The following is a 55,021-nucleotide window of genomic DNA, read 5'->3' as shown; positions in this document are numbered from 1 at the left end:
CGCTTCATCGCCCATGATACTGCGCATCTTTACGTGGGAAAGTAGGCCGATGCCAAGGTTATCTTTAGAGAGGCTCCCTTGAGGAGCCTTTCGTCGTTTAAGGGCCGCATCGTCACGCGGCCCTTTTTGCGTTAAAAAAACGTCCATGGAAAGAATGTTCCTGCGTCCTTCCCGGCAGGTTCGTCAGTTGCTTCCTGTTGCAAAGGAAAGCGGAAAGGTTGTTCTGAAAGTCTGCGTACAGGCGAGGGAACATGATGCTGAACCTGAGGAAGAGCCGAGGGCAATACGTACACGACTCAGCCTTGCTCAGGGCCGGGCAGGGTGAGCCGTGTCTGCTTTTATTCTCTCTCTCGAGGATTCCAGGGCGTTTTTTTGAAAAAGCCATGGTCGGGCTTCTTCCCGGGAGTTTTTTTTCATCAGACGTGCTCCTGCGGCCTCTGAAAATGTCCTCCGCAATGCCGGTACTTTTTCCGGCGGCAGAATATGCGCACGGTCGGCGGTGTGCTTTTTCAGCGTGAGAGCATTTCAATAAGGCCGACGGAAAAGAGATTTGTTTCGACTTATGGTTTTATGAAGTTTCGTCAACGCCGTGTGAAGCCGGGGACTTGCTATCGGCAGGGCAACGTTTTTGGGGCCTGTGCGGCTCTCAGAGGCTGCAAAAGACGCGTTTTGGGGGAATCCGCCGTCGCCTCTTCGGTACGCTCTGCCGTCAGGAAAGCGCCTGAAAAAGAGATGTGCACGTGCCTTGCACTGATGCCCGCGCATGACGGGCAACCCCTGGCGTAACAAGGAAGAATTTACCGCCCAGGGGCTACGGAGAAAATTTGATGCCGAAAAGGACAGGGCAACAGATTTTTCGTTCCTAGGAAAGATTTTTTCTGACGGCAGCGCTGATGAATTTCGCCCGGCCATGCCTTACCGGCTTATTTTTTATGCTTCTCTGAAAGATTATTAATACTATGCTCGGAAGAAGACTGATGAAGATTGGAAATGTATTCTTCCCTTCCGAAATTGTTGTCGGAACAGAACCGTCTTGTTTTCTCAGGCTTCTGTCGTGGAGGAGGTTTGGCTTTTCAGGCCGGTATGACGGCAGAGCTCCGGCTTGAAGAATCTTTGCTTGGCAGATTCTCCATGTTTTCGGTGGAGACCGGTCGCATGGTCTATGATGGAAGACAAGCTCTTTTTGGGGGAGGGATTCCTCGGCGTGTCTTCTCCTTGCCGAGGGCTTAATGAATGGCGAAAGAAGACTGTGCTTGTCTTGACGAGAGATGGTGTTTCATGGACGGCTTTTTGCCGGAGAAAGACATGATCCTCGTATCGGAAAGTCGGAGGCGAGAAAAATTTTTCTAAGCGTGTGGGATCAGCAATATGTTTTTATTCTCCCGGGAGCTTTTAAAAAGATGCTTTTGAAGTGCGGGATGACGATGTTGCGGGGGCCCCATGTCTGAGGACTTGAAGACCGCAAGGCAAAGAGCTTCTGCACTCATCGTCTGCTCTGAAGAAAATGAGTGCCAGAGAAAATTTTTGGAGAAAGCGGATACTTTTTACCGTGTTGGGAAGGCGGGAAAAGAACAAGCTAGACGTACGGAGACCGACAGACCGCCCCTTTTATTAAAACGAAGAGAGGAAATTGGACTGTCGTATGTCCCTGGTAGGACTCTGCTCAGATAATCATGCGGATAATCACGGGAATATGTTCTGAAAATTCAAAATAAAGAAATAAATCACAAGCAATTCGTCAGAAAGAAACCAGTTGATAACCTACTTGAAAAATATGTTTTTATGGCGTTTTCCCGAGAGGATGATGCAATTCACATATTTTGCGTTCAGGAGGGGGTGGTGTAGTATAAAATAATATATAACAATATGTTATATAAAAAATGATTTTGTTTTCATGAAAAATGTGTTATTAAAATTTCAATAATTGTTGTTTCTTTTTACGCTTGTCTTCCGCCCTTGCGAAGATTTTTTATTTTTTATAATCCTATCATCATAGGCTTATTCAGATGCTTTTTTCAGAAAAGCATTCGTTGTGATGATCATTTTAATTTCAATGGGGGAGTATCATGGCGTGGACTCAAGTCTATGATCCAGTCGTCAGCGAAGTAGTCTCAGCCTGCATTGCGGCCATACCGCTGGTTATTCTGCTCTATATGCTGGCCATAAAACGTGCCAAGGGGCATATTGCTGCGCTGGCCGGACTCGCTTCCGCCTTCATCATCGCCATTCTTATATGGCGCATGCCTGTGATTACGGCCATCAGTTCCGTCGGACTCGGCGTTGCCAATGGTCTGTTCCCCATCATCTGGATCGTCATCACCGCCGTCTGGGTCTACAACATGACCGTGGAATCCGGTGAGTTTGAAATCATTAAGGACTCTCTGGCACGCGTGACTCCCGACCGCAGACTTCAGACTATTTTCATTGCCTTTGCGTTCGGTTCCTTCCTGGAAGGCACGGCCGGCTTCGGTACTCCCGTGGCCATTACCGCAGCCATGCTTGCCGGTCTCGGCTTCAATCCCATCTACGGTGCCGGTCTCTGCCTCATCGCCAATACGGCTCCCGTGGCCTTCGGTGCCATCGGTGCTCCCGTGCTTACGGCAGCCAGCGTGTCCGGCATGGATGCCAATCTCATCAGCCAGGTGGCGGCTCGTCAGCTTCCGCTGCTTGCCATCATCATCCCCTTCTGGCTGAGCATCGTCATGTGCGGCGTTCGTCGTTCCATGGAAATTCTGCCCGCTATTCTGGTTGCCGGCGTGTGCTTTGCCGGTGCTCAGTTCATTTTCGCCAACTTCCATGGTCCGACCCTGCCCGACATCATGTCGGCCATCGCCACCATCGTGGGGCTGCTCGTTCTGCTTCGTTACTGGAAGCCCAGCTCCATTTTCCGCTTTGCGGAAGATCCCGCCATCAGCACCGATGGTCCCGGTTACTCCGGCAAGGTTGTCCTGCGTGCCTGGGGTCCGTATCTCATTCTGGCCGTCATGGTGTTTCTGTGGGGTCTGCCGCAGTTCAAGGCCGTGCTGAACAGCATTTCCGCGCCCAGCTTCTCCTGGCCTCTGCTTGACGGCATGGTCAATCGTGCGGCTCCCATCGTGGCCTCTGAGGCTCCCTATGCGGCCGTGTTCACCTTCGGCTGGGTGTCCGCCGGCGGTACCGCCATTCTGCTTTCCGGCTTCATTGCTGTGCCGCTCATGCCCGGCTACTCCTATGCCAAGGCCGTGAAGTGCTTCTTCACCACTCTGCATCAGCTTCGTTTCCCCATCCTCACCATTGCCAGCGTGCTCGGTCTGGCGTTCCTCATGAACTATGCCGGCATGAGCTCCACGCTTGGTCTTGCCTTCACCAAGACCGGCAGCCTGTTCCCCTTCTTTGCTCCTCTCATCGGCTGGCTGGGCGTGTTCCTCACCGGTTCCGATACGTCGTCCAACGCGCTGTTCTGCAGCATGCAGCACACTACTGCTACGGCCGTGGGCATTCCTCCTGAACTCGCCGTTGCCTCCAACGCCGTGGGCGGCGTGACCGGTAAGATGATTTCTCCCCAGTCCATCAGCGTGGCCACCTCGGCTACCAACATGGTCGGACAGGAAGGCAATCTGTTCCGCTTTGCCCTGGGACACAGTATTGCTCTGACGCTTATTCTCTGCGTGCTTGCCTACTGTCAGGCAGGCTTCCTGAGCTGGATGCTTCCGTAAGAAGGAAGACGGGATCTGCATGGAGCGTGTCCATGCAATCCATGCGGGAATCGTTCCGGGGGGTCGGAGCGATTCCCGCTTCTTTTTTCTGGGGGAGAAGAACGAATTTCTGCGGTACGTTTCAGGAACCGCCGTTTTTTCCCGTACATATGATCCCGCTCTCTTGCGTCCTGGGGGGGCTGCGGCTATACTGCCCGTCGAATTTCTTCACCATAACGGGGCTTGCCATGGAATTTACGGACAAGGAACAGGCCATTCTTCGCATTGCTCAGAAGAGCATACCCGATACTCTTACCCCATATGCGGACATGGCTGCCGCCACCGGAGCCACGGAAGAGGAAGTGCTTGAGCTTCTTTCCCGACTCAAGGATTCAGGAGCCATCCGCCGGTTCGGCGCGAGCATCAAGCATCAGCGTACGGGCTGGACGCACAATGCCATGGTGGCTTGGATGGTTTCTCCAGAGGAAGTGGACGAGGTGGGACGCAAGGCTGCCGAGCATCCGCGCATTTCCCACTGCTATTATCGTCCCAGCCCCTATCCGGCATGGCCGTATACCTTCTACACCATGATTCACGGCAAAAGTGAGAAGGATTGCCTTGATGTGGTGGAAGATCTGCGCCGGACTACCGTTCTGGACAGATTCGAGATTCTGGAAAGCCTGAAAGAGTTGAAAAAAATTTCCATGACGTACTTTGCGGAGCCGTCGAAGTAACAGGAGCAACATAATGAATACCGAGCGTTCTCATGATCTTTTTGTTCACGCGCAGAAGCTTATTCCCGGCGGCGTGAACAGTCCCGTACGCGCCTGCCGCAACGTGCATGCCGATCCGCTGTTCATTGCCGACGCCAGAGGCTCTCATCTCACCACTGCCGACGGTGAGGATGTCATTGATTTTCTCGGTTCCTGGGGGCCTATGCTGGTAGGACATGCCCATCCCGAGGTGACGGATGCCATTTGCCGGGCAGCTGCGCGCGGTACGAGCTACGGCGCTCCCTGTGAGGACGAGGTGCGTCTGGCCGAGGAAGTGTGCGCGGCGCTGCCTTCCGTGGAAATGGTGCGCATGGTGAACTCCGGCACCGAAGCGACCATGAGCGCTCTGCGTCTGGCCCGCGGCGTGACCGGTCGCGACAAGATGATCAAGTTTATCGGCGGCTATCACGGTCATGGCGACGCGTTTCTTGCCAGTGCCGGTTCCGGCGTAGCCACGTTTTCCATTCCCGGTACGCCTGGCGTGCCCGCGGCGACCGTGGCCGACACACTGCTTGCGCCCTACAATGATCTTGATGCCGTCAAGGCACTTTTCGAGGCCTGGCCCGACCAGATTGCCGCGCTGTTCGTGGAACCCGTGGCAGGCAACATGGGGCTCATGCTGCCGCAGCCCGGATTTTTGCGCGGCCTCAGGGAACTGTGTACGAAATACGGCGCGCTGCTGGTCTTTGATGAAGTGATCACGGGCTTCCGTCTTTCCTATGCCGGAGCACAGGGACGATTCGACATCATGCCTGATCTCACCACCTTCGGAAAGATCATCGGCGGCGGACTGCCCGTGGGGGCCTACGGCGGCCGTGCCGACATCATGCGTCACATTGCGCCGGAGGGAGAAGTATATCAGGCCGGAACGCTCTCGGGCAATCCGCTGGCGATGGCAGCCGGTCTGGTTACGCTGAACATTCTGAAGCATGCCGACTATGCAGGCCTTGAGGCCCGAGTTCACGCCTTTGTGGAGGAGCTTCAGGAAATTCTCAAGGAAAAGGGCGTTCCTGTGCAGATCCCGCACATCGCCTCCCTGTTCACCGTATACTTCACGGAAGCTCCCCTTGTAGACTTCGCCAGCGTGCAGACCACCGATCAGAAGCTGTTTGAAACGTTCTACAAGCAGATGCGTGCACAGGGCATATTCATGGCTCCTTCCGCCTTTGAAGCCAATATGCTTTCCTTCGCTCACAGCGATGACGATTTTGCGAAGGCTCTGGAGGCCGCCCGTCACGTGAAGTTCTAGAGTGTCGTTGAAGAAGCTTTGCCTGGACGCGGAGTATCCGAAAGGACTCCGCGTCTTTTTTTGCGCTTCGGTCTGGGGACGTTATGCAGGAGGTCGGTATACAAGAGACGATCTGGAGGCGTCGACCGAGGACTCACGCCTTTTCAGATGGAACCGACCTTTCGACAATCTTTCGGAAAGACAGGCTAAAACTGCAGGCCGGATCTTTGTGTCTTCATGATGAAAACGCTCCCGTTCCATTCGGAAGGGGAGCGTTTTCATCATGAAATTCGGCTCTGTACGGATGTGTGACGGGTATTTTTTAATTTTATGATTCTGGGTATGGAAAAAAGAAAAACGCCCGGAATCTGTCAGCGATCGGCTTTTTGCCTTGTAGACTGACGCTGGGCCGCAGCTGCTGACTTGCGGGAGGGGGAAGTTTTTTTCTGTACCTTGCGGGGTGCGGAGTAGTTTGACTTCTTGAGTTGTGCCGCCTGCTTTTGGGAGACTCCGAGCTCGGCTATGGCGGTGGTTCTTTTTTTTGCCACGGCGGAAAATCCTGCATTGAGCAGTCTTCTCGCTTCCGCCGCACGCACTCTGGTGTTGGGCGCTCCGAGAATGACGGCAATGAGCTTGTGGCCTCGCTGACGGGCCGTGACGATGATGTTGTAGCCTGCCGCCGTCACCCAGCCTGTTTTCAGTCCGTCGAGCCCCGCATAGTGGCCGACCAGTGGGTTGTGGTTTGGTTCCGTGTGGCCACGATGGGTGACGGAGCGGGCAAGATGATATCTTCTCGCGATGGGATAGTGAGCCTGATAGGCTTTGGCAAGCTTGAGCATGTCACGCGCCGTGGTGAGCTGGCCTTTGGCCGGCAGTCCATGCACGTTGACGAATCGGGTGTTTTTCATGCCAAGCAGTCTGGCCAGCGCATTCATTTGCTTGACGAACGCCGATGTGGAGCCCGCCACGTGTTCCGCCACCGCCACACTTGCGTCGTTCCCCGAGGCTACGGCCATGCCGTAGAAGAGCTTGTCGAGAGTGACGCGTTCCCCGGAACGCAGGCCGAAGCGCGATCCTCCGGTCCTGGCCGCTGCGGCGCTGACCTTCACCCTGTCGTGATAGTCCACTTTTTTTGCGCTGATGGCATTCATGGCGACATACATGGAAATGACCTTGGTCAGAGAGGCCGGAGGGATCTTCATGTCGGCGCGCTGTTCATAGAGAATGCGTCCGGTCGTCACATCCATGAGTATGGCGCTTTTGGCGTTGATGGGGCCTGCAAGCGCGCTGGAGACGCAGAGAAGGCAGAAAAGAACTGTAAGGGCGAGAATGCGACGGACGCCGGTCGACGGATGTTGGATAGGCATGGTTGTTCCTGATTCAGCTCATGAAATTGCGCCTTCCAGACTGCGTCTTCCGAAGAAACGGAGATGGGCGGCACGGCTTCCGGAAGGGGAAGATTCCGGAGCAGGATGCGCAAGCACCTTGTGAATTTTTTAGACAATTTTTTGTTGAGCGGCAAGACTGCAACGTTATTTGTAACAATTTAAATCGTGGGGGTGCGCGCGGGCGGATTATCCCCGGACCCGGCATCATGCGGCACCGGGGCTGCACAGGGCGTCCTCATGCAAGGCCTCGGAAATGCGTCTGGAACGTTTGCCGCCATGGGGCGAAGAGCGCGGCAGGTGAGGAGGATGGCGGCTGGTCTGCGCAGGCTAGGACCAGACGTCCCTGGCTGCGGACAAGGCTTCGCCACGTATGCGGGGCGACATGGCGGGGAGAGCGCTTTGTCCATGAAGACGGTGCGCCTCTGCACGGCGCAGAGGAAAGGACGGAAGTGCCCCGTCTTTGTACTTCCTGTTCCAGGCTGGTCTGTTCCTGTTCTCCTCCTTCCATGCGCTGAAGGGCACCGGATTGCGGCCAGACCGCCTGAAGAAGACGGGAGCTGGACGGTGTTGGGCTGATCCGTGCCTGTTACGACGGGCATGATAGTTTTTGCGTCCCCTGGCGTTCTGTTTCTTCATGGGTTCTGTCGGTTCCGGCGAGGCAAAAGCGTGAAACGCGCTGACACGCTTACGTAAGCCGTCGAATGAGGAGAATGAAAATCATGCGTTACGTTTGCTTTTCAGGTGGAATCCGTGCCAAGGTGCCGTTTTTCTTTTAAGGCGTAATGCACGCATTTGATATGATAAGGTAACAAAAAAGCCGCCTCCGCGTGTAGTGCGGAAGCGGCCTGAACGGACTGTTGCGGACGGAATTATTCCATGCCCATGGCTTTTTTGACCTTGTCGAAGATGCCGGGCTTGTTCTGCTCCTCGGAGAGCTTTTCAAACTCCCTGAGCAGCTTTTCCTGCTCGGCGGAAAGCCTGGTGGGAGTTTTCACCACGACGCGCACCAGAAGGTCGCCCGTGCGCTTTTCTCCGGGGTATTTGAGTCCCTTGCCGCGAATCTGGAAAATCTTGCCGCTCTGCGTTCCCTTGGGAATGTCGAGGTCGAGGGTTTCCCCTTCGTTGAGACTGGGAATCTGAATGCGGGTACCGAGCGCAGCCTGAGGGAAGGTGATGGTGGCCGTGTAGATGAGGTTCTGTTCGTCGCGGTCGAAGACGTCGTCGTCCTCGACGTGAAGCACCACATAGAGGTCGCCGGGAGGGCCGCCGTGCACGCCCATTTCGCCTTCTCCGCGCAGGCGCAGACGTGCGCCGTCATAGACGCCCGCAGGAATGCGCACGGAAAGTTCACGCACGGTCTCCACGATGCCTTCGCCCTTGCACTTGGGGCAGGGCTTGGGAATGGTGAAGCCGCGACCGTGGCAGGCGGGGCAGGGCTGCACGAACTGCATGAAGCCCTGACGCATGGCGACCTGTCCGGAGCCCCCGCACTTTTTGCAGGTTTCGCGGGAAGATCCCTTGGCCGCTCCGGAGCCGTTGCATTCGGGACAGGTGACGTGACGGGGAATCTTGATGGCTTTTTCCGTGCCCTTGGCGGCTTCACGGAAGGAAATGGTCATGTTGTAGCGCAGATCGTCGCCCTGCTGGGGCCGGGGACCGCGGGAACGGGATCCGCCGAAGCCGAACAGGTCGCCGAACACGTCTCCAAACTGAGCGAAAATGTCTTCCGCGCTGTTGAATGACGTGCCGCCCATGCCGGGATCGGCGGTGCCGAAGCGGTCGTAGTTGGCCCTGCGTTCGGGATTGCGGAGGACGTCGTAGGCTTCGGCGGCCTCCTTGAACTTCTGTTCAGCCTCGGGGTTGTTCGGATTGTGGTCGGGATGATATTTGAGCGCCAGCTTGCGGTAGGCGTGCTTGATCTCTTCGTCCGACGCATCCCGGGAGACGCCCAGAATTTCATAATAATCGCGCTTGCTCATGAGAGTGTTCCGTAACGCAGGGATTAGTCGTCAAGGTCGGGCGTGTTTTCGCCTTCAACGGGAGTATAGAAGCGCTTGTCTTCGGGCAGGACCTTGCCGGCGGCGATTTCGCGCAGAGCAGTGACGACTTCCTTGTTCTTGCTGTCTACCAGAGGTTCGTAGCCTTCGCGGAACTGGCGCACGCGCTTGATGGCCATCTGCACGAGCAGAAAACGGTTGTCCACGCGGCGCTGGCAATCTTCAACGGTAATACGGGCCATGGAATGCCTCCAGGAAGTTTATCCGGGCAAGCCGGGTGATATCGAAACATATGGAAGGCCCCGCGCCGGAAAGGACACGGGGAAAATAAAACTTGCGGTATGATGCCGAACCATCTTTTTTATCTGGAGCGCCAGGGGTTGTCAATACACTGAACAACGTTCCAGACCCGGGAGAGGGCAGAACCTCTCCCGGAGTACGCGTCGTTGTCGAGACGAACGGGCTTTGTCGCTGCGGACTATTTTTTACGTCTGCCGAAGCGATGCACCGGCTTTTCCGGCTCCGTTTTCATGGCGAAGAAGTCGTCGGGAGCGCCGTGAAATCTGTCGTGTTCTTTGTGATCGCGGGATTCTCGGCCGGGGCGGAACGAGTGCTCGCGCGGAGCGTGTCTGTCTTCACGGCGACCGGAGAAGCGACGTTCCCTGCGTTCGTCGTCTCCGCGGAAACGTGAGGGGCGGAAGGAACGCTCTTCGTCGGTGAAGCCTTCTTCCTGTCGGTCACGCCGCTTGGGGAAGGGACGACCGGGTTTGCCGCCACGGCGCTCTTCCCGGTCGGAAAAGCGACCGCCTCTGCGCTCGCCTCCTTCGTTTTCGCGGAAGAAGCGATGGCCGGCGCGTTCTTCGTCATCCTGACGGAAGCGGGGACGGGCAGGACGGAACGGGCGACGGGATTCCTTTTCTTCACGGAAGGGGGAATCCTCGCGGAAGGAACGCTCATCGTCATTGCCGCGGAAGGGGCGGCGCTCCCTGCGGAAGGAACGGCCTTCTTCTCCCGGGAAGCGCTCTTCCTCATGGCGGAACGACGGTTTTTTGTGCATGGACCTGCGTTCGGAGCGGAAGTCGTCTCTGCCGTCTCTGCCGTCTCTGTCTTCTCTGCGGCGATCCCTGTCCCAGGGCTTCGGACGGCGGGGGCGGAAGGAGTCCTCACGCGGAGTTTCCTCGTCCCAGGCGTCGGATGCGTAGCGGCGCTGGCGGGCGAGCTCCTCGTCATTATGGCGGGGACGGAATCCTTTTCTGTCGGCAAAGGCGCGGCGGTTGCCGCGACGCTGCTCGTCCTTGTCCTCAAAGCGGGCACGCTTTTGTGCGCGGTCGTCATGTCTGCGACGGAAGGGACGACGTCCTTCCTCTTCTTTCAGATGTTCCAAGTCTATCTCCAGTCGACCGACGTGCACGCCGGTCAGTTTTACGGTCACGCGCTGTCCGAGGCGGAACGTTTCGCCGCTGTGTTCGCCGCGCAGTTCCTGCCTTTCCTCATCAAATATGTAGTAGTCCCGGCCGAGCGTTTCCACACGAACCATGCCTTCGACGGGCATGCCGTCGAGCTCCACGAAGAAGCCGAAGTTCATGACGCCGCTGATGACGCCCTCGAACGTTTCTCCCGTGTGGCCCATGAGCAGCAGACAGCCCATGCGGCGGTCGATTTCCCGTTCTGCGTCGGTGGCCACGCGTTCTCTGCCGTTGCACTGCTCTGCCGTTTCGAGCAGCTTGTGTCCCGTGGGAATGGGGCCGCCCGTATCGAGGCCGAGAACATAGCGTAAGGCCCGATGATTCACAAGGTCGGCATAGCGGCGTATGGGCGAGGTGAAGTGGCAGTAGCAGGCCGAGGCCAGGCCGAAATGGCCGTCTTCTTCAGGAGAGTAACGTGCCTGCATCATGGAACGCAGAGTAAGGCGACTGACGATGAATGCCTGATCCGTGCCCGAGGCGGCCTCCAGCACGTGGGTGAGCCAGTTGGGAACTGCGGCTTTTGCCGCGCGGGGAAGGGGCAGCTCGGCGTCCGTGGAGCGGAGCGTGTGATAGAGTTCCTCCAGTCTGTCCGCGCCGGGCGCAGGATGCACGCGGTAGAGCAGCGGCGCGTTTTTGCGGGTGAGAAACTCCGCCACGGCCTCGTTGGCGCGTACCATGAAGGCTTCGATGAGCCGGTGGCTGAACAGTCTTTCTCTGTTGCGTATGCCCGTGACGCGCGAAGTGCCGTTTTTTTCCTCCACCACGAATTCCGCTTCGGGAATGTCGAAGTCGAGTGCGCCCTGCCTGTGACGACGCTCCATGAGCACGGAGGCCAGCTCGGCCGCTTCCTGCAGCATGGAAAGAACGCCCGGCGCCCGCTTCTCCAGGGTTGCGGCCGTTTCGCATTGCGGATCATCGAGGGCGGCCTGAACTTCGCGGTAGGTCAGGCGGGCATGGGAGCGCATGACGGCGTTGAAGAATCGGGAATTCGTCAGATTGCCGTTTTCATCAAGACTCATGTCCACGGCCATGCAGCGGCGGTCCTCACCGGGGCGCAGGCTGCACACCCCGTTGCACAGAGCCTCGGGAAGCATGGGCTCCACGGACAGGGGGAAATAGTAGGAATTGCCGCGATCGCGCGCTTCCCTGTCGAGCGCCGTTCTTGGACGGACATAGTAGGACACGTCTGCAATGGCCACGAGAAGCCGCCATCCTTCGGGCGTGCGGGCGGCGCATACGGCGTCGTCGAAGTCCCGGGCGTCCTCGCCGTCGATGGTGACGAGCATTTCTCCTCGCAAATCGGCAAGATCCGTCATGTCTTCCGACAGAGTACGGGCCGCCTCTTCCGCCTCGGCGACGACATTGTCGGGAAATTCCGTGGGAATGCCGTTGTTGAGTTTTGTCAGGCGCTCCTGTGCGAGCGCATCGTTTTCAAGTCCGAGCGAGGTGAGAGCCTTTCCGGCCCACAGGTCCCGTTCTCCATGCTCTTCGAGCTTTTCACCTACGGCAACGCGCAGAAGTTCGTTTTCCTCGGGCGTTTTTTCCAGCGTCGATACGTCGGCCAGCACGTCGAAGCTGAGTCTGGAGTCTGCGGGGCGGCAGAACATGGAGTTTTCTCTGTTGCCTCTGCGCAGAACACGGCACACGATGTCCGTCCGGGCACGACTTACCACGGCGATGACGCGGCCTTCCTGCTTTTTGAGCGAACCGCGCTTTTTGGGCAGGAGCATGACGTCCACAATGTCGCCGTTCCAGGCGTCGCCCACGTCCTCGGGCGCGATGTAGATGTCCTGTCCGGATTTTGCCTGCGTGTCTTCTGGAGTGACGAAGGCCGCGCCGGAGCGCTGAGCAGCCAGTACGCCGCGGCGTCTTTTCAGGTGTTCAGCCAGAACCCAGCTCCCGCCCTCGAGACGGACGACCTCGCCGTTGCGCGCAAGATCGTGCAGCGCTTCCTGAACGTCCCTTTTGAGCTTGCGGGAAAAGGAGCCGATGCGGAGAATGTCGTCGAGTCGCAGGGGGCGTCCTGCGTTTCTGAGAATGTCGAACAAAAGCTGTTCGTCGAAATCTTCCTGTTTTTTCATGATGTTCTTATCTTTCCGGGCATGGAAATGCCCGGTTTGCAGATGTTGGAAGACGGCGGCGTTCCGTCAGATGAGATGACGGGTGAGCCAGCCGTTCCACCAGGTTTCAAAGTCCGTTTCCGGTTCGCACGAAGAAGAGTCTCCGGCAACGGCTTCCGCGCTCAGGGAGGCGAAGAACTCGGCCGATACCTCGAGAGAAAAGGCGGGAACGGCAAGATCGAGAGACGTGAGCTTGACGGCGTCCTTGCCGGTGCAGACAACGGGAAGGTCCATGGCTTCGATGGTGGCCTTTTCCCTGCGGAAGTCGTGATGATCGGGAAAGGAAAGCATGTTTGCCGGAGGCCTGCGGAAAAATTCGGTGACCGTGCGCAGAGCCTGAGAAGGGTCGCCGATGCCGCAGACGAACGCGTAAGGTCCGGTAATGGCTGAGGCGTCCCCATAGCGTGTTCCGGCATGGTCTCCCGCACGTTCGGCAAGCGACCTCAGTCCGACAGGAGCCATGCGGAACGCAAATACCGGCCGGGGACGGCTCGAAAGTCGTGCTTTCAGGGCGGGAACAAGGGCTGGCCAGTCTTCGGGTTCGGTTTTTATGAGAAAGATATCGGCATCATCCAGCGCCGTTTCCCGTTCCCTCCAGCTTCCTGCAGGAATGACCCTGTTCCAGTTGGATGGGGGACGTCCAGGGAAAGGGGAGAGGGGCACGTCATCTTTGTCGAGAAGCACGATGTCGAGATCCCGGCCAGTGGAAAGATGCTGAAATCCGTCGTCGAGCAGATAGAAGTCGGGAGGGTCATGCTCCTCAAGGAAACGTCCTGCCCGGTTTCTGTCCGGATCGACCATGACGACGGCGTCGGGATGAGCGGATGCCAGCATGAGCGGTTCGTCCCCGCACTCCGAGGCGGAGACACCGGGACAGGCGCGCAGAGGAAGAGTGGAAGGATGGGCGCCGTAGCCACGCGTAAGCACGGCGGCGCGCAGACTTCTCTTCGATGCCTGGGAGAGCAGCCAGTCCGTAACAGGGGTTTTGCCCGTGCCTCCCCAGGAGATGTTTCCTACGGAAATGCAGGGACGGGGAGGTTTCCATTGGCTGAGCGCGCCGTTTCGGGCAAGACGCCTCCGAAGACTTCCCCCCAGACCGTAGAGCCGGGATAGGGGCAGAAGAAGGGGCGCGAGAATGTTTTGGAGAGGATGGCGTTTCGCCATGGCGGCACCGGGCGGAAAGACGTTCGTGCCCATATAGGCCGTCGGACGGCGACGGACCGCGCGTCAGGCGCGCTGAACGGGCGTGTAGTTTATGACGGAATCTTCGTCCGTGCGTTCCAGCTTGAAGATGACGGGACGCAGGCCGTCGTTGCAGCTTACTATGGCCACGCCCGGCGTCCGTATCCAGTCGCCGTAGTAGAAGAGTTCGTCGCCCGAACCGTGAGCCAGAGCGAAGACATACTGATAGACAGCCTTCCATGCTTCGTCGCAGAAATGGTCAGGCTTTGCGTAGTCGGCAAGAAAGACGTCGCCTGCCTTCATCATGGGGCATGGGCCGAGGCCCTTTACGCCGTATTCGTCGGCGAGTTCCTGATCGAAGGTCGTTTTCAGAACGGTTATTTTGACCCTTTTCATGGGGAAAACCCTTTACAGGGCGGACGGAACTGTCCGCAATGACGCAACGGCCGGTGCGGAACCGGCCGGGAAAAACGTGAAGGGAGGCCGCGAATTGTCGCGGCCTCCCTGAATGTCCGGATGTCAGTTGTTGCGGTTGCCGAGAAGCCGCAGCAGCATGAGGAACATGTTGATGAAGTCGAGGTACAGCGTAAGCGCGCCGAGCAGGGCACCGCGGCGCATGGCAAGGCTGTCGTCCACGGGAGCGCTTTCGCCCATCATGCGCAGCTTCTGGGTGTCAAAGGCGGTGAGGCCGGTGAAGATGATGACGCCGAGCACGCTGATGGTGAGGTCGACGGCGGTGTTGCCGATGAAGGCGTTGACGAGGCTCGCGAGCAGAATGCCCCACAGACCCATGATGAGGAAGCTGCCCATGCCGGAAAGGTCACGCTTGGTGACCATGCCGAACACGCTCATGCCGCCGAACATGCCGGCGGTGACGATGAAGGCCTGAGCCACGGAGGCCCCGGTATACACGAGAAGCACCGGTCCGAGGAACACGCCCATGAGCGCGGAGTACAGCAGGAACAGGCCAGTGGCCGTTCCGGCAGAAAGCACGTGCATCCTGGCGGTGATGAACATGGAAAGACCGATGACGGCCACCATGAGCAGGACCATCATGATGGTGTTGGTGAAAAGAAACTGCATGATGGCCATGTTGGAGGCCGTGAACACGGCGGCAAGCGCGGTCACGCCGAGGGCGGCCGTCATCCAGAGATAGACCTGCTGCATGTAGACGGCAACGCTGGAGCGCCCGTAGCTCTGCACCTGGTCACGAGAAGCATTATTCATGAATGTTTCCTCCCGAGGGGGTAAATGGCAGGGTTTACCGCAACAATTCTGCGGATTCATTATGACGATAAGGCTTCTTCCGGTATAATGCAAGGATGACGAACGGAAGAAAATGGCAAAGCTTGACGGGAAAGCCGCTTTTTTCTATTTTCGCGGGCGGAGGCGTCTCGTAACCGGTGTTGCGCCTGGTCTTCAAAACCAGTGTCAGGCTGAGAGGTCTGAGGTAGGTTCGACTCCTATACGCTTCCGCCAGCAATACTGTCATAAAGCCCCATAAGGTCGCTGACGCCTTGTGGGGCTTTTTCCTTCTGCAAGCCGGGGCACAGGAAGAGGCCTAAAGGACGACAGTTTCCTCGGCACGGCCGGCGGTCGGCTCAGACATCTCCCGTCGGGGAGAAAAACAGGCAATGTCTGTTTGCCGCGCGGTCAGACCGTCACGGACGTGGCGTTTTCATCTCTTGTGCCGTATACGCCGTGACGATGGGGAAAAACTTTCTGCCGCATGGGGTCAGGCCAGCTCATTCTGGTGCGCCGCACGGCGCACTTCGGCTATGTCTATGCCGAGGCTTTTCATTTTGCTGTATACGTAGGGGCGCGACAGCCCCAGCGCCTCCGCCGTCTTTCGCACGTTTCCGCCGTTCTCCAGAAGCATCTTTCGCACATGCTGCGCCTCCGCCGAATGGCGATGTCCTTCAAGTGTGGCATCGTCGTCGTTTTTCCTGTCTGCTTCGTTTTTCACAGTGATGATTTCCGGCACGTCCGTCATGCTGATGATCTGCCCCTTGGCAAGATGTACCATTCTTTCCATGACGTTTTCCAGCTCGCGCACGTTGCCCGGCCAGAAATAGCCCTCCATGGATGAAATGACTTTTTCATCCATGGAAGCGACGTCCTTGTTCAGCTTTCTGTCGAACGTTTTCAGAAAGTGTTCTGACAGAAGACGTATATCGCCCTCCCTCTCGCGCAGGGGAGGAATTACAATGGGGTAAACGTTGAGGCGGTAGAAGAGATCCTCCCTGAACGTACCTTCCTTCATCATGTGTTCAAGGTTCCTGTTGGTTGCAGCGATGACGCGCACGTCGACCTTGCGGCTTACGGAGCCTCCCACGCGCGTGACCTCACCGTTCTGCAGCAGCCGCAGCAGGGCCACCTGAGCATCCAGCGGCATTTCTCCGATTTCGTCGAGAAAAATGGTACCGCCGGAAGCAAGCTCGAACTTGCCGGGCTTGCCGCTTTTGCTTGCGCCGGTAAAGGCGCCGTATTCATAGCCGAACAGCTCGCTTTCCAGAAGATCCCGCGGGATGGCTCCGCAGTTGACGGTGATGAACGGCCCGGACGCGTGCTCTCCTGCGTTGTGTATGGACTGGGCAAAGAGTTCCTTGCCTGTTCCCGATTCTCCGAGAAGAAGTACCGTGGATGAACGCGGCGCTACGGCCTGTGCCTCGGAGATGGCCTTTCTCAGCTTCGGGGATCGTCCGATGATGTCGTCAAAGGTGTACGTTGCCCGGTTGCCGGTCATGCGGACGGCCAGTTTGCGGACCTTCTGGGATTCCTTGAAGACGAAGATCACATCGTCGGTGTCGGCGACGGGAAGAACGGAATAGAGGCATGCCTTGCCGTGCGTCAGAAACTCGAAGCGTCCCTCCCGATCCCGCACGGGAACGACGGTCTCAAGAAGTTCCCGGAACAGGGGAAGAGAGCTTTCCCCTATCAGTGCCTTTATGTTTTTGCCGGTCTCCGGTGCCTGGAGGCCCATGATGTGAGCAGCTATGCGGTTCATCATGCGGATGATGCCGTTTCTGGCGATAACCAGAATGCCTTCATCGAGAAGTTCTATGATGCTTTCCTGTCTGCGCAGCAGAGAACGAAGACGCATCTGCTCCGAAATGGCGTAGGCCGCAGCCTTGACCATGCCGAAGGTGTGCGCGTGGTAGTGCTCCCTGTGCTGGCCGACGTTGAGTACCGCAATGATGTTCTGCTCCTCGTCGAAAATGGGCGCGGCGGAGCAGCTCCAGTTTTCTCCGAGACGACGATAATGTTCCGCTCCTATGATTTCGACGGGCCGTTTTTCCGCGAGACAGGTGCCGATGCCGTTCGTGCCGATGATGTTTTCACTGCTCAGCACGCCTGGCGCTATATACGGCATGAGAGCCCCGTCGCCTTCCGGGATGAATGCGGCGATGGTGATGCCCTCGGCATTGGCGAGCGCCATGTTTGATGAAAAGGGACGTATGCCCGAAAACATGTGCTTCAGCACTTCCGTGGTGCACTGAATGAGCGGCTGATGGTGCTCCTGAATGTGTCGGAGAAGCCCGGGGTCAAGTGTGAGGGTCTCCGTATTGTCCATGGAGATGCCGCAGGCTGCGGAGCGTTCCCATGATCGAAGAATGAAATCCCTCACGATGCCGGGATCAGGATGTTCTCCCTTGAGCAGACGTCTTTTCTGCTCGAGCAGTTTTTGGTGAAGTTCGCTTCTTTTCATGAGGGGCATCCTGTAATTTTTATATGACATGTTATATATAACATGTCATATAAAAATTACATATATTTGGTCAATAATAAAAAATATCAAATAATTCCCATATATTAAATATTATACTCTTTTGGCATGTCTTTTGCATAATAATTCACAGGTTACCCATTACAGCCTGTTACCCGAGGAGATAATGTCATGATCATCGATTTCCGCACCCGTCCCCCCTACAAAAGTGAAATAAGCACCGTCATATTTCAGGATTCTCCTGCCTGCGTGCCGGAAGACATGTCCATTTTCGATATCGGCAAGGAGCCCATTCCGTCCAAGCAGCAGAAGTCCATGGATCTGTTCATGCAGGAACTCGATGAGACCGAAACGGAGCAGGCCGTCATCATGGGGCGCAAGGCCGACGACAACGGCGAAGTTGACAACGACGAAACCTATGAGCTCATGCAGAAGTATCCCGGCCGGTTCATCGGCTTTGCAGGCATCAATCCGCTTCACGCCGGTCAGGTGGAGGAAATCGAGCGCTGCGCTGCGCTGGGCTTCCGCGGCATAGGCCTCGACGTGGCATGGCTGCGCAAGCAGCTCATGATCGACGACAAGATCATTGATCCCATATACGAGACCTGCCAGAGACTCGGCATGATTGCCTCCATTACCTGCAGCTTCATGCTCGGCGATGACTTCAGCTTCAGTCAGCCCGACCTCATCTGGCATGTGGCCGCCAAATATCCCAAGCTCAAGATCGTCGTTCCTCATGCCTGCTGGCCGCATGTGAACTATGCGCTCGCCATGGCCATCCGCTGCCCCAACGTCTATCTCATGCCCGACTGCTACGTCTACATTCCCGGTTTCCCCATGAGCGAGGAATACGTGAACGCGGCCAACGGCTATCTGAAATATCGCATGCTCTACTGCTCCACGTATCCCGTCCGCAGCCTGAAGCAGGCAAAGGAAGGCTGGATGAGCCGCAACTTCACCAGCGATGCGCTGGAACACACCATGTATCTGAACGCCAAGCGACTTCTCTCCCTGTAAGCGACGGAGTGCGCCCATGACTCTTTGCACCGAGCTGTTTACCCCCGTGAACATTCGGGGAATGACCCTGAAGAACCGGATCGTCATGCCTTCCATGCTTACGCACATGGCCTCCGTCAATGGTGAAGTCACCGACAGACTTGTGGCATACTATGCGGAAAGAGCCAGAGGAGGCACGGGGCTGATTTTTCCCGAAGCGACCGCCGTGGATGATTCCGGTCTGTCGTATTTTCGCGGACTCAGCATAGCCCATGACCGCTATGTTCCCGGGCTGAAAAAACTGGCAAGGGCCATTCATGAACACGGGGGGCGGGCCGGCATACAGCTCGGTCACGGCGGCCGCTACGCTCAGCCGGAATTTTCGCGCACAGCGCGGAGACTCGTGTCCTATCTTCCGGGGATATCCCCGGAAGAGGACGCCAGAGTTCTGGACAAGGACGAGATAGAGCGTCTTGCGGACTGTTTCATTCAGGCGGCGGAGCGAGCGGTTCAGGCCGGGTTCGACATCGTGGAAATTCACGGTGCTCACGGCTACCTCATAGGTTCCTTCCTTTCTCCCTTCACCAACAGACGCACGGACGAATGGGGGGGAAGCTTTGAAAACCGTATGCGCTTTGCCGAAGTCGTCATTAAGGGCATACGTCGCAGACTCGGTCCGGACTTTCCCTTGTCCTTCCGTCTGAGCTCCGATGAGTTTCTGCCCGGCGGCATCACCGTGGATCTGGCCGCAAAAATAGCTGCGTACGTCGTGCGCTGCGGCGTCGATCTGGTGCACGTCAGCGCCGGCATGATTGCCACCAACCGCTTTACGGGGCCGCCTCCCGTCCTGCCCATGGGCTGGAACGCCGACAATGCGGCCGTCATCCGTAAGGCACTCGAGGGCACGAACGCACTCGTCACCGTGGCGGGACGCATACATGACGGAGACACGGCGGAGCGCATTTTGAGAGAAGGCAAGACGGATCTCGTGTCCATAGGCCGTGCCCTTATTGCCGATCCGTGGCTGCCTCACAAGCTCGAAGCCGGTCAGATGCAGAAAATCACGCCCTGTCTGAGCTGCAACGAGGGTTGTGTGGGCAACATAGGCAAAAACAGACCCCTGAGCTGTGCCGTCAATCCCCGCGTAGGTTTTGAACAGCAAGCCGCAAGACATGCGGAAAACGCCAGACGCGTCGTCATCGTCGGTGCGGGCGTGGCCGGCATGGAAGCCGCGCTCACGGCCGCGAAGATCGGTCATTCCGTTACTCTGCTTGAAAAGGACAACAGGCTCGGTGGACTTGTCAACATCGCTGCCGTTCCTCCGCACAAGGATATTTTCCTCCGCCTCATTGATCATATGTCCCACGAGCTTGTGGAAAACGGCGTGAAGCTGGTGCTTGGAAATGCGGTTTCCGCAGCAGACCTGAAGGCCATGGCCCCCGATGTGATCATGGTTGCCACCGGAAGCCGTCCCGTGATTCCGGGATTCTTGAAAAACGCTCCCTTCGTGACGGCTGCCGACGTTCTTTCGGGAAGCCCGACCGGGCAGAAGACGCTCATTCTCGGCGGAGGTCTTGTGGGGGCGGAAACGGCGGAATTCCTGGCAGAGCAGGGCAAGGACGTCGCCGTGCTCGAAATGAGGGACGAGATCGCGCCGGACATGCAGGGGCGTGCCAGAGCGTTTCTCATGGAGGAACTCGCCGCGCGTCATGTGACGCTCATGACGGGACTTGAAGTCAGAAACGTAGACGCAGACGGCGTGGTCACCGTGAAGGACCGCTACGGCAACGAATACCAGCTTCCCCGTTGCGATACGCTGATTGCGGCCGTGGGCTACCGTTCGGAACAGAGCCTGTGCGCCGAACTGACCAGGGAAGGCATGTCCTTCGTTGCCATAGGAGACTGCGTGAAGGCGGACAAGATCATGGCCGCCGTACATCAGGGTTATCATGCCGCAAAGGCCATCTAACGGAGTGCCTATGAAATTTACGAGAAAGACGTTCCGGCCAGTTATTCTTGCACTGGCCGTGGCCTTGTGCCTTTTTCAGCTCTCCACCTCCTTGGGACTGCTTCTGATTGATCCCATGATGGTTCGGGCGGGCCATGTGGGAATCATCTTCGCACTCATCTTTCTCTGGCGTCCGCCTCTGGACCGCTACAGAAAAGCGCCCGAGGAAGAACCCAGGTTCTGGCTGGCGCTGGATATGGTGCTTGTTGCGGCAAGCTCCCTGAGTGCACTTTACATCATACGGGATCTGACCTTCATTCAGGACATGATGCCCGGCATCGACGAGCTTACCACGGAGCAGATGGTCTGCGGAATCATCATGGTCCTCTGCATTCTTGAGGCCACAAGGCGCACCGCCGGACTTTCGCTCGTCATCGTCACGCTGGTCGCGCTGGCCTACGCGGTGTTCGGCCACATGCTGCCCGCATCCTTCGGGCATCTATACCTCGAACCTCAGCGCATCATCGAGTCTCTCTACATCATGCCGGACGGCATCTGGGGCGTGAGCATCGGCGCAAGCGCCACCATAATCTATCTGTTCGTGCTCTTCGGTTCCCTTCTGGACAAAAGCGGTATGTCCAGCGTGTTTCTCGAACTGGCCTGTTTGTGCACCAAAAACGCCAAGGGCGGTCCGGCAAAGGCGTCCATCTTCGGTTCAGCCCTTTTCGGAAGCGTGTCGGGCAGCGCGGCGGCCAACGTCTATGCTACGGGCATCTTCACCATTCCCCTCATGAAGAGAGTGGGCTATTCGGCTCCCTTTGCCGGAGCCGTCGAGGCCGTGGCCTCCTCCGGCGGGCTCATCATGCCTCCGGTTATGGGCAGCATAGCCTTCGTCATGGCCGAGTATACCAACATTTCCTACACGGGCATATGCAAGGCCGCGCTGTTCCCCGCCATTCTGTATTATCTCGGCCTGTTCGCCATGATCCACTTTGAGGCCATGCGCTGCAACATCGGCGGCACTCCCAAGGAGCTTGTACCCGACAAGGCCAGACTGCTGAAGCGCCTGTATTATCTTGCGCCCCTGGTCATTCTGGTCGTGCTCATGGTGTCGGGCATGAGCGTCAACTTTTCCGCCATAGCGGCGAGTCTGTCCATCCTCGTGCTTTCCATCTTCCACGCTGAAACGCGCTTTACCGTGAAGAAGTTCCTGAATGCCATGGAAGATGCGGCTTCCAACATGCTCATGATCGCCGCCTGCTGCGCCTGCGTAGGCATCATCATCGGCGTTGTGGGCATGACCGGCTTCGGTTTCGGCTTCGTGAGCATGATGGAAGGCCTGGCGCACGTCAGCATTCTGCTGTTCCTCTTCGTACTCACCATCACCTGCCTTATTTTCGGCATGGGCGTTCCCGCGCTTCCCGCCTACCTGCTTGTGGCCACCTTCGGCGCGCCCACACTGGTCAATGCCGGCGTTCCTCTCATTGCGGCGCATATGTTCGTCATGTACTTCGCCATTGTGTCCGGCATTACTCCTCCGGTCTGCCTGGTCGCCTATGCCGGAGCGTCCATAGCCGAAGCCAACCCCATGAAGACGGGCTTTACGGCGTTCCGGCTCGGCATTGCCGCCTATCTTGTGCCCTACTTCTTCATTTTTGAACCGGCGCTTCTGCTTATCGGTTCATGGGATACCGTGCTGCCCGCCATCTGTACGGCCATTGTGGGCACCGTGTGCATTGCTTCCGGCATGCAGGGTTTCATGCTCATTACCTCGACCAGACTGGAAAGACTGCTGTTCTTCGGCGGCGGCATATGCCTGATCTATCCCGGCATCATCACGGACATTCTGGGACTCGGCTCCGTATGTCTCGGACTTGCTCTTCAGCTCGTCCGCAGAAAGAAGCTTCCCGTCCCTGAACAGACCCCCGAAATCGAAACATCCCAATCCTGAACTTTCAACGCAAGGAGGCCTTTCATGTTTGCCCGATTCATGCGCACCTTCTGCATGGGAGCCATAGCGCTTTCGCTGACCCTTTCCGGCACGGCCATGGCCGAAGACAAGTCTCCCGTGACCTTCCGCGCCATCGGCGGTTCCGTCATGGGCGGCACCTGGAATGTGGCCTTTACGGGACTCGGCAATCTGCTCAAGAAGAACTATCCCGGCAGCAACGTGAACGTGCTTCTCGGGGCCGCGCTCAGCAATCCCCTCAAGCTTGAAGTCAACGGCGGCGACGTGACGTGCACGCAGTCCTTCAACATCGTCAACGGCCTCAAGGGCAAGCCCCCCTTCAAGAAGCCCCTTACGCAGATTGCATCCATCGCCAACATCAACGATGTGACGGTCATTCACATCTACGCTTCCAAGTCTTTGGAAGCCGACTCTCTGGAAGAGGTCATAGCCAAGAAGATTCCCATTCGCCTTGATCCCGGAGCCAAGGGCACGCTGCACTTCGTGCTCGGCGAAATGCTGCTGAAGGCCATGGGCGCTTCCTATGACGACATACGGAAGTGGGGCGGCAAGGTCATGCCCGTTTCGTCCGCCGACAGAGTGGGCATGATGCAGGACGGCACTATAAACGCGTGCTTCATGCTCGGCTCTCTCAATCAGGCGCATCTGCAGGAAATGGTCACCTCCGCCGGCATCAAGTGGCTCAGCGTCAATCCCGAAACCCTGAAGAAGGTGGCGGCGGAAGCCGGCATACAGACGGCCATCATTCCCGGATCGCTCTACAATGGTGCCGTGGGACGGGACATTCTCGCGCTTGCCGATACCGTGCACATGATATGCCGCAAGGACATGCCCGAAGAGAGCGTCTACAAGATCACCAAGATGCTCTGCGAAAACTATGAATACATGCATCAGATTCAGTCGGCATGGGACAGCCTGAAGCCTGAAACCATGCCCAAGGGCCTTGTGGCCCCCCTGCATCCCGGTGCGGAACGCTATTACCGGGAAGCCGGCCTGATCAAGTAGCGGCGACGGATTTGCTTTCGGAACCCGGCCCCGGCAGGGTTCCCCCATCTTTCACACCCTGAAGGAGTTTCTCATGATCATCGACTTTCGCATTCGTCCTCCCTTCAAAGGTTTCATGAATCTCGGCATCATCAAGGCCTGGCGCAACATTCCCACGGATCCCAGAGCCATGCGTCCCACGGGATTCGAGCGGCGTCACGTGCCTTCCGTGGCGGAAGCGGACATTGATCTCATGGTCAAGGAAATGGATGAGGCGGGCATCACCTACGGCGTCATCATGGGACGCGAAACCAAAAATCCCGTATACGGCGGCGTGCCCAACGAGGACATTTACGAGCTTACTCAGCGTTTTCCCGGACGCTTCTTCGGCTTCGGTGGCGTGTGCCCCCACGATCCGCATGCGCTCGAAGAGGTTGAGCGCTGCATCAAGGAGTATGGTTTCAAGGGCATTTCTCTCGATCCGGGCTGGTGCGACCCCGCTATTTATGCGTATGATGAAAAGATTCTGCCCATTCTGGATCTGTGCCAGCAGCTCGATACGGTCGTCGGCATTGCCATGAGCGCCTACACCGGCCCCGATCTCACCTTCTGCGATCCCAGTCGCCTCATGCCCGTGCTGAAGCAGTTCCCCAAGCTGCCCTTCGTCCTCAGTCACGGCTGCTGGCCTCATGTTCAGGAAGTCATGGGTGTGGCCGCCGTCTGCCCCAACCTCTATATCATTCCAGACTGCTATTTTTATGTCCGCAACATGCCGTTTGCGGAACAGTATGTGAAGGCTGCCAACTCCTTCATGAAGTATCGCACGCTCTTCGGTACCGGCTATCCCATTAGAGGCTTTGAGCAGTGCGTGGAAAACTGGCATGAACGCGGGCTCACGCACGAGTCTTTGCAGCTCACCCTCTACGACAATGCGGCCTATCTGCTGAAGCTGTAACTTCCTTTGTCGGAACGCGTCCCTGCGGACTCCGGCGGACAACTGCGTCCGCCGGAGTCTTTTGTGTCTCGGAAGGGGAAAAACGGCACTATCGTCATTTACGGACTGCGGAATCCGGCGATTCCGACGGCCGCGCGTCGTGTGCCGGAAGAAAGTCCACAGCGTGGAAAGAAAGAGTACGGCTCAGGCGCTTTCACTGCGTCTGAGGGGGCATGGCATGAAGTCCGTCCGGCGTCCGCCGGGGCCCGGCCGCCGGAAGAAAAGGGGGTGTCTGTAGGGCTGTATGGGCTCAAGTTATGAAGATATTTTAAATTTCTTTTATTTTCCATATGTTGTAGGAAATGCCCGTATCGTAGACGTCGAGTCCCTCCAGACGTTTGAGCCGTGCCACCACCCGGATGGTCACGGGCAGCACGAGAATTTCATAGGCTGTTTTGGCAAATACCTGAATGGCCATCATGTTCAGAAGTTCATGCACGGGCACGAGTCCGCCGAAGGCGAGAGGAAAGAAGATGAGGGAATCGGCGCTTTCACCCACGAGCGTGGAGAGAACGGCGCGCAGGGAAAAGTGTTTTCCCCGGCTGGCAATCTTCATTCTGCTCATGACGTAGGCGTTCAGAAAGGAGCCGAGAAGAAAGGCCGCAAGGCTGGCCGCGGCGATGCGCGGTGCAAGGCCGAAGACAAAGCGGAAGGCGGCGTCGCCTTCCCAGAAGGGAGCGGAGGGAAGAGCCACGGCAAGCCGGAACAGGGCCACCATGGCGAAGTTCGTGGCAAAGCCGAGCCATATGATGAGGCGCGCCCTGCCGAAGCCCCAGACCTCGGCTATGCAGTCGTTGATGATGTAGGAAACGGGAAAGACCAGAAAACCGGCGGTGATGGTGACGGGACCGATCTGAATGACCTTGGTTTCCAGAAGGTTGGAGGCGATGAGGCATACGCAGAACACGATGCCGAGAATCATGAACGGGAGGGAGACGACGTTTTTCATGACTTGTTTTTTACGTGGTTTGCAAGCACACGGCTGAAGGATGCCGGAAGAATGCGGGAACTGGAGAGACGTGAAAGAAGACGTCGGCGTTGCTGAGAGGGAGATTGCGTATGCAGGCCGGAACACGGAAGGGAGATCTTGTTTCGGCAGCGTGACGGATGCCTGCTGTTGAATACAGGGGCAGGGATGCCTGCAGATATCGCCGGCGGGAGTCGAAAAAAAGGCGGCTCGCACGGAGGCGACCGCCTTTTTGCGGGATGAACCGGAAAGAAGAGCTTCAGGCGGAATCAGTCGAGCCTGTCCAGAGGCGTGTAGGTCCCGTCGGGATTGGGACGGAACACATAGTGCTCCTTCAGATAGATGATGTCCTTGCGGTGCACGGACTGAAGCTCGGCCAGAATGGCGGCTCGGGCCACCACGTTGGCTCCTGCGGACTTGGCCAGAGACTCGATGGCTTCAATGGATTCGCCGGTGGCGATGACGTCGTCGATGAGGGCGACCCGCTTGCCGCGGATTTTTTCCGCCTCGCATCCGTCGAGCCAGAGGGTCTGTTCCTTCTGTGTGGTGACGGAGAATACGGAATGAGAGATGGGATTCTGCATGTAGGGCTTGCGGCTCTTGCGGGCCACTACAAAGTCCTTCATGCCCATGAGCCGGCTGATTTCGTAAGTGAGGCAGATGCCTTTTGCCTCGGCCGTCATGAGGACGTCCACTTCCGGCAGGCGCTTCATGAGTTCGGGAGCGACGGTCTGGATGAGTTCGGTGTCGGAAAGCACGACGAAGCTGGCAAGAGCGAGATTTTCCCCTATCTTGACGAAGGGCAGCTTGCGCTTGAGTCCCATGATTTCAAAGTCGAAGTATTCCACATGGCCTCCTGCATAGAGCATATTGAAAGAGAATTTTTAAACAGGGTTGAGGGGCATGACCTTGCGGGAGCAGGGCAGGTTTGTGACGCCTACCGCGCCGAAGCGGCGAATCGCCCCGGCGCGGCCTGAAAGGATTACAGGAACACGGGTGCGCCGGGGCCGAGGGGCAGATCCATTTCCATCCAGAGGATGAGGAACAGCCCCCAGAAGAAGAGGATGCCGAGCGCATATGGCAGCATGAGGGAAATGATGGTGCCGAGGCCCGCGTTTTTTGCATACTTCTGAGCCACGCCGATGATGAAGGCCATGAAGGGCTCGAGCGGCGAGATGGCGTTGGTGGTGGAGTCGGCCACGCGGTAGGCGGCCTGAACGAAGTAGGGCGAAAGCTGCATCTGCATGAGCATGGGCACGAAGATGGGGGCCAGAAGCGCCCACTTGGCCATGGCGCTGCCGATGAAGAAGTTGATGCAGGCGGTGAGGATGAGGAAGCTCACCACGAGCGGAATGCCGGAAAAGCCCGTGTCGTTGAGGAATGCCGCGCCCTGTATGGACAGGTACATGTCAAGATGCGTGTAGGCGAAGCTGGAAACGAACTGACCGGCGGCAAAGCACAGCACGATGAAGGAGGAGAATTCCCGCATGGCCTGCCCCATGAAGCGGACCACGTCCTTGTCGTTGCGTATGACCTTGGTGCTCACGCCGTAGGGAATGGACACGGCAAGGAAGAACACCAGCAGGATGGGCACGAGAGAGTCAAGGAAGGGGGAAGGCACGATGCTGAAGGTCTTGGGGTTGCGCAGAATGCCGTGTTCGGGCACCACGGTGAGCAGAATGAGGCAGATGTAGATGAGTCCGCCGATGAGGGCGGCGCGCAGTCCGCGGCGCTCTTCGGGCGTGACGGTCATGTCTTCGCTGCCCATGGCGCCTTCGTGCATGGCCACGCCTTCAAGCCGGGGCTCGACGAATTTTTCCGTGAGGAAGACGATGATGGCCGTGACGAGGAAGGTCGAGGCCGACATGAAGTACCAGTTGACGGCAGGATGCACGGTGATGGAAGGATCGATGATCTGGGCGGCCTGCTGCGTGATGGCGGCAAGGCCCACGTCGGTGCCCACCACCAGAAGGTTGGCGTTGAGACCGGCGGCGCAGCCGGCGAAGCCCGTGGCCATGCCGGCCAGAGGATTGCGTCCGAGTCCCTTGAATATCATGGCGCCGAGGGGAGGAACCACCACGAAGGCCGCGCTGGAAGCCATGTTGCCCATGACGCCGCAGAAGGCGATGATGGCCGTGACCATGCTGCGGGGCGCGCTGAGAATGGTGGCGCGAAGCACGGCGGAGAGAAGACCCACCTCTTCGGCCACGCCGAGGCCGAGCATCATGACGAGCACGAGGCCGAGGGGCTTGAAGCGCACGAAGTTGTCCACGCAGTTTTTAAGGAACCAGGTGAGGCCGTCCACCGAGACGAGGCTCTGCACGACCAGCGTTTTTCCCTTGGGATCGACCATGGTGATTCCCTGCAGAAGGTAGGAGATGACCATGACGATCAGCGTAAGGATCAGAAAAATGGTGACGGGATGCGGCAGCCTGTTGCCGGCTCGTTCGATGAAGCCGAGTATGCCGGAAAGGTTTTCGATTTGTTCTTTCGCCATGGCCTGGAGCTCCTTGGGCGTGGTGCAGATGTAAAAGGGTCCTTATACAAAGCATCACGGCGCGGAAGGTCCGCGACGTGATGCGCCGGAGTATTAGGGATAGGGATATCAGTCGAAGTCGTCAAGCGTTTCAAACGCCTTGCGCGCAGCCTTGCGGAGCTCTTCATTGGTGAGCACGTCGAATCCGGTCAGGCACATGGACTTTGCGGCGAGGATCATCCCCTTGAAGCCGCCTTCGCCGTTGCAGGCCTCGGCGAACTCTGGCGTATGACCCACAAGGTGCGCTCCGCCGATGGAAATGTAGGGATGGATGGAAGGAGCCTTGAAGCTGACGTTGCCCATGTCGGTGGAATAGCTGCTCTGCACTTCTTCGATGTAGTCCTCTCCGAGCAGGTCAAGGTTGGCGGCAAAGGCGTGCAGCAGAGGCATGTTGTGGCGCATGGTGTAGTAGGGATGCGCGGAATGGCGATAGGAGAACTGGCAGCCGAGGGCCATGGCGCAGCAGCGCGCGCAGTTGACCACGCGTTCGATGGCGTTGTTGAGCGTTTCCGGCTTGCGGGCGCGCACGCCGTAGCGCAGACGGGCGAACTCGGGAATGGTGTTGATGGAGGTGCCGGTGTCGGTGAGCAGGCCGTGAATGCGCACGTCGCGGGTCATGTGCTGGCGCAGGCTGTTGATGCCCATGACGGCAAGGGCCGCAGCGTCCATGGCGTTGATGCCCTTTTCCGGAGCGCCTGCGGCATGGGCGGCCTTGCCCTTGAAGTCCATTTCAAGATTGGCGCGGGAAATGAGCTGCTGTTTGAGAATGGTGCGCCCTTCGGCATGGGCGGCAATGACGGCGTCCATCTCGTCGAAGAGCCCGGCGTCGGCCATGGGAACCTTGCCGCCGGCGTCTCTGACGTTGCCTTCTTCAGCGGGCGTGCCGAACACGTGCACGGTTCCTGCGGGAAGATGGCGGGCAAGCGCCACGGCGGCGCCGCAGGCTGCCGTGCCGAAGAGATTGTGTCCGCAGGCGTGCCCGAGGCCGGGAAGCGCGTCGAACTCGGCAAGAAACGCTACCTGCGGTCCTTCTCCAGAACCGAAGCTGGCGTGGAAGGCCGTGGGCATGTCAAGCAGGTTGCGTTCCACCTTGAAGCCGTTTGACTCGAGAAAGTCGGCGAGACGGGCGGAAGACTTGAATTCCTGATATCCAAGCTCGGGTTCGGCAAAGATGGCGGAGGCTGTTTCCCTCATCTGGCCGGACAGCGTTTGGATTTCATCCAGGAGAAGTTTTTTTTCATGAGAGAGCTCGGGCATGATGTCTCCTTTAATTGTCTCGGAAAGATGTGCGTTTTGTGCACTGTACTCATTAATGAAAGGGGAAGCAAGGAAATCGCTTGAAAAAACAGACTATTGATGTCCGTCTGACCGCAGCTGTGCCGGCTCTGAGGCAAGGCCTCTCTGCTTTTTGCGTCGCGTTCGCTATTTCTTGTCGTGGCCGTCTTTTTTTCCGTCGGCATGTTTCAGCGCCTTCTTCAGCGCGTCACGATAGGTGCGCAGTACCGAAAGTCTGGCGTATTTCTTGTCCTCAGCGGGAATGATGTGCCATGGTGCGTAGTCCGTGCTGGTCCGAAGGAACATTTCGTCGGCGGCGAGCACGTATTCCGGCCACTTGTCTCTGTTGCGCCAGTCGTCGGGCGTGATCTTGTACTGCTTCCACGGCGTCGACTCTCGCTCCTTGAAGCGTCGAAGCTGCTCGTCCGGGGAAATGTGCAGCCAGAATTTCAGAAGCACGTTGCCCTGACTTATGAGCTGCTCCTCAAACAGATTGATTTCCGAGTAGGCGCGGCTCCAGTCCTCCTGGGGAGTAAGGCCCTCCACCCGTTCCACCAGCACGCGGCCGTACCAGGAGCGGTCGTACACCGTAATGAATCCGGCACGGGGCACATATCGCCAGAAGCGCCACAGGTAGTGATGCGCCAGCTCTTCGTCGGAAGGAGCGCCTATGGGAATGGCCCGGCTTATGCGGGCGTCTATGCCGTCCATGAGGCGTCGTATGCTTCCGCCCTTGCCCGAGGCGTCCCAGCCTTCAAATACGAGCGTGCTCGAAATCCCCCTGCGCCAGGCGTGGTAGGTAAGCTCATGCAGCTCGGTCTGCAGTTCGGCCAGATCCTTTTTGTAGGTATCAGGGTCTGCCTTGACGCTCAGGTCTATGGCATCCAGGGTGGAAATGACGCTTTGCGGCGCAGCGGCGGCTTTTTCTGCAAGACGGGCCTTTCTGGCCTCCTGTCCGGCAACGGCGCGTTCCACCGTGGCAATGACGGCCTTTGCCACGGCAAGGTTGCGGTAGTTTGCATCCGCCGCGTCAACGACGGTCCACGGGGCGAAGGCACGGTCTGTCAGCGTAATGGCTCGGGCCGCGGCACTGGCAAGGCCGTCATAATTTTCGGAGGCTTTTTTGTCGTAGGGAGTGAAATGCAGTATTTCCTTGTGGGCCAGACGTTTCTTGAGTCTGGTCTCATGCTCCTTCCGGTCGAGGTGCAGCCATATCTTGGCTATGGCCATGCCCGAAGCGGCGAGGCTTTCCTCAAGTCCGCGGCAGTGATGCATATGGGAGCTGAAGGCCATCTCGCTCATGTCGCCCGAACAGAACCTGCGCATGGCAAGGCCGTACCATCCGCCGAAAAATACGCCCACGCTTCCGGCCTCCGGGAGTTTTCGCCAGTAGCGCCAGTCTTCGGGGCGCTCACGCTCCTCGTCGGTCTCCATCCAGAATACGTGGTTGTGCACGTGCTTGCTGTCCATCCACTCCGACAGCAGGTTGATGACCGCACCGCGGCCCGAGCCGTCTATGCCGGCTATGATGATGAGCAGGGGAATCTTGCGGTCCATGCACTGCCGTTGCGCCTCAAAAAGCTTCATGCGCAGCTTGGGGGCCTGTTCCTTGTATTCCTTGTCGCTGCAACGTCTGCCAAGTACGACTGTTTCGAACATGGGAACCTCGTTTTTTTGAGGAGTGGGGATCGGCGGGCTTGCGGCACGCCGTGCTTCTGCGGATAACTGTAGACGGCCTTTTAAAAAAGGCAATATCTCGGAACCATGAGAAAAAATCCTGAGCAGAAGGGGAGAGCGGCGTTCGTGCGCCTCAGGCGAAGAGGGCCCGATACAGGGTTGATGCGCCGATGAAAAGGCTGAACAGGGCAAAGAAGCGTTTCAGGTTCGTCAGCGGCAGGCCGGACCAGTGGGCAAGTCTTGCGCCCACCACGGCCATGAGAATGCCGGGGAGCATGAGCAAAAGCGTACCGGGCAAATACACGTAGCCGAGCGACCACTCGGGAAGTCCCGACTGGTTCCAGCCGAGGAGTGCATAGCTTATGGTGGCCGTAAGCGATATGGGCAGCGTGAGGGCGGCGGCCGTGCTTACGCTGTCGCACCAGTCGTGACCGGCCCACACGAGAAAAATGATGATCTGCATGGAGCCGGCCACGCCGGTCATGCTGGCGAGCATGCCAACGAACAGACTGACCGGCACATAAAATTTCTTCATTTTTTCATTGGGGCGCGGGGTACGTCCGATGAACATCTGTGAGGATATGATCAGGAGAATGATGCCGAAGAGTGCTTCGAGCGTGCGCCCGTTGACGTGATGGGCCAGAAGCGCGCCGGAGACGGCGCCCACGATGATGCCGGGAAGCATGATTCTCCACACGTCCCAGCGCATGGAGCCCATACGCGTGTGCGCGATGAAGGTGGTCAGGGAGGTGATGAGCATGGTCGAAGGCGCGGTGCCCACGGCCAGATGCTGCACGATGTCCTGTGAAATGCCCATCTGCGTGAAGAGAATGTTCAAAAGCGGAACGATGATGAAGGCTCCGCCCACGCCGAACATGCCGGACAGCAGACCGACGAGTGAACCGCCGCAGACGAGAATGAGAACGATCTGAAGGAAACCTGTCATGAAGACACCGCAAAATTTTTAAGGGAAACAACGAGATATCAGGATATGCTATAACAGAAAGGCTTCCTCGGCAATCCCGGTCAGGACACAGGTGACGGCCCGTCGCATACGGGGCTTTTGCGGCACGGCGCTGCAAATAAACGGCGGCACGGTCTTCTTTACCGCCCGTCGTGGATATGGCATATTCCTCACAAGCGTGCCAAGGAGTATCTCATGTCCTCAGTCACCGTTCCCGAGCATTCACGGCCCCTTCTTGAGGCCCTGTCGGCAGGTCATGCCTTCGAGCTGGACAATCACATATTCGTCGCGGACGGCGACTGGCTCATGGCCATAGGCTATCCGCTGGAAGGAGAGTTTTCCGTACAGAGGTTTGAGAAGGCGCTGGACGAGGCGCTGCGCCGCGTGAAGCCTTCCGACTGCTTCGCCATAGCGCCGCAGATGCCCGACAGGCTGAAGGACTGCGTGCAGGATCGCGACGTATACTACACGCTTTCCGCCGATGCTGCCGTGCCCGCAAAACTGCGCGGGCCGGTGCGTCATGCGAAGGAACGCCTCACGGTGGACGAAACGCGGGAGTTCTCGCCGGAGCACAGGCGGCTGTGGGCGGAATTTCTTTCCCGTATTCCGCTTCCTCCCCGCATACGCCAGCTTTATTCCGGCACGGCTTCGGCCCTCCACGGAAAGGCCGATCTCAGACTGCTCAATGCCTGGGACTCCGAGGGGCAGCTCGCGGCCTGCCTTCTGCTGGACTATTCCCTGCCGGAGCACGTGAGCTACGTGCTCGGCGCGCACTCCAAGACCCATTACGTCCCGCACGCGCCGGACCTTCTTTTTGCTGAAATGCTGGAGCGGGCCCGGGCGGAGGGCAAGCGCACCGTGCTGCTCGGGCTCGGTGTGAACGAGGGCATAACCCGCTTCAAGAAAAAGTGGGGCGGCGTGAAGGATGCGCCATATGAGCTTGCCGTGTGGCAGCCCGCCGCAAGTTTCACGGGCAGCGGAGGCTTTTTCGACATGGCGGCGCATCTCGCCATAAGCATGGGGTCCTCATCGAGCAGCTGTGAAATATCGCGCTGGAAATTTTTTGATTCCCTTCCCCAGCAGCGGCCCTGTGCCATGCTCTGGAGGCTCGACAAGAACGGACGCACGTCGTGGATAGGCGGCTCGGCGCACTTCTTCTGCTATTCTTTTGAGCATTCCCTGCGGCGGCTGTTTGAAAACGTGGACACCGTGCTTCTGGAAGGGCCCATAGATTCCGACAGCATGGACGAGGTGGCGCGTATCGGCCGTTCTCCCGATCCCGAGGCGCCGAGGGTGGCGCAGTTTCTTTCTGAAGAGGACGTCGTCCGGCTTGAACGCATGGTCTACGGGCCGGAAGGATTTCTTGCACGACTTGTCGGCGTGCAGCAGGATCGGCGCATCGACGTGCGCGCCGTACTTGCACAAAGCCGTCAGTGGTACGCATTCTTCTCGCTCTGGACGTCGTATCTCGAGCGCAACGGCTGGACCAATTCCGTGGATCTTGAGGTGTGGGACGTCGCGCTCGACATGGGCAAGTCGGTCATGGGCATGGAGAGTCTTGCCGAGCAGATAGCCTCGCTCGAGTCCGCGCCCATGGAGCGCATCGTACGATTCATGAAGGAGTGTTCCTTCTGGCCGAAGCTCATGAAAAGCAACCGTTCCCGTTATCTTGCGGGAGACCTTATGGGCATGATGGGGACGAGCGCAGAATTTCCAACCCGCACGGGCACCATCATCAGCGTGCGCGATCAGCGCTTCCGCGAGAGAATGCGTCCCTACATCGAGCGGGGAGGAACGGCGGTGTTCGTGGGCTCGGCCCACATGATCAATCTGCGGCAGATGCTGGCCGAGGACGGCTTTACCGTGACCCGCGTGCTGCCGACCTGGAAGCACCGGTTCTCCGCGTGGATCCGGAGGGACGATTCCGTGGTGCTGCCGGGCAATCCCAACGCGCCCGCCTGGGAAAAGGCCCCGGCGGAAAACGTGCGTTCGTCTGCGCTGCGCAGGGATGCCGGAGAGCGTACGGAACGGGTCGTGGCGACACGCGGTCCGTCTTCCGGCCGGGGACTCGCCGATCTCGGAGCGAGGGCCGTGGTGCCGGAACAGATTCCTTCCTACGTGCGCGCGGTATCGGGACGCACGCTGCGTTCGTGCGAGGGCTTTGCCGCCTGGACCACGGACGACAGTTGCACGCTGGTGGCCTTTCCCGCGCAGGATGAGCAGACGTTCTGCGCCGTCGGCTCCGCAGCCTATGCCGACAGGCTGGAGAAGGCCGTTGCCTGTGCGCTCGCCATGCCGAACCTTCGCAGAATAACGGTGCTTTCCCCCGTCGTTCCCTCCGCCGCCCCCGACAGGGCCGTGGTGGAGAGCGACGCGTGGTGGTGCGTGAATCTTCCCCATACGCCGGGGCAGAAGTTGCGCAACATGCTCCGCCGTGCGCAGAGGGAAGCTTCCGTAGCTGTGGAGAACTGGGGGCCGGATCACGACGCGCTGGTGGATCATTATCTCAAGGTGCGTACGCTTGCCCCGGGAACAAGGCACATCTTCGGCAAGGTGGGCTCATATGTGAACGCTTCGCAGGATGCCGTGCTTTTTGCGGCGCGCAATGCCTCGGGCAGGCTGCTTGCCATGGCCGTGGGCGACTACAGCGCGCTTTGCACGGCCTTCTACATATTTGCCTTCCGGCAGGACGACTGTCCTCCCGGCGTGAGCGATGCGCTTTTGCAGGCGCTTGCGGACGAGGCCGTGCGCCGCGGGCAGGGCGTGCTGAACCTCGGGCTCGGCATAGACGGCGGCATTACCTTCTTCAAGAAGAAGTGGGGAGCGTTTGAGCTCATGCCGCATCTGGAAACGAGCTGGACGCTCTAGCAGGAGAAAATGCATGGCAACCGATGTCAAACGGCTTTTCGCAAGGTTTCGGGCTCCCGGAATTCTGCAGGACCTGCGCGACTTTCTCCGGCCGCGCGAGCTGGAATGTCTGCAGGTGGAGGTGACTTCCTGCTGCATGGGAAAGTGCGTGTACTGTCCGCACACTACGCGTTCGGACGTGTGGAAGAGCCGGCATATGAGCGCCGAGACCTTTGCCGCGCTCTGGCCTGTCATGACGAGAGCCGGGCGCGTTCATCTGCAGGGCTGGGGAGAACCTTTTCTCAATCCGCATTTCATGGACTTCGTGTCGCTTGCCCGCAGAGCCGGATGCGCCGTATCTACGACGACCTGCGGCATGGTCATGAATGAGAAGCTGGCGGAAGACATTGTGGCAAGCGGCATGGACATAGTTGCCTTTTCTCTGGTGGGTACGGATGAGCAGAGCAACAGAGCCCGAGCCGGGGTTCCCTTTTCCCGAGTGGAGAACGCCGTAAGAACCCTGCAGAAGATCCGCCGGGAAAAAAATGCCGTGCATCTGGAAATTCATCTGGCCTATCTCATGCTGGCCTCAAACGTGGAGGCCATACGCGGGCTGCCGGGACTCATGGAGGACTGGGGCGTGCATGCGGCAGTCATCAGCACCATGGATTACATTCCTTCGGAAGACATGGCGAAGGAGGCCTTTGCGCCCCATGAACGTGATAAGATAGAGGCTGCGCGTGTGGTGCTTGAAGAGGTAGGCGCGCGTGTTCGCGCCGAGGGCCGCGATTTTTACGCGTCGCTTCCTGCGCCGGAGCCCGCGCCGTGCTGTCGGGAGCGGGCGCATCGAACGCTTTACGTGGACGCCGACGGGCTTGTCTCGCCCTGCGTATATCTGAACGTGCCGCTCGATGAGCCGCAGCCGAACCGCACGGTGTTCGGCTGCGTGCGTGAGAAGAGTCCAGTGGAGATATGGTCCCTGCCGGAATACGCAAGCTTTCGAGCATCCGTGCAGACGGCCGATCCCCCGGCCGCCTGCGTATCCTGTGCCAAGCGCTTTGAAGCTCCCTGCGCTCTGCATCCGGAAACAAAATAGTGCCTGACAGGGAAGGGCGTCCGCTTTTCTGAATCGGGATGTTCCTGTCTCGGCGTTTGCGGAATGAGCCGTACGGCGCCGGAGTTTCTGACGATTAAAAAAACAGGTGGATTCTCGCTTCTTGCGGGAGCCTGGAGGATGTATGCTCATAAGAAATGCGACCATGGCCGATCTTGCGGCCATAACCGAGGTGGAACGGCGCTGCTTTCCTGCCGCCGAGGCGGCCACGGAAGATGAATTTCGCGAAAGGCTTGCGGCCTATGCCGACTGTTTCTGGCTGCTGTTTGAAGATGGCCGGCTTGCATCCTTCATCGACGGCATGGCTACGGATGAACGCGATCTGCGCGATGAGATGTACGCCGACGCTTCGCTGCACAGAAAGGACGGCTGCTGGCAGATGATTTTCGGACTCAACACGCTTCCTGAGTTCCGACGGAGAGGTTATGCCGCCATGCTCGTCAGGCGACTGACGGAAGAGGCCCGAAAGAGAGGAAAGGCGGGCGTGGTGCTCACCTGCAAGGAGAGACTCGTTCCCTATTATGCCTCCCTCGGCTTTGAGGACGAAGGACTTTCTTCCTCCACGCACGGCAATGTCGCGTGGCATCAGATGCGTCTTACCTTCTGGAACTCATGATTTTTCTTTCAGAGAAGGTGGCGGTGTGCATGGTGGTCGACGGTCTCTCTTCCGCCTGCATGTCCCGGAGGCTCAGCCTTTGGCGCGGAAAGAAGGCTCTTTTTTACCACAGTCAGGCATCAAAAAATAACGGAAAAATAAAAATATGTAATATGGCCGGATTAGAGTTTTTTTCTCAAAAAGTTCAAGGGCCGGTCAATGTATCGTCTTGCATAATTTGGTCAAGTGGAATACTTGGCTTCTAAGATTATCGGCATGCCCCTCCGGCCTTGGTGGTACGGAGGAATTGCAGGCCTTCGAGAGGTTGTTTGTATGGTAAGTTTCTTTCTGTGCCTGGCCCTGCTGATCATCGGTTACTTTACCTACGGCAAGTTGGTAGAGAATACCTTTGGTCCGGACGACCGGGAGACTCCCGCCGTGGTCATCAATGACGGCGTCGACTATGTGGTGCTTCCTCAGTGGAAGCTGTTTCTTATTCAGCTTCTGAACATTGCCGGTCTCGGCCCCATTTTCGGTGCACTTCAGGGTGCGCTCTGGGGCCCCGTCGTGTTTCTGTGGATCACCTTCGGTACCATTTTCGCCGGTGCCGTTCACGACTTCTTCTCCGGCATGACCAGTGAGCGCAACAACGGCGCGTCGGTTTCCGAAATCACGGGTCTCTATCTCGGCTCCACCATGAAGACCGTCATGCGCGTCTTCTCCGTGGTGCTGCTCGTCATGGTCGGTACCGTGTTCGCCGTCGGCCCGGCCGGCCTCATCGTCAAGCTTTGCAGCGAAGCCGGAGCTTCCGGCATTCTGCTGAACGCTTCCTTCTGGCTGACGGTCGTGCTGGTGTATTACTTCATCGCCACCTTCATTTCCATCGACAAGATCATCGGCAAGGTCTATCCCGTGTTCGGCATCTGCCTCATCATCATGGCTGTGGGCGTGGGCGCCGGCATCGTGGTGAACCCCGCCTATCAGATTCCCGAACTCTGGGATCACTTCACCAACATGCATCCCAAGGGCACGCCCATCTGGGCCTTCATGTTCATTACCGTGGCCTGCGGCGCCATTTCCGGCTTCCATGCCACGCAGTCTCCGCTCATGGCCCGCTGCATGAAGAGCGAACATCAGGGCCGCTTCGTGTTCTACGGCGCCATGGTGTGCGAAGGCATCATTGCCCTCATCTGGGCCGCCGCCGGTTGCACCATCTACGAAATCACCAACGGTCAGACCACGGGTCTGCTGGCCAGCCTCGGCTCCGGCCAGTCCGCCGCCATCTACGACGTGTGCAGCAAGACCATGGGCGGTATCGGCATAGGCCTTGCCATGATCGGCGTCATCGCCTGCCCCATCACCTCCGGTGATACGGCGTTCCGTTCCGCCCGTCTGGTGCTGGCCGACTGGTTCAAAGTTACGCAGACCAGCTACAAGAACCGTCTCATCTTCTGCGTGCCGCTGCTCGGTGCCGGCGCCCTCATCAGCCAGCTTGACTACTCCATCGTGTGGCGCTACTTCAGCTGGACCAACCAGACCCTGGCCATGATTGTGCTCTGGGCCGCCTCCATGTACCTCTTCCTCAACAAGAAGAACTTCTGGATCACCGCCGTGCCCGCCACCTTCATGAGCGCCGTGTCCAGCACCTACTTCTGCATGGCTCCCGAGTGTCTCGGCCTTGTGGTGCAGCTGCCCGTCGCCGTTTCCTATGTGATCGGCGTGGGCGTGGCCGCGCTGTTCCTGACCCTGTTCCTGCGTGCGACCCGCGCTCGTCGCGCCTGACGAGGAGCCGCTTTTTTGCAGAAGCGGCATGACGGAACACTCTGAAAGAGTCAGTCGCCTTTTGAGAAACATGCAGTGACGGAACGCCGAGGCGCTCCGACTCCCTCTTGTTCAGAGCGTACGGGGGCCGCCTTTACGGGCGGCCCCCTTTTCTTTATTTCTGTCTTGCGGCATGGTGCCGCACGAGTGCGAAATTCACTTCCCCGGAGAGCGCATGATGCTGTATTTCAAACCAGCCAGACTCGGCAGTGCAGGGCTGGGCGACAAGGAGCTCAGGGACGATCGGAAGTCCTGTCTCGTGTTCGGTCCCTGCGGCGTCGGGCACAAGGCTCTGTATCTGAACAGTCTGTTCATGGAGCGCCGTTTTTATGTGCCCGCCTCCAACATTCAGCGGGCCTACAAGCGCGTGGCCATGAGCAAGGGCGGTTTTACCGGCAAGGGCATCTTCGGTTCCATTCCCTATCTCGTGGTGGAATACGACAACGGAGAGAAGGTGCAGTGCACGTTCAAGCATGAAAGCCATGTGGACATGATGCTTGCCGAAATTCAGCACCGTTTCCCCCACATCAAGACCATGTCCGAGGCTGCGGCAAAAAGGCTCGCCGAAGCCAGAGCCGCGGAAGAGGCGAGATATGTGAAGCATCTTTCTGCCGAGGCTGAGAAAAGTCTTGCCATGCTTCGCGACGCCATGGCGTTTCTGGAAAAGCGCCCCGACCTTGCCACGCGCCTTGCCGCGGCAAGCAAGGCCAGACGCGTCGATCAACTGACCAATCCTGTGCACAAGTGGGTGGCGCTCGCCATTTTCTGTCTTGCCCTCGTTGCATCCGCCTATGGTGCGTACACGTGGTTTTCCGGTGAAGGCGACTACGGCATATACGTCACGCTCATAGGTCTCGCCGTGCTGTTCTTTTTTGCCGGAGCCAACGTTCTGCCCACGGCCCGCAACAACAGCCGGGCCATAGCGGCCGCGCTGGACAGAGCCCGCGCCGACATGGAGGACTACATAAAGGACTATCCCGATTTTCCTCTGCCTGCCCGCTATGCGCATCCCGCCACGCTTTCGCGCATGATCCGTTCTATTAGGGAGGGACGTTCCGAGACGGTTTCCGGGGCCTACGAAGACATGAAGGCCGTGCTCCGCTCTCTCAATTCCAGCGTGAAGGTCAGTCAGACGGAATACGACGAAGTCGTGGCCATCAAGCCCATGTTCTTGCTGGAGAATTACCGGTAGCGGGTTCGGATTGCCCGTTCAAAAAGGCCGCGCTCCTCCCGGGAGCGCGGCCTTTTTGAACGGGCGGAACGCAGAATGGTGCCGGGCATTTGATGGCCTGAAGAGTCGGCACGACGTTTGGGAATACGGGCCGGTATGCGGATACGCAAGGAAGGGCGTTTTTTGCCGGGAAGGGAGTCGAGCTTGTCGGCGCGTTTTTCAGCAACAAAGGACGGGGACAAGGTCCGTTGCTCCTGCTGCTCCTCGGACATGAAAAAGGCCGCCGTCTTATGGACGGCGGCCTTCGGCGTTTTTCAGGGCAGAATCATTCTGCGGCTTTCCCGGCGGCGGATTCCGCTGCCTGTTCAGCCTTGCGGGCCGCAGCCTTTGCGGCGTCGGCGGCTTCAGGATCGATCTGACGTCCTCTGCGGCGCAGAATGTAGGTGTAGGCCGGGCCGGAAATGACGTAGCCTATGAGAATGAGGAAGCAGAACAGACGCGGCAGCGAGAACACCATGCTGAGCACGATGAGCGTGGCGACCATGGTCTGGAAGGGATGGGCCTTGATGAATCCGAATTCCTTGAAGGAGAAGTAGCGCACCCGGCTCACCATGAGCAGCGGCACGATGACGGAGAGAATCAGCGTGAGGCCGGGCAGGATGGGCATGAGGAAGTCGGGATAGTAGGGCATGAACAGCACGAAGGTGGCCAGGACGCAGGCACAGGCCGGGCTGGGCAGGCCGACGAAGAAACGCTTGGACGTGGTGGAAACGCCCACGTTGAAGCGGGCCAGGCGCAGGGCCGCGCAGCCGCAGAACAGAAAGGCCACGGCCAGTCCGAGACGCCCGAAGTTGTGAAGCTGCCAGGCATAGGCCAGAAGGCCGGGGGCCACGCCGAAGGTCACGTCGTCGGCCAGAGAGTCGTATTCAATGCCGAACTGGCTGGCAGTGCCGGTAAGACGGGCCACCTTGCCGTCGAGGCCGTCCATGGCGGCGCCGACGAGAATGGCCCAGGCCGCCATGTCGAACTGATCCTTGAAGGCGAGAATGATGCTGAAGAAGCCGGCAAAGAGACTTGCGGTGGTGAAAAGGTTCGGCAGAATATAGACGCCGCGGGGAACGGGCTTGTTGGGATCGTGCATGAGAGCCTCTTTTACGCTTCTTCGGAAGCGGACTTTTTGGCCAGAACAGTCTGACCGGCAAAGACATTTTCACCGATGGAAACGGAAGAAGTATAGTCGGCGGGCAGATAGACGTCAACGCGGGAGCCGAAGCGTATCATGCCGAAGCGCTGTCCCCTCCTGAGCGTGTCGCCCTGTTCGGCGTGCGGTACGATGCGGCGGGCGATGAGTCCGGCGATCTGCACGAAGGTCCATTCATCGCCGTTTTCATCGCGCATGAGCCAGCGGCACTGTTCATTGTCCGTGGAAGCCTTGTCCAGAGCGGCGTTGAAGAATTTGCCGGGCAGGTAGCGTATGCCGGTGACCGTGCCGGAAACGGGAGCGCGGTTCACGTGCACGCTGAAGATGTTCATGAAGATGGAAATGCACAGCCTGGTTTCGCCGGTCATGGGATCCGTGCGGGGCTCCATGCGCACGACGCGGCCGTCCGCAGGGCTGACGGCAATGTTTTCTTCCTGGGGGACCACGCGTTCGGGGTCACGGAAGAAATGGACGGAAAACCACAGAAGGATGAGCGCAACGACGGTGACGGGCCACCAGTCGAGAAGGGCGGAGCAGAGAGAAAGGACCGTAAGCAGACCGATGACGGGCGCACCTTCGGGCGCGAGGCCGATGCCGGGCTTGTTCATCAGAAACTCCTTTCGAGCGTATCGTGCAAGGCATGCCGCTCGGACGGGCGGGGTCGACCGCGCCCGGATACAGAAAAAAGACGAGTTCTTCCGCAACGCGCGCGGAAAGCGGGATTCATGAAGCCGCACATTCTTCCAAGAGCTCTCTATTCTAAACCAGGAAGCGTCGACGCGCAAGGGAGCGACAGCGGGAAGAAGAGACCGGCCTGTCGGAAAAGGGCGGGCGGAACGCATGAGAAAATCGCCCGACAGACATGGGGTCTGCCGGGCGATGTGGTCAGTCTTTGCGGCGCAGGATGACGACGTGCTTGAGCGGTCCGTCGCCGGAGCTGCGCGTCTGTACGTCGGGATCATCCTGAAGAGCCAGATGGATGACCCTGCGCTGGTAGGCGCTGAGCGGCCTTGTGGTCTGCACCTTGCCCGTGGCCTTCACCTTTTCGGCGAGGGAAAGGGCAAGCTCCTGCAGTCGGGAGTCCTGCCGTACATGGTAGTCTCCGGCATCGACCTGCAGGCGAACCTGCGAGCCCATGGCCCGCGTGATCATGCGGGAGGCAAGATACTGCACGGCGGCAAGATTCTGCCCGTCGCGGCCGATGAGAAGGCCCGTGTCTTCGCTCTTCACGGAAACCTGCACGCGGTCTTCTCCGATCTCCAGGGAGAGATCCACGTTTTCGGCGTCCACGTCGAGTATGGGGGCGACGAGACGGCTGATGATGTTCTTCGTCGTGCCCGCAAGTCTTTCCTGATCGAGCTCTGCAAGAGGAACGCGGGGCAGGGTGCTTTCGAGAGCGTCGGCGTCCTCGTTCTTCGGCGCGGATTCCTTCCGGGATGCGCGGCTCTGACGGGAACGACGGGAACGGGGAGCTTCTTCCGTCGGAGCGTCGGGCTCTTCCTGCGTTTCTTCTTCTGCCGGAATTTCTCCGGCGGGAGGTTCAACGGCCGGGGCAAGGGCGGGAACGCCCGCCGTGCGGAGGGCGGGCAGCACGCGTGTTTCCCCGGCGGGGACTTCGCGTTCCTTCTCGTCGTCCTGGCGCTTTTCTTTGGCGCCTTCCCTGCGTTCTCTGTTCTCTTCCTTCGCAACTTCCGCGCTTTCGGTCTTTTCGCGACGGCGTTCGCCGCGTCCGCGGCGGCGTCCTTCCTGACGTTCGGGCTTTTCCTGCTGAAGCGGGTTCTGCATGAAGTCGGGGAGCTTGGCCAGACGGGCGCGGATTTTTGCCTTGCGCGCGCCTACTATGCCGAAAATGCCGGTTTTTGCGTCTTCAATGATGTCTATTTCAAGCTTTTCTCTGGGCACATCGTAGTAGGCGCAGGCCTCCGCAATGGCCGCATCCAGGGTTTTCCCCAGGAATTCTTTGGATTCACTCATGTCTTGCCCCTGCTACTTGGCTTTGTGCAGGGTCCAGGACTGCTGGATGATGGACAGAATGTTGTTGCACAGCCAGTACAGCACGAGGCCGGCAGGGAAGTTGATGAACATGACCGTGAAGACCACGGGCATGATCATCATGATCTTGCGCTGCTGGGGATCGCCCATGGCGGGGCTCAGCCACTGCTGCAGGAACATGGTGGCGCCCATGATGAGCGGCGTGATGTAGAAGGGATCCTTCACGGAAAGGTCGGCCAGCCAGAGCAGATCGGTGCCGGGCAGGTAGGTGATGAAGGAGGCATGACGCAGCTCGATGCAGTTGAGAAGAGCCTGATAGAGGGCAACGAACACGGGGAGCTGAATGAGAATGGGCAGGCAGCCGCCCATGGGGTTGACGCCGTAGGTCTTGTAGAGCTGCATCATTTCGCGGCTGAGCGCTTCCTTGTCGTTCTTGTACTTCTCCTGCAGCTGCTTCATCATGGGCTGGAGCTTCTTCATCTGCTCCATGGACTTGAAGCTCTTGCGGGAGAGGGGCCAGAACACGATCTTGATGAGGATGGTCAGCAGAATGATGGCAAGGCCCCAGTTGCCGAGGAAGCCTTCAAAGAAGGTGAGCAGCTTGAGCAGCGGCACCGCGAGGAAGGTGAAGATGCCCATGTCGATGGAGGACTTGAGGGAGTTCGGCGCAGCGTCGAGCAGATCGCGGCTCTTGGGGCCTATCCACCAGGAGGTCTTGAGCTCGGCGGGCTGACCGGCGGCCAGGTTGATGTCCTGCAGCTCCACGGCGGCACGCCATACGCCGCCTTCGGTGATGCGGCCCTTGAACACGGTGTTCTGGCCCATTTCCGGCAGCACGGCGGAGAGGAAGTAGTTGGTCATGAGACCGGCCCAGTAGATTTCGCCGGAGCTCATCACGCCTTCCTTGGTGAGGTCTTCCTTGTCGGTGTCGCGCTTGAGCGAGCCCTTGAGGTCCCAGGCCATGCTCATGGTGTCGTAGTTGCTCTTGCCGCTCATGTCCGTGGCGCCGAGGCTGTAGGACACGCGGGCGGCGGGATTGCCGGCGGCGGAGGTGAGGGTCACCTTTTCATCCATGAGATAGGTGTCGGCATGGAAGGTGATGGCGCGGCTGATGCGGATGCCGTTCATCTCGCCCGTGAAGGTCAGCATGGCGTCGCCGCTTTCAAGATTGACGTCGGAGCCGTCAAAGCTCCACTGGCCCATGTTCCACGAAGGCTGACCGTTGATGAGCAGGCCCATGGGAGCCACGGTGGCGGCAGCGGGGGAAACCATGTTGAGCAGCGGAGAGCCGGGCGTGATGGAGGCGTTGTAGTTCTTCAGCTTGAACGACTGGAGCACGCCGCCGCCGGAATGAAACACGGCTTCGTAGAGAGGCGTGTTCACATGCACTTCGCGGCCTTCGGAAGGCACGAACTTGGCCACGGGAACCACGGGAGCGGCAGGCGCGGGAGCCGGAGCTTCGGCCTGAGCCTGTTCTTCGGTGGCCGTGGGCTGGGGCTGTTCGGGAATCCAGCCCATGTATTCGGAAAAGGTCTGCCAGCCGATGAGAAGGGCGATGCAGAGGACGACGGAAATGATGAGGCGACGGTTATCCATGACGTTCCTGAGAGTCTGCGTCGTGCGCAGAGGGATGATCGTTTGAGAGAGGGGGCACAGGATCGAAGCCACCCGGGTTGCCGGGATGGCAGCGCAGGATGCGCCTGACGGCCAGCCACAGTCCCTTGACGGGGCCGTGAATTTCTATGGCCTGGATGGCGTAGGTGGAACAGGAGGGATAGAAGCGGCAGCAGGGAGGATAAAGCGGCGAGATGCAACGCTTGTAGAACCGGATGGGCAGAATGAGAAGCCGCTGGGCGAGAGTCATGCCGCGTCTCCCGAGGGCGTGGAAGCGTCGGGCCCTGCGTCTGCGGCCGGGGAAAGTTCGGCAAGCAGGGGCAGAAGTTCGGCTTCCGCAAGGCAGAGACTGAACTTGTCGGCACGCAGATGCTTCTTGGGCGTGACGACAATGTCCATGGCGGGCATTTCATCCTGATGCAGGCGGAAGAAGGAGCGAAGAACGCGCTTGATGCGGTTCCTGGCAACGGCATTGCCGCATTTTTTTGTGACAGCAAGCCCGAGACGCCCGGTCCCGGCCGTGCCGGAACTACGGGCGAACACAACAAAGTATTTGGTGAACAGACGTTCTCCCCCGCTGTAGCAGGCGGTATATTCCGCCCGGCGGGTGATGCGTCGTTCTCTGGGCCAGGTCAGTGACATGGAAAGGCAATCCATGCTGCGCTTTGACAGAATTTAAACGCAAAATGTGGGCGTGGCGGAACGCCGCGCCCGAAACATTTGCATGGTCTGCCCGGACGTTCCTCGAGGAAAGCGACCGGGAAGCGCACTGCTTTGACTAGGCGGACAGGGTCTTGCGGCCCTTGGCACGACGGCGGCTGATGACGGCACGACCGTTGGGGGTGCTCATGCGGGCGCGGAAGCCGTGAGTACGCTTTCTGCTGATCTTGCTGGGCTGATACGTTCTTTTCATGACGCGCGGTCTCCTTACTGAGATTGGAACATTCGGGTATAGCGCGCCTTGCCTCTCCCGTCAAGTCGGAAGCGCAGGGCGCAAAGAAAGCCTCCCCCCGGAAGGGGCGCGGCAAGGTCTATGTGTATGCCGACTCATGTTTCCGGGCAAGCATTAAAAAGGGTTTTTTGCCGGAAAAAACTGTCTTGTGGGACTCTTGAGCTTTTTCGGGCGCTTGCAGTCCCCTGCGGATGACAAAACGGACGTTTGCGCTTAGACTGCGCCCACAAGTTCAGCCGCCTTGGCGGCGAAGGAGCAGTCATGCAGGGCGTTCCCGTTCTCCGCGTTGCGGCCATACACGATCTTTCCGGTTTCGGCCGGGCATCTCTCACCGTGGCCATTCCCATTCTGGCTACCATGGGCATACAGGTCTGTCCGCTGCCCACGGCCGTGCTTTCCTCGCAGACTTCGGGCGTGGACGACTTCACCTTTCTTGATCTCACCGATCAGATGGGGCCCATGATGGATCACTGGGCGCGCATGGGCCTGAAGTTCGACGCCGTCTACTCGGGATTTCTGGGAAGCCCGGACCAGTCGGCGCTGGCCAGGCGCTGCATACGGGAATTCCGTGCGCCGGGCGGCATTGCCGTGGTCGATCCCGTGCTCGGCGACAACGGAACGCTTGATCCCACGCAGACGCCGGAAATGGTGGAGGCCATGCGCAGCCTCGTTCGTCAGGCCGACATCATCACGCCGAACCTTACGGAAGCGGCGTTTCTGCTGGGAGAACCGTACCGTTCCGACATCAGCCGCGAAGCGCTGCGCGATCAGCTCCGAGCTCTGGCCGTCATGGGGCCGTCGGCCGTGGTCATCACCAGCGCGCCCGCGTCCTTTGCCGGGGGAACGGCCACCGTGGCGTTCGACGGCCGCCGGTTCTGGCAGGTGGAAGTGCCGCATCTGAACGCCTTTTATCCCGGCACGGGCGACGCTTTTGCAAGCGTGCTCACGGGCAGCCTCCTTCTCGGGGATTCTCTTCCCGTAGCCGTGGACCGGGCCGTGCACTTCGTATATCTCGGCATTCAGGCTACCTACGGCTACGATACGCCGCACCGCGACGGCGTGCTTCTGGAGAGAACGCTTCCTTCGCTCAGAATGCCCTTTACCGGGGGAAGTTACACGGAGTTCTGAAGCGTTTTCCTGAGACTCCAAAACAGAAAGGAGAACGGGCTTCCGCCGATGGCGGAAGCCCGTTTTTCATGCCTGCCTCAGTTTTCTGCCGGAGGGCGGAAAAGGGAGAGGCTTAGTAACGGTACATGTCGTTCTTGAAGGGGCCTTCCACAGGCACGCCGATGTAGTCGGCCTGCTTCTGCGTCAGCGTGGAGAGCTTGGCGCCGAGGCGGGCGAGATGGAGGCGCGCCACTTCTTCGTCGAGCTTCTTGGGCAGGGTATAGACGCGGGCTTCGTGTTCATTGGCGGCAAGATCCATCTGAGCCAGCACCTGGTTGGTGAAGGAATTGGACATGACGAAGCTCGCATGACCCGTGGCGCAGCCGAGGTTCACGAGACGGCCTTCGGCGAGCACGATGATGGAACGGCCGGAAGGCAGGAACCACTTGTCCACCTGCGGCTTGATTTCCATTTTGCGGCATTCGGGATTGGATTCCAGCCAGGACATCTGAATTTCGCTGTCGAAGTGACCGATGTTGCACACGATGGCTTCATCCTTCATGCCCATCATATGCTCGCCGGTAATGACGTCGCAGTTGCCGGTGCAGGTGACGTAGATGTCGCCGTAGGGAAGGGCGTCTTCCATGGTGACCACCTGATAGCCTTCCATGGCGGCCTGAAGGGCGCAGATGGGGTCGATTTCCGTCACGAGCACACGGGCGCCGAAGCCGCGCATGGAGGCGGCGCAGCCCTTGCCCACGTCACCGTAGCCGCAGATGACCACGACCTTGCCGGCCACCATGATGTCGGTGGCGCGCTTGATGCCGTCGGCCAGAGATTCGCGGCAGCCGTAGAGGTTGTCGAATTTGGACTTGGTGACGGAATCGTTCACGTTGATGGCGGGGAAGAGAAGCCTGCCTTCCTTTTCCATCTGGTAGAGGCGATGCACGCCGGTGGTGGTTTCTTCGGACACGCCGCGGACGGCGGCGGCCACGCGGTGCCAGCGGTTGGGATCGTTCGTGAGGGAAAGGGCGATGCGCTCCATGATGATGGCCTCTTCCCTGCAGGACGGCTCGCGGTTCAGCACGGAGGGATCGTTTTCAGCCTCCACGCCCTTGTGGATGAGCAGCGTGGCGTCGCCGCCGTCGTCCACGATGAGGTCGGGGCCGGAGCCGTCGGGCCAGGTGAGGGCCATTTCCGTGCACCACCAGTAATCTTCCAGAGATTCACCCTTCCAGGCGAAGACCTTGGCCATGCCCTGTTCCGCAATGGCTGCGGCGGCGTGATCCTGCGTGGAAAAGATGTTGCAGGAAGCCCAGCGGATGTCCGCGCCGAGCTCGTAGAGCGTGCGGATGAGCATGGCCGTCTGAATGGTCATGTGCAGAGAGCCGCTGATCTTCAGGCCCTTCAGAGGCTTTTTGTCGCCGTAACGATGCATGAGCTCCATGAGGCCGGGCATTTCGCGCTCGGAAAGCTGAATTTCCTTTTTGCCGAAGTCGGCAAGAGTGATGTCGGCGACTTTGTAGTCGAGGGACAGATCAAGATTCTTGGCGGACATGATTGCTCCAGATAAAGGTTGAAAAAAGGTCACAGCCCGGCGGAAGACGCGTTTGTCCCCTTGCGGGCCAGAATGAGATGCAGTGCCAGATCCTTCTTTACCGGCTGACGACGGTAGTCCACGATGGTGAGTCCCGTTCTGGTCAGCGCGGAAGAAAGCTCGTCGAGAGAGAAGCCGAGCCAGCGGTCGCCGTACATGGTGCGCATGGATTCCTGACTGTGCTGATCGAAGTCCGTGACCAGCACGAGGCCTCCGGGATGCAGAACCCGGGCGATTTCTCCCAGCGAGGTGGAAGGACGGGAAAGATGATGCAGCACGAGGTTGATGCAGATGAAATCTGCCTCTCCGTCGCGCAGGGGAAGATAGTCGAGCTCTCCTATGCGCAGGGAAATGCCGTTCATGTTCTCGCCGAAGCGACGGCGGGCCAGCTCCAGCATGCGCGGCGAATCGTCCACGCCTATGAGCTCGCGGCAGACGCCGCGCAGATGCTCGAGCACCTCGCCCGTGCCGCAGCCGAGATCGGCAGCCACGCCGCAGTTTTCCGGTACGGCGTGCAGAATCACGTCGGGCAGGGAAAAGTCGCCGAGAATTTCCCGGTTCATTTCGTCCCAGTCGTCGGCGATCTCGTTGAAGAACTGCCGGGTCTTGAGCGCCCTCTCTTCAATGATGCGGGATGCCATGTCGAGGTCGGCGCGGCAGGATTCGTCATCCTGCGCGAACGTGACGACCCTGCTCAGAAAATCATGCCCCGGACCTTCCGTCTCGGCAGAGTAGAACACCCACAGGCCGTCCCTCCGGGAATGCAGCAGTCCCGCTTCCGTAAGGATCTTGAGATGCCGCGATATGCGCGACTGTCCCATGTTGAGAAGCGAAACCAGCTCGTTGACGGACAGCTCATAGTGGAAAAGCACCAGCGCCAGACGCAGACGCGTTTCATCCGAAAGGGCCTTGAGATACCGAAGAGCTTTCATAACTTTTTGAAATATAACAAATATCAAGTTTTATCGATGTAATATATCCGTTTATCTTCATATAGTCAAGAAGCGTGGGCGGAGAGCTTTTTGCGGCGTTGAGGATGACGGCGGAAGGGACGGGCCCCGGAGTCCTTTGAGTTAAGGTCTGCCGGGGCTGTTTTGTGCAGACGTCCTTGTCTGATGGCTTTGTTCTGTCCGTCGTTGCCTCTGTTCGGAGGGGAGCGTCGTCGGGGAAGGCGGCCTTTGTTCAAAAGCCCTGCAATTTTTCCGGCATGCCGACGGCACTTTTCTACGCGCCGAGGAACCAGTCTCCCCAGAGCGCCTGGCCGAGGGCGATGCCGCCGTCACCGGAAGGGATGCCTGAGGGGATGAGCGGTGTAAGACCGAGCGCGCGGAGTTCGACGGGCAGCTCTGCAAGGAGCGTGCGGTTGTTGAACACGCCGCCGCAGAGGGCAACAGTGGTAGCGCCGGAGGCGTCCGCCGCCATGCGCGCCCAGCGGGCAAGGCCTGCGGCAAGGCCGCGGTGGAAGCGGCGCGCGAGGATGGCAGGTCTGTTTCTGTCCCGTGCGGCCTCGGCAAAAAACGCGGTCACGTCGGCTTCGAGCAGCCCGTCCCTTTCCAGGACAGGAAGATGGTAGGCTCCCTGCTCTCTTTTGTCCTGCGCTTCTTCCAGACGAATGGCGGCCTGGCCTTCGTAGGTGATGTCGAAGCACAGACCGGCGAGGGCGGAGACGGCGTCGAAAAGACGACCGCAGCTCGAGGTCTTCGGGCAGCGTATGTCATGCTTGAGCATTTCGTCCATCATGGGCGCGAGCTTTTCTCTTTCCGGCGAACCGGTGAGCCACGGCAGCGCCGCGTCGGAAAGTCCGGCCTTGCGCCACAGCCCCTGCGCCGTGCGCCACGGCGAGCGAATGGCGGATTCGCCTCCCGGCAGCGGGAAGGGGGAGAAGCGCCCGAGCCGCTGCCAGAAGCCGGGCTGAACGAGCAGAAGCTCTCCGCCCCATATGGTGTCGTCGTCGCCGAGTCCCGAGCCGTCCAGGGCAAGGCCGAGCACGGGGGCGACAACACGATGTTCCGCCATGACGGCGCATACGTGCGCAACATGGTGCTGAAGCGTCAGAGTCTGAAGACCGCGCTGCCCGGCAAAGTCGTCGGCAAGACGGCTGGAAAGATAGTCGGGATGCAGATCTCGCACGACGAGAGAGGGTTCCACCTCCAGAAGTCCGAGCAGGTGATGCAGCGTTTCTTCAAAGAAGGCGAGATTCTCAGGTCTGCTCACGTCGCCCGCGTGCTGGCTCAGAAAGGCTTCGTTCCCGCGCGTGAGGCAGAAGGTGTGCTTGAGTTCCGCCCCGGCGGCGAACACCGAATCTCCCGGGGAAAGAAAAGGGCGATCGGGCAGAAGCACGGGCTCTGGCACGAAGCCGCGCGCCCGGCGCACCATGAGCGTGGGAGCGGCCGGTTCGGAGGCATCACCGTCCTCGGCCGGGAAGAGCACGGAATCGTCCACGCGCACGAGAATGTCCCGGTCGTGGAAAAGAAAGAGGTCGGCCATGTCCGCAAGACGCGTCTTCGCTTCACGGTTGCCGAGACAGATGGGCGCGCCGTGCGGGTTTCCCGACGTCATGACGAGGGCCGGCAGAGCGTCTTTTTTGTCTCCGCCCGCCCATTCCGGGTGAAAGAGCAGATGATGAAGCGGGGTTGAAGGCAGCATGAGGCCGATGCTGGCGGTGTCCGGGGCGAGGATCGGGGGCAGCGGGGAAACGTCTTCCGAGGGTTCCGTTCTGCGGGGGCAGATGACGATGGGCCGTCTCGGCGAGAGGAGCTTTTCTTCCGCGTCCCGGCTCATGACGGCAAAGCTCCGAGCGTGCCTGATGTCTGCCACCATGACGGCAAGAGCCTTGTGCGGACGCGCCTTGCGGCGACGAAGTTCCGCTACGGCGCGTTCATTGCGGGCGTCGCACACGAGATGAAAGCCGCCGAGACCGCGTACGGCCGCGATGCATCCTCTGCTGAGCGCGGCAAGAAGCACGAGAACGGCGGCGTTGCCCATGACGGCGTTCTTCGGCAGTCCGTAGCGCTTTCTGCGTTCTTCATGCATCGGCTTGTATTCATTCCTGCCGTTCAGCATGGCGCGAAGATGCGTGGCTCCGGCCAGCGCTTCGGAGAGCACCTCGTTTTTTCCTTCCAGCCAGAGCACGGGCCCGCAGTCGGGGCAGGCGTTGGGCTGGGCGTGAAAGCGTCTGTCCGCAGGGTCATGATATTCCTTCTCGCAGGGGGGGCACAGGGGAAAGCAGGCCATGCTCGTCACCGGCCTGTCGTAGGGGATGGAGCGCGTGATGGTGTAGCGCGGGCCGCAGTTCGTGCAGTTGGTGAAGGCATAGCCGAAGCGCCGGTTGCCGGGATCGGCCATGTCCGCCAGGCAGGCATCGCAGGGAGCCACGTCGGGACTCACGAGCACGCTGTGTCCGTGATGATCTCCGCCGTGACTGGCATGAATGACAAAGTCTTTCTCGTCCTCAACAGGGGAGGATTCACGCCTTTCCAGCGAGGCTATGCGGGCCAGCGGCGGCACGCGTTCCGGAAAGGCGGCGAAGATGGCAAGCGCTTCTTCCTCTCCCTGTACCTCGATGCGCACGCCCTCGGGGGTGTTGCCTACAAAGCCCGTCAGCCCCAGCCTTGCGGCTTCCCTGTAAATAAAGGGTCTGAAGCCCACGCCCTGCACCTGTCCGGTCACGATGTAGATATGCCTTGCCGTCATGTAGTCCTCCGCGTGCGACTATAGCCGTCAACTCTTCCAAAGGAAAGCTCCGTCTTTTCCCACGGGGACAGGAGTGCATTTCTCCTTGAGAAAGCCCGCGTGATGCCATAAGATAACCGCCTCGGACGCTGCCGCGAGAGGTTTTTTCGTCGTATTTTCCTGTGGACCGGCGGAAACGGCAGCTCCCGCCGGGGAACCTTCCTGTCGAGGTCTGCTCCCATGACGCGGCCCTTCCGGCGTTCGGCCGATGGCCCCGGCTTTTCCGCGCACTGCTGTAAAGGAACGGAACATGTCAGAATTTAAGTTGCAGGAACGCACCCTCGGCCAGATGCTTGATGAAACCGTAGGGCGTTTTCCTGATCGTGAGGCCCTTGTTTATGTGGGACACGATTACCGGCAGACCTGGAGCGAGTTTGCCGACACTGTGGACAGGCTGGGACGAGGCCTGATGGCGCTGGGCGTGCAGCCCGGGGAAAAAATTGCCCTGTGGGCCACCAATGTGCCCAACTGGGTGACGCTCATGTTTGCCGCCGCCCGCATAGGAGCCACGCTCCTTGCGGTGAACACCAACTATCGCGACAGCGAGCTTGAATATCTCATCCGTCAGTCGGAATGCGAAAACTTTTTCTGCATCGACGGATTTCTCGACTATGACTACGTTTCGGCGCTCTATCGCGTCATTCCCAATCTGAAGGATCAGCACGAGGGCGAGCTTCACTGCGAGAAGTTTCCCCACCTTCGCCGGGTCATGAGTCTCAAGGACATTCCCCATCCCGGCGTGCTGCCTCTTTCTGCCATTCTGGATAAGGCCGGAGAAGTGTCCGAGGCCGAATATGAGGCGCGCAAGCGCTTGGTCGGGCCTTATGACGTGGTCAACATGCAGTATACCTCGGGCACTACGGGCTTTCCCAAGGGCGTCATGCTCACGCACGTGGGCATAGGCAACAACGGCTTCAACGTGGGCGAACGCGAACGCCTTACGGAAGAGGATCGCATCATCATTCCTCTGCCTCTCTTCCACTGCCTCGGATGCGTGGTGGGCGTTCTGGCCTGCGTGAGCCACGGCTCGACCATGGTCATTACGGAAACCTTTTCGCCCGAGCGGGTCATGGCCGCCATACAGGATGAAAAGTGCACCGGCGTATACGGCGTGCCTTCCACCTACATTTCCATGCTGGGGCATCGCCGCTTCAGTCAGTATGACTTCTCAAGCCTGCGCTTTGCCCTGATGAGCGGTTCGGTCTGTCCCGAGCCTCTCATTCGTCAGGTCATGGATGCCATGGGTCTTGAGGCTGTGGTCATTCCCTACGGCCTTACCGAATGTTCTCCGGTCATCACCATGACCGGCATTGAGGAGAGCGACGAGCATCGCTGCCGCTCCGTGGGCAGCGTGCTGGAAGGCGTGGAAGTGAAGCTCCGCGATCCGGTGACCCATGAGACGGTTGCCTGCGGCGTGCAGGGAGAGATCTGCTGCCGCGGCTACAACGTGATGAAGGGCTACTTCAACATGCCCGAGGCCACGGCGGAAACCATAGACGCCGACGGCTGGCTGCACACGGGCGATCTCGGCGTCATGGACGCCGAGGGGTATCTTCGCATCACCGGACGCATCAAGGACATGATAGTGCGCGGCGGCGAAAACATTTATCCGCGCGAAATCGAAGAGTTCCTGCTCGAAATGGATTCCGTGCGAGACGTTCAGGTGCTCGGCATTCCCTCCCGTCGCTACGGTGAGGACGTGGCGGCTTTTCTCATTCCCCGTGAGGGAAGGACGGTAAAGCCGGAAGACGTGCGCGACTTTTGCCGCGGCCGCGTGGCCTGGCACAAGATTCCCCGCTACGTCGCCGTGGTGGACGACTTCCCCAAAACGGCCAACGGCAAGGTGCAGAAGTTCAAGCTGCGCGAAATGGCGGCGGAGCTGTTCCCCAATGTCAAATAAGCCTCTCATCGTTTATCTGGCAGCACGGGGCTTTGAAGCGGATCTGCTGGAAGAACTCAGGCTTCACGGCGTGCGCGTGCTCGAGGTGAAGGAGAGACTTGTTCTGGCTGAGGGCCTGTTTCGTTCCGCCTGGGCGCAGAACATCTGGCTCGAGCCCTTTTTCCAGCCTGTCACTTCCGTGGGCAACGCGGTGCGGACGCTCAAGTCCATTCAGAGAAACTGGAAGCTCCATGCCGTGGACTTTCACCGCAGGGCCGCGCTCATTGAGCAGCAGCTTCCGCCGGTAAAGGCGAGGCCGCTTCGCTTCGGCGAGAGCGTTCCTTCTTCGCCGCTCGGCTCATGGACGCTGTGGGATCACGATACTCTGCTTGTGTCCGCTGCCTGTTCTTCCGCCTTTCCTGACGGGGAGGTCCGTTTTGAGGAAGACAAGGTCAATCCGCCGAGTCGCGCCTATCTCAAGCTGTGGGAAACCTTTACGCTGCTCGGTCGAGGGCCCCGCCCCGGAGAGCTCTGTCTCGACCTCGGTTCCGCTCCCGGAGGCTGGACCTGGGTCATTGCGGGCATGGGCGCACGGGTGTTCAGCATAGACAAGTCGCCCATCGACCCGAGGGTTGCGGCCATGCCCGGCGTTGATCACTGCCTCGGCAGCGGCTTTGGGCTGGAGCCGCAGACGGCGGGAAGAGTGGACTGGCTTTTTTCGGACATGGCCTGCTATCCCGCCCGTCTTCTCGGCGCCGTAAAGGAGTGGCTGAAGGCCGATGCCGCGGCGAACTTCGTATGTACGCTCAAGCTGCAGGGCAGCACCGATCATGCTGTCGTGCAGGCTTTCCGGGAAATTCCGGGCTCCGGCGTCATGCATCTTTCATGCAACAAGCATGAGCTGACGTGGGTGAATCTCGAAGAATGGCGAAAAAGGGGCTGAGAGGGGGCAACGCTTGCGGCGCTTGCATTTTCGGAGTTTCGCCGAAAGTTCTCCCAAAAACATCTCAAGAGCTTTTTCATAAAAATTTTCTCTGGTTAGCTGAGCTGAGCTTGACATACGGGGATTCTCATTCTACTGAAAAGTGACTCAATGAAAGAGTCAAAAAATTTTTGGGAGAGTGAAACCATGACGAAAGCTGAACTGGTCGAGAAGATCTACGCCAAAAGCGGACTTGAGACGAAAGTAAAATCGGAAGCAGCTCTTGACGCTGTGATTTCTGCCATCTCTGAATGTCTTGCTTCTGGCGATTCCATCACCCTGATGGGCTTTGGCAGCTTCAAGGTTGTCAAGCGCGCGCCTCGTACCGGCCGTAACCCTCGTACCAACGAGAAGATTGAAATCCCCGCCTGCTCCGTTGTGAAGTTCCTTCCCGGCAAGGCTCTTAAGGATGCTATCAAGTAGCAGCGCGCAAGGCGTCTGTGAAACAGGCCGCCCGCATTTTGCGGGCGGCCTGTTTTTTTGGTTAAGCCTTCAGGCAGTTGAGGGAGCGGAAGCGACCGAAGCAGAAAACCACCCGCTAAGCGGGTGGAC

Annotated in this window: 43 protein-coding genes and 1 tRNA gene; 19 read left to right on the top strand and 25 right to left on the bottom strand. The window is 58.9% G+C overall.

Translation table 11 applies throughout. The features are described from left to right. Window positions 1-763: 763 nt before the first annotated feature. The 4 genes from Q0J81_RS01110 to hemL all read left to right on the top strand — a co-directional run bounded on the left by Q0J81_RS01110 (window position 764) and on the right by hemL (window position 5,696). Entirely contained in the window at window positions 764-955 is a 192-nt protein-coding gene (locus tag Q0J81_RS01110) for a hypothetical protein (RefSeq protein ID WP_294445556.1), read from the top strand. A 1,111-nt stretch (window positions 956-2,066) separates the two neighbouring features. Then, the gene (locus tag Q0J81_RS01105; RefSeq protein WP_294445555.1) at window positions 2,067-3,695 is read left to right on the top strand and encodes a lactate permease LctP family transporter; all 1,629 of its coding nucleotides are present in this window, start codon (window positions 2,067-2,069) and stop codon (window positions 3,693-3,695) included. A gap of 227 nt (window positions 3,696-3,922) precedes the next feature. Beyond that, on the top strand, window positions 3,923-4,408 hold the full coding sequence (locus tag Q0J81_RS01100) for a siroheme decarboxylase subunit beta (RefSeq protein ID WP_294445554.1): 486 nt from the start codon (window positions 3,923-3,925) through the stop codon (window positions 4,406-4,408). A gap of 13 nt (window positions 4,409-4,421) precedes the next feature. Continuing rightward, window positions 4,422-5,696: a glutamate-1-semialdehyde 2,1-aminomutase gene (gene hemL / locus Q0J81_RS01095; protein WP_294445553.1), complete on the top strand. Its 1,275-nt coding sequence runs from the start codon at window positions 4,422-4,424 to the stop codon at window positions 5,694-5,696. Between the two features lie 350 nt (window positions 5,697-6,046). Here hemL and Q0J81_RS01090 read toward each other — a convergent pair whose 3' ends face one another. The 7 genes from Q0J81_RS01090 to Q0J81_RS01060 form a co-directional block, all read right to left on the bottom strand. After that, window positions 6,047-7,042 (bottom strand): D-alanyl-D-alanine carboxypeptidase family protein, encoded by a 996-nt coding sequence (locus Q0J81_RS01090; protein ID WP_294445552.1) that lies wholly within the window; start codon window positions 7,040-7,042, stop codon window positions 6,047-6,049. Between the two features lie 890 nt (window positions 7,043-7,932). Continuing rightward, on the bottom strand, window positions 7,933-9,042 hold the full coding sequence (gene dnaJ / locus Q0J81_RS01085; RefSeq protein WP_294445551.1) for a molecular chaperone DnaJ: 1,110 nt from the start codon (window positions 9,040-9,042) through the stop codon (window positions 7,933-7,935). A 23-nt stretch (window positions 9,043-9,065) separates the two neighbouring features. Continuing rightward, window positions 9,066-9,302 carry a DNA-directed RNA polymerase subunit omega gene (rpoZ, locus tag Q0J81_RS01080; RefSeq protein ID WP_294445550.1) on the bottom strand — a complete coding sequence of 79 codons (237 nt, stop codon included), beginning with the start codon at window positions 9,300-9,302 and terminating at the stop codon, window positions 9,066-9,068. Between the two features lie 236 nt (window positions 9,303-9,538). Continuing rightward, complete coding sequence (gene rnr / locus Q0J81_RS01075) at window positions 9,539-12,607, bottom strand: ribonuclease R (RefSeq protein ID WP_294445548.1); 3,069 nt, start codon at window positions 12,605-12,607, stop codon at window positions 9,539-9,541. 66 nt (window positions 12,608-12,673) lie between these two features. Beyond that, entirely contained in the window at window positions 12,674-13,810 is a 1,137-nt protein-coding gene (gene lpxK / locus Q0J81_RS01070; RefSeq protein ID WP_294445547.1) for a tetraacyldisaccharide 4'-kinase, read from the bottom strand. Window positions 13,811-13,873: 63 nt separating this feature from the next. Continuing rightward, the gene (locus tag Q0J81_RS01065) at window positions 13,874-14,224 is read right to left on the bottom strand and encodes a TIGR04076 family protein (protein ID WP_294445546.1); all 351 of its coding nucleotides are present in this window, start codon (window positions 14,222-14,224) and stop codon (window positions 13,874-13,876) included. 123 nt (window positions 14,225-14,347) lie between these two features. Continuing rightward, complete coding sequence (locus Q0J81_RS01060) at window positions 14,348-15,055, bottom strand: Bax inhibitor-1/YccA family protein (RefSeq protein ID WP_294445545.1); 708 nt, start codon at window positions 15,053-15,055, stop codon at window positions 14,348-14,350. A gap of 158 nt (window positions 15,056-15,213) precedes the next feature. On the opposite strand from Q0J81_RS01060, the gene Q0J81_RS01055 reads away from it, so the two are divergent. Then, window positions 15,214-15,307: transfer RNA gene (locus Q0J81_RS01055), tRNA-Sec, on the top strand. A 256-nt stretch (window positions 15,308-15,563) separates the two neighbouring features. On the opposite strand, the gene Q0J81_RS01050 is transcribed toward Q0J81_RS01055, so the two are convergent. Next, window positions 15,564-17,537 (bottom strand): sigma 54-interacting transcriptional regulator, encoded by a 1,974-nt coding sequence (locus Q0J81_RS01050; protein ID WP_294445544.1) that lies wholly within the window; start codon window positions 17,535-17,537, stop codon window positions 15,564-15,566. 189 nt (window positions 17,538-17,726) lie between these two features. Between Q0J81_RS01050 and Q0J81_RS01045 the strand changes: the two genes are divergently transcribed. The 5 genes from Q0J81_RS01045 (at window position 17,727) to Q0J81_RS01025 (ending at window position 24,407) form a co-directional block, all read left to right on the top strand. Then, window positions 17,727-18,572: an amidohydrolase family protein gene (locus tag Q0J81_RS01045; protein ID WP_294445543.1), complete on the top strand. Its 846-nt coding sequence runs from the start codon at window positions 17,727-17,729 to the stop codon at window positions 18,570-18,572. 16 nt (window positions 18,573-18,588) lie between these two features. Next, entirely contained in the window at window positions 18,589-20,520 is a 1,932-nt protein-coding gene (locus tag Q0J81_RS01040; RefSeq protein WP_294445542.1) for an FAD-dependent oxidoreductase, read from the top strand. A 10-nt stretch (window positions 20,521-20,530) separates the two neighbouring features. After that, window positions 20,531-22,450 carry a TRAP transporter permease gene (locus tag Q0J81_RS01035; protein WP_294445541.1) on the top strand — a complete coding sequence of 640 codons (1,920 nt, stop codon included), beginning with the start codon at window positions 20,531-20,533 and terminating at the stop codon, window positions 22,448-22,450. Window positions 22,451-22,474: 24 nt separating this feature from the next. Further along, window positions 22,475-23,473 (top strand): TAXI family TRAP transporter solute-binding subunit, encoded by a 999-nt coding sequence (locus Q0J81_RS01030; RefSeq protein ID WP_294445540.1) that lies wholly within the window; start codon window positions 22,475-22,477, stop codon window positions 23,471-23,473. 73 nt (window positions 23,474-23,546) lie between these two features. Beyond that, the gene (locus Q0J81_RS01025; RefSeq protein ID WP_294445539.1) at window positions 23,547-24,407 is read left to right on the top strand and encodes an amidohydrolase family protein; all 861 of its coding nucleotides are present in this window, start codon (window positions 23,547-23,549) and stop codon (window positions 24,405-24,407) included. A gap of 307 nt (window positions 24,408-24,714) precedes the next feature. Here the strand turns inward: Q0J81_RS01025 and Q0J81_RS01020 are convergent, their stop codons facing one another. The 6 genes from Q0J81_RS01020 to Q0J81_RS00995 form a co-directional block, all read right to left on the bottom strand. Beyond that, the gene (locus Q0J81_RS01020; protein WP_294445538.1) at window positions 24,715-25,395 is read right to left on the bottom strand and encodes a queuosine precursor transporter; all 681 of its coding nucleotides are present in this window, start codon (window positions 25,393-25,395) and stop codon (window positions 24,715-24,717) included. Window positions 25,396-25,682: 287 nt separating this feature from the next. After that, on the bottom strand, window positions 25,683-26,261 hold the full coding sequence (locus Q0J81_RS01015) for a phosphoribosyltransferase family protein (protein ID WP_294445537.1): 579 nt from the start codon (window positions 26,259-26,261) through the stop codon (window positions 25,683-25,685). Window positions 26,262-26,395: 134 nt separating this feature from the next. Then, window positions 26,396-27,910: an AbgT family transporter gene (locus tag Q0J81_RS01010; RefSeq protein ID WP_294445536.1), complete on the bottom strand. Its 1,515-nt coding sequence runs from the start codon at window positions 27,908-27,910 to the stop codon at window positions 26,396-26,398. A 108-nt stretch (window positions 27,911-28,018) separates the two neighbouring features. Then, entirely contained in the window at window positions 28,019-29,206 is a 1,188-nt protein-coding gene (locus tag Q0J81_RS01005) for an amidohydrolase (RefSeq protein ID WP_294445534.1), read from the bottom strand. A 165-nt stretch (window positions 29,207-29,371) separates the two neighbouring features. Continuing rightward, window positions 29,372-30,883 carry a polyphosphate:AMP phosphotransferase gene (gene pap / locus Q0J81_RS01000; protein WP_294445533.1) on the bottom strand — a complete coding sequence of 504 codons (1,512 nt, stop codon included), beginning with the start codon at window positions 30,881-30,883 and terminating at the stop codon, window positions 29,372-29,374. A 151-nt stretch (window positions 30,884-31,034) separates the two neighbouring features. After that, window positions 31,035-31,847, bottom strand: coding sequence for a sulfite exporter TauE/SafE family protein (locus Q0J81_RS00995; protein WP_294445532.1), 813 nt, complete (start codon window positions 31,845-31,847; stop codon window positions 31,035-31,037). A gap of 213 nt (window positions 31,848-32,060) precedes the next feature. Here Q0J81_RS00995 and Q0J81_RS00990 point away from each other — a divergent pair, with 213 nt between their 5' ends. The 5 genes from Q0J81_RS00990 to Q0J81_RS00970 all read left to right on the top strand — a co-directional run bounded on the left by Q0J81_RS00990 (window position 32,061) and on the right by Q0J81_RS00970 (window position 39,434). Then, window positions 32,061-34,733: a GNAT family N-acetyltransferase gene (locus Q0J81_RS00990; protein ID WP_294445531.1), complete on the top strand. Its 2,673-nt coding sequence runs from the start codon at window positions 32,061-32,063 to the stop codon at window positions 34,731-34,733. 13 nt (window positions 34,734-34,746) lie between these two features. Then, window positions 34,747-35,808, top strand: a complete 1,062-nt coding sequence (locus tag Q0J81_RS00985) for a radical SAM protein (protein WP_294445530.1) — start codon at window positions 34,747-34,749, stop codon at window positions 35,806-35,808. A gap of 142 nt (window positions 35,809-35,950) precedes the next feature. Then, the gene (locus Q0J81_RS00980; RefSeq protein ID WP_294445529.1) at window positions 35,951-36,442 is read left to right on the top strand and encodes a GNAT family N-acetyltransferase; all 492 of its coding nucleotides are present in this window, start codon (window positions 35,951-35,953) and stop codon (window positions 36,440-36,442) included. Between the two features lie 312 nt (window positions 36,443-36,754). Further along, entirely contained in the window at window positions 36,755-38,203 is a 1,449-nt protein-coding gene (locus tag Q0J81_RS00975) for a carbon starvation CstA family protein (RefSeq protein WP_294445528.1), read from the top strand. Between the two features lie 214 nt (window positions 38,204-38,417). Continuing rightward, window positions 38,418-39,434: a hypothetical protein gene (locus Q0J81_RS00970; protein ID WP_294445527.1), complete on the top strand. Its 1,017-nt coding sequence runs from the start codon at window positions 38,418-38,420 to the stop codon at window positions 39,432-39,434. Here the strand turns inward: Q0J81_RS00970 and Q0J81_RS00965 are convergent. The 8 genes from Q0J81_RS00965 to rpmH all read right to left on the bottom strand — a co-directional run bounded on the left by Q0J81_RS00965 (window position 39,425) and on the right by rpmH (window position 45,133). Beyond that, a complete protein-coding gene (locus Q0J81_RS00965) occupies window positions 39,425-39,685 on the bottom strand; it encodes a hypothetical protein (RefSeq protein WP_294445526.1) in 261 nt (86 codons plus the stop codon). The genes Q0J81_RS00970 and Q0J81_RS00965 overlap by 10 nt on opposite strands. 53 nt (window positions 39,686-39,738) lie before the next feature. Further along, a complete protein-coding gene (gene pssA, locus Q0J81_RS00960) occupies window positions 39,739-40,554 on the bottom strand; it encodes a CDP-diacylglycerol--serine O-phosphatidyltransferase (RefSeq protein ID WP_294445525.1) in 816 nt (271 codons plus the stop codon). Window positions 40,555-40,565: 11 nt separating this feature from the next. Beyond that, window positions 40,566-41,222 (bottom strand): phosphatidylserine decarboxylase family protein, encoded by a 657-nt coding sequence (locus tag Q0J81_RS00955; RefSeq protein ID WP_294445524.1) that lies wholly within the window; start codon window positions 41,220-41,222, stop codon window positions 40,566-40,568. A gap of 277 nt (window positions 41,223-41,499) precedes the next feature. Next, window positions 41,500-42,588 (bottom strand): protein jag, encoded by a 1,089-nt coding sequence (locus Q0J81_RS00950; protein WP_294445523.1) that lies wholly within the window; start codon window positions 42,586-42,588, stop codon window positions 41,500-41,502. A gap of 12 nt (window positions 42,589-42,600) precedes the next feature. Next, entirely contained in the window at window positions 42,601-44,202 is a 1,602-nt protein-coding gene (yidC, locus tag Q0J81_RS00945) for a membrane protein insertase YidC (RefSeq protein ID WP_294445522.1), read from the bottom strand. Then, entirely contained in the window at window positions 44,195-44,470 is a 276-nt protein-coding gene (gene yidD, locus Q0J81_RS00940; protein ID WP_294445520.1) for a membrane protein insertion efficiency factor YidD, read from the bottom strand. Before yidD ends, yidC begins: the two co-directional genes overlap by 8 nt. Beyond that, on the bottom strand, window positions 44,467-44,862 hold the full coding sequence (gene rnpA / locus Q0J81_RS00935) for a ribonuclease P protein component (RefSeq protein ID WP_294445519.1): 396 nt from the start codon (window positions 44,860-44,862) through the stop codon (window positions 44,467-44,469). Before rnpA ends, yidD begins: the two co-directional genes overlap by 4 nt. Before the next feature lie 136 nt (window positions 44,863-44,998). Continuing rightward, window positions 44,999-45,133: a 50S ribosomal protein L34 gene (gene rpmH / locus Q0J81_RS00930; protein WP_294445518.1), complete on the bottom strand. Its 135-nt coding sequence runs from the start codon at window positions 45,131-45,133 to the stop codon at window positions 44,999-45,001. A 300-nt stretch (window positions 45,134-45,433) separates the two neighbouring features. Here rpmH and Q0J81_RS00925 point away from each other — a divergent pair, with 300 nt between their 5' ends. Continuing rightward, window positions 45,434-46,300, top strand: a complete 867-nt coding sequence (locus Q0J81_RS00925) for a pyridoxamine kinase (RefSeq protein WP_294445517.1) — start codon at window positions 45,434-45,436, stop codon at window positions 46,298-46,300. Between the two features lie 112 nt (window positions 46,301-46,412). Here Q0J81_RS00925 and ahcY read toward each other — a convergent pair whose 3' ends face one another. From ahcY to hypF, 3 genes are all read right to left on the bottom strand, one after another. Next, window positions 46,413-47,837: an adenosylhomocysteinase gene (ahcY, locus tag Q0J81_RS00920; protein WP_294445516.1), complete on the bottom strand. Its 1,425-nt coding sequence runs from the start codon at window positions 47,835-47,837 to the stop codon at window positions 46,413-46,415. Window positions 47,838-47,866: 29 nt separating this feature from the next. Further along, window positions 47,867-48,808 (bottom strand): metalloregulator ArsR/SmtB family transcription factor, encoded by a 942-nt coding sequence (locus tag Q0J81_RS00915; protein WP_294445515.1) that lies wholly within the window; start codon window positions 48,806-48,808, stop codon window positions 47,867-47,869. Window positions 48,809-49,100: 292 nt separating this feature from the next. Continuing rightward, window positions 49,101-51,569 carry a carbamoyltransferase HypF gene (gene hypF, locus Q0J81_RS00910; protein WP_294445514.1) on the bottom strand — a complete coding sequence of 823 codons (2,469 nt, stop codon included), beginning with the start codon at window positions 51,567-51,569 and terminating at the stop codon, window positions 49,101-49,103. Between the two features lie 289 nt (window positions 51,570-51,858). Between hypF and Q0J81_RS00905 the strand changes: the two genes are divergently transcribed. The 3 genes from Q0J81_RS00905 (at window position 51,859) to Q0J81_RS00895 (ending at window position 54,892) form a co-directional block, all read left to right on the top strand. Next, window positions 51,859-53,508 (top strand): AMP-binding protein, encoded by a 1,650-nt coding sequence (locus Q0J81_RS00905; RefSeq protein WP_294445513.1) that lies wholly within the window; start codon window positions 51,859-51,861, stop codon window positions 53,506-53,508. Then, on the top strand, window positions 53,498-54,430 hold the full coding sequence (locus Q0J81_RS00900) for an SAM-dependent methyltransferase (protein ID WP_294445512.1): 933 nt from the start codon (window positions 53,498-53,500) through the stop codon (window positions 54,428-54,430). The genes Q0J81_RS00905 and Q0J81_RS00900 overlap by 11 nt, the downstream gene beginning before the upstream one ends. A 150-nt stretch (window positions 54,431-54,580) precedes the next feature. Then, window positions 54,581-54,892 carry an HU family DNA-binding protein gene (locus Q0J81_RS00895; protein ID WP_294445511.1) on the top strand — a complete coding sequence of 104 codons (312 nt, stop codon included), beginning with the start codon at window positions 54,581-54,583 and terminating at the stop codon, window positions 54,890-54,892. Window positions 54,893-55,021: the final 129 nt, after the last annotated feature.

This window comes from uncultured Mailhella sp. (assembly GCF_944324575.1).
In the GTDB taxonomy this organism is placed as follows: domain Bacteria; phylum Desulfobacterota; class Desulfovibrionia; order Desulfovibrionales; family Desulfovibrionaceae; genus Mailhella.
This window is presented reverse-complemented; position numbering and strand designations above follow the sequence as displayed.

Coding starts and splice junctions, on each gene's coding strand:
- Q0J81_RS00990 (WP_294445531.1), top strand. CDS start 32,061: ATGTCCTCAGTCACCGTTCCCGAGCATTCACGGCCCCTTCTTGAGGCC.
- Q0J81_RS00985 (WP_294445530.1), top strand. CDS start 34,747: ATGGCAACCGATGTCAAACGGCTTTTCGCAAGGTTTCGGGCTCCCGGA.
- pssA (WP_294445525.1), bottom strand. CDS start 40,554: ATGCACGATCCCAACAAGCCCGTTCCCCGCGGCGTCTATATTCTGCCG.
- Q0J81_RS01110 (WP_294445556.1), top strand. CDS start 764: ATGACGGGCAACCCCTGGCGTAACAAGGAAGAATTTACCGCCCAGGGG.
- rnpA (WP_294445519.1), bottom strand. CDS start 44,862: ATGTCACTGACCTGGCCCAGAGAACGACGCATCACCCGCCGGGCGGAA.
- lpxK (WP_294445547.1), bottom strand. CDS start 13,810: ATGGCGAAACGCCATCCTCTCCAAAACATTCTCGCGCCCCTTCTTCTG.
- Q0J81_RS01030 (WP_294445540.1), top strand. CDS start 22,475: ATGTTTGCCCGATTCATGCGCACCTTCTGCATGGGAGCCATAGCGCTT.
- Q0J81_RS01010 (WP_294445536.1), bottom strand. CDS start 27,910: ATGGCGAAAGAACAAATCGAAAACCTTTCCGGCATACTCGGCTTCATC.
- yidD (WP_294445520.1), bottom strand. CDS start 44,470: ATGACTCTCGCCCAGCGGCTTCTCATTCTGCCCATCCGGTTCTACAAG.
- Q0J81_RS01100 (WP_294445554.1), top strand. CDS start 3,923: ATGGAATTTACGGACAAGGAACAGGCCATTCTTCGCATTGCTCAGAAG.
- Q0J81_RS00980 (WP_294445529.1), top strand. CDS start 35,951: ATGCTCATAAGAAATGCGACCATGGCCGATCTTGCGGCCATAACCGAG.
- Q0J81_RS00915 (WP_294445515.1), bottom strand. CDS start 48,808: ATGAAAGCTCTTCGGTATCTCAAGGCCCTTTCGGATGAAACGCGTCTG.
- ahcY (WP_294445516.1), bottom strand. CDS start 47,837: ATGTCCGCCAAGAATCTTGATCTGTCCCTCGACTACAAAGTCGCCGAC.
- rpoZ (WP_294445550.1), bottom strand. CDS start 9,302: ATGGCCCGTATTACCGTTGAAGATTGCCAGCGCCGCGTGGACAACCGT.
- Q0J81_RS00970 (WP_294445527.1), top strand. CDS start 38,418: ATGATGCTGTATTTCAAACCAGCCAGACTCGGCAGTGCAGGGCTGGGC.
- Q0J81_RS00995 (WP_294445532.1), bottom strand. CDS start 31,847: ATGACAGGTTTCCTTCAGATCGTTCTCATTCTCGTCTGCGGCGGTTCA.
- hypF (WP_294445514.1), bottom strand. CDS start 51,569: ATGACGGCAAGGCATATCTACATCGTGACCGGACAGGTGCAGGGCGTG.
- rnr (WP_294445548.1), bottom strand. CDS start 12,607: ATGAAAAAACAGGAAGATTTCGACGAACAGCTTTTGTTCGACATTCTC.
- Q0J81_RS00905 (WP_294445513.1), top strand. CDS start 51,859: ATGTCAGAATTTAAGTTGCAGGAACGCACCCTCGGCCAGATGCTTGAT.
- Q0J81_RS00955 (WP_294445524.1), bottom strand. CDS start 41,222: ATGAACAAGCCCGGCATCGGCCTCGCGCCCGAAGGTGCGCCCGTCATC.
- yidC (WP_294445522.1), bottom strand. CDS start 44,202: ATGGATAACCGTCGCCTCATCATTTCCGTCGTCCTCTGCATCGCCCTT.
- pap (WP_294445533.1), bottom strand. CDS start 30,883: ATGTTCGAAACAGTCGTACTTGGCAGACGTTGCAGCGACAAGGAATAC.
- Q0J81_RS01050 (WP_294445544.1), bottom strand. CDS start 17,537: ATGAAAAGAAGCGAACTTCACCAAAAACTGCTCGAGCAGAAAAGACGT.
- Q0J81_RS00950 (WP_294445523.1), bottom strand. CDS start 42,588: ATGAGTGAATCCAAAGAATTCCTGGGGAAAACCCTGGATGCGGCCATT.
- Q0J81_RS00925 (WP_294445517.1), top strand. CDS start 45,434: ATGCAGGGCGTTCCCGTTCTCCGCGTTGCGGCCATACACGATCTTTCC.
- hemL (WP_294445553.1), top strand. CDS start 4,422: ATGAATACCGAGCGTTCTCATGATCTTTTTGTTCACGCGCAGAAGCTT.
- Q0J81_RS01035 (WP_294445541.1), top strand. CDS start 20,531: ATGAAATTTACGAGAAAGACGTTCCGGCCAGTTATTCTTGCACTGGCC.
- Q0J81_RS00895 (WP_294445511.1), top strand. CDS start 54,581: ATGAAAGAGTCAAAAAATTTTTGGGAGAGTGAAACCATGACGAAAGCT.
- Q0J81_RS01105 (WP_294445555.1), top strand. CDS start 2,067: ATGGCGTGGACTCAAGTCTATGATCCAGTCGTCAGCGAAGTAGTCTCA.
- Q0J81_RS00965 (WP_294445526.1), bottom strand. CDS start 39,685: ATGTCCGAGGAGCAGCAGGAGCAACGGACCTTGTCCCCGTCCTTTGTT.
- Q0J81_RS00975 (WP_294445528.1), top strand. CDS start 36,755: ATGGTAAGTTTCTTTCTGTGCCTGGCCCTGCTGATCATCGGTTACTTT.
- Q0J81_RS01045 (WP_294445543.1), top strand. CDS start 17,727: ATGATCATCGATTTCCGCACCCGTCCCCCCTACAAAAGTGAAATAAGC.
- Q0J81_RS01005 (WP_294445534.1), bottom strand. CDS start 29,206: ATGCCCGAGCTCTCTCATGAAAAAAAACTTCTCCTGGATGAAATCCAA.
- Q0J81_RS01090 (WP_294445552.1), bottom strand. CDS start 7,042: ATGCCTATCCAACATCCGTCGACCGGCGTCCGTCGCATTCTCGCCCTT.
- rpmH (WP_294445518.1), bottom strand. CDS start 45,133: ATGAAAAGAACGTATCAGCCCAGCAAGATCAGCAGAAAGCGTACTCAC.
- dnaJ (WP_294445551.1), bottom strand. CDS start 9,042: ATGAGCAAGCGCGATTATTATGAAATTCTGGGCGTCTCCCGGGATGCG.
- Q0J81_RS01065 (WP_294445546.1), bottom strand. CDS start 14,224: ATGAAAAGGGTCAAAATAACCGTTCTGAAAACGACCTTCGATCAGGAA.
- Q0J81_RS01025 (WP_294445539.1), top strand. CDS start 23,547: ATGATCATCGACTTTCGCATTCGTCCTCCCTTCAAAGGTTTCATGAAT.
- Q0J81_RS01040 (WP_294445542.1), top strand. CDS start 18,589: ATGACTCTTTGCACCGAGCTGTTTACCCCCGTGAACATTCGGGGAATG.
- Q0J81_RS01020 (WP_294445538.1), bottom strand. CDS start 25,395: ATGAAAAACGTCGTCTCCCTCCCGTTCATGATTCTCGGCATCGTGTTC.
- Q0J81_RS00900 (WP_294445512.1), top strand. CDS start 53,498: ATGTCAAATAAGCCTCTCATCGTTTATCTGGCAGCACGGGGCTTTGAA.
- Q0J81_RS01060 (WP_294445545.1), bottom strand. CDS start 15,055: ATGAATAATGCTTCTCGTGACCAGGTGCAGAGCTACGGGCGCTCCAGC.